Source organism: Streptomyces sp. NPDC004539, from assembly GCF_040610055.1.
In the GTDB taxonomy this organism is placed as follows: domain Bacteria; phylum Actinomycetota; class Actinomycetes; order Streptomycetales; family Streptomycetaceae; genus Streptomyces.
On sequence record NZ_JBEXLS010000010.1, the window covers coordinates 220,921 to 276,964 of the forward strand.

Sequence of the window (56,044 nt, forward strand, 5' to 3'; positions counted from 1 at the left end):
GGCACGCACGGACACCACGACCCTCCCGGCCCGTGTCCTGCCCGGCACCGAGGCCCTCTTCCTGCACGGCAGCAACTACGGCACCTGCCGCGACTTCGCCGCCGGGCTCGCCGACGAAGCAAGCGACATCGGCTGCACGACACGGACGGCACCCCTCGACGCGTACGCCGGCGGACTGCCCACCGACCGCCCCGTCGTCATCGCCGCCGCCTCCTACAACGGCCGCCCCACCGACGACGCCACCGCCTTCACCGCCTGGCTGGAGCGGGACCACGACCTCACCGGCGTCACCTACGCCGTCCTCGGCGTCGGCGACCGCAACTGGGCCGCCACCTACCAGCACGTCCCCACCCGCATCGACGAACGCCTCGCCGAACTCGGCGCCACCCGCCTCACCGACCGCACGGCCGCCGACGCCTCCGGCGATCTCACCGGTGCCGTAAGGGAGTTCACCCGCACCCTGCGCACCGCACTCCTGGAGCGCTATGGCGACCCCGAGGCGGCCCCGGCCGACGGGGCGGCCCTGGAGAGCCCCGGGCACGCCTACACCGTCCGCGTCGTCACCGGCGGCCCCCTCGACGCCCTCGCCGAACGCCACGGCCTGCTCCCGATGACCGTCACCGAGGCCCACGACCTCACCGCACCCGGCCATCCGCGCCGCAAGTGCTTCCTGCGCGTCGCCCTCCCCGAGGGCACCGCCTACCGCACGGCCGACCACCTCACCGTCCTGCCCGCCAACTCCCCGGCGCTCGTGGACCGTACGCTCACCGCCCTCGGTCTCGATCCCGAGGCGCTGCTCGACGTCCGCCCCACCCGCCGCGACGGCCTCGCCGTCGACCGCCCGGTGACCGCACGCCGACTCCTCACCCACCACGTCGAGTTGCAGGACCGGCCGACCGCCGCCCAGCGTGCCGCGCTCGCCGCCGCCAACCCCTGCCCGCCCGAGCGGGCCGCCCTCGTCGCCCTCACCGAGGACGACCCGCGCACCCTGCTCGAACTGATCGAGGACCACCCGGCATTGCGCGGCACCCTCGACTGGCCCCAACTCCTCGACCTCCTCACGCCGTTGCGCCCCCGCCACTACTCCATCTCCTCCTCGCCGCAGGCCGACCCGGACCACGTCGAGCTGATGGTCTCCCTCCTCGACGCCCCCGCCCGCTCGGGCAACGGCCGTTACCTGGGCACCGGTTCGCACCACCTCGCCGGCCTCGCCCCCGGCGACACCGTGTACGCCCGCGTCCAGCCCTGCCGCGAGGTGTTCCGCGTCGACCACGACTCGCCCGTGATCATGGTGGCCGCCGGTACCGGTCTCGCCCCCTTCCGCGGCGCCATCGCCGACCGCGCCGCGGCCACCGGTGAACTCCCGCCCGCCCTCTGCTACTTCGGCTGCGACGCCCCCGACGCGGACTTCCTGCACGCCGGGGAACTCCACGCCGCCGACGCCGCCGGAGCCGTCTCGATGCGGCCCGCGTTCAGCGCCGGACCGGACGCCGCGTTCGTCCAGCACCGCATCGCCGCCGAAGGGGACGAGGTCTGGAAGCTGCTGACCGAGGGCGCCCGCGTGTACGTCTGCGGCGACGGATCACGCATGGCGCCCGGAGTACGCGACGCGTTCCGTACGCTGTACCGGGATCACACGCCGGACGCCGACGAGGCGGCGGCCGAGACCTGGTTGAACGAGCTGATGGCGAACGGGCGTTACGTCGAGGACGTGTACGCCGCGGGCTGAGCGGAAGGACACGGGGGATGACGGCGGACTCCTGGGCACGGGCACGGCACGTCCTCAAGGACAGGGCCCGGCACCTCGCCGCCGTCACCCCCTTGAGCGGCGGCACCTACAACATCGTCGAGGAACTCCGCCTCGACGACGGCACCCGGTACGTCCTCAAGGTCGCCCCACCGGACGAGGGCCTCCGGCACGAGAAGCGGCTCCTCGTGGCGGAGGCCCGGTTCTACGAGGGCGCGGAGCGGGCCGGCGTACCCGCCCCGAAGCTCGTGGACCTCGGCGACGGGCACCTCCTGATGACGGCGGTGCCCGGCGAACCGTGGCCCGAGCTGCCGGCCGACCGGCACGCCACCGTGCGCGCCGAACTGGCCGGGCTGGTCGCCCGCCTCCACCGGATCACCGGACCGGCGTACGGCTACCCCTCCGGTGCCCTCGGTCCGCTCGCCCCCGACTGGCGCACCGCGTTCACCGGCATGCTCGACGCGGTCCTCGCCGACGCCGACGACCACAAGGCCGAACTCCCCCTCGGGACGAGCGAGATCAGGTCCGTCACCGGCCGGGCGCACGACGCGCTGGACGACGTCACGACCCCCTGCCTCGTCCACTTCGACCTGTGGCCCGGCAACATCCTCGTCGACCCCGCGGCCCCCCGCGTCACCGGACTCATCGACGGCGAGCGCATGTTCTGGGGCGACCCGCTCGCCGACTTCGTCTCCCTCGCGCTCCTCACGGACATCCGCGAGGACGAGAACTTCCTGACGGCCTATCAAAAAGCGGGCGGAGAAGTCGAGTTCGACGACTCCGCCCGACGCCGGTACGCCCTCTACCGCGCCTACCTCTACCTGATCATGCTGACGGAACAGGTCCCGAGGAAGGCCGACGAGGGGCACCGGCAGTGGGCCAGGGACAACGTCGTTCCCCAACTGCTGGGCGCGCTCGGGGAGATCGAGGCGCTGTCCTCGTAAGCCCCCCCCCCAAAAAAAGAAGGAGGACAGCACCACGCGTGTGACGCTCAGCCCGCGAACGCGTTCACACCCGTCCGCTCGGCCGACAGCGCCCACAGCCGCTCCGCCTGCTCCGCGTCCGCCGCCCACGGCGCGACGCCCGAGGTCGCGACCCCGGCCGCGATGTCCTCGGCGGACACCGCCTCCGACACCTCGCAGTCCTCCAGATAGACCCCGCCGAGACCGTCGAGCTGCGTCGACGTCGCCGCCCACACCTGCGTCGCCGCCCCCTCCTCGGGCGTCTTGAACAGCCCGGGCACCGCCGGCTCGCCGTTCTCGTCGATCCAGCCGCGCTCGACCATCTCCTCCTTCGCGAGATGGCGCTGGAGGGGGGTGAGGATGCCGCCCGGGTTCAGGGAGAACGCCCGCACACCCGCGTCGCGGCCCAGCTTGTCGAGGTGCAGGGTGAACAGGGCGTTCGCCGTCTTCGACTGGCCGTACGCCTGCCACTTGTCGTAGCCCTGCCGCCAGTCGACGTCGTCCCAGCGGACGCCGGAGAAGAAGTGGGCGCGCGAGGAGACCGACACGACCCGGGCGCCGCCCGGCTCGATCGCCGGCCACAGCCGGTTGACCAGCGCGAAGTGCCCCAGGTGGTTGGTGGCGAACTGGGCCTCCCAGCCGGGACCCACGCGCGTCTCGGGGCAGGCCATGATCCCGGCGCTGCCGATCACGAAGTCGAGGGTGCGCCCGGAGTCCAGGAACCGGTCCGCGAACGCCCGCACGCTCTCCAGATCGCCCAGGTCCAGCTCGTCCACCTCGGCCCCGGAGATCTCCCGGACCGCCTCCCGCGCCACGTCCGCCCGGCGCGCCGGTACGACCACCCGCGCCCCGGCCTTGGCCAGCGCCCGCGTCGTCTCCAGCCCGAGCCCCGAGTAGCCGCCGGTCACCAGGGCCAGGGTGCCCGTGAGGTCGCGCCCCGCGAGGACGTCGTCGGCGGTGCTCCGGGCGCCGAAACCCGACCCGATCTTGACTTGAGGAGTGTCGCTGTTGCTCATGCCCACGACCGTACGAATTGAAGTGCTCTCGAAGTCAAACGCCGCCGCGTGTCCAGTCGAGCAGCCGCTCGTACGGCCAGGTCGTCACCACCCGGTCCGCAGGCACCCCGCACTCCTCGGCCCGCGCGCAGCCCAGGATCTGCCAGTCCAGCTGTCCCGGCGCGTGGGCGTCCGTGTCGACCGAGAACAGCACTCCCGCGTCCACGGCCTGGCGCAGCAGGCGGCGGGGCGGGTCGAGGCGTTCCGGCCGGCTGTTGATCTCCACCGCCGTCCCCGCCTGCGCGCACGCCTCGAACACCGCCGCCGCGTCGAACTCCGACTCCGGGCGCTGCTTCTCCGCGACCAGCCGGCCCGTGCAGTGGCCCAGGACGTCCGCGTGCGGGTCGCGGACGGCGGCCACCATGCGGCGGGTCATCGAGCGGGCATCCATGCGCAGCTTGGAGTGCACCGACACGACGACCACGTCCAGACGGGCCAGCAGCTCCGGGTCCTGGTCCAGGGAGCCGTCGTCGAGGATGTCGCACTCGATGCCGGTGAGCAGGCGGAACGGAGCCCAGGTCGCGTTCAGCTCCGCCACCAGGTCCAGCTGGTCGCGCAGCCGGTCCGCCGTCAGGCCCCGGGCCACCGTCAGGCGCGGCGAGTGGTCCGTGAGCACCGCCCACTCGTGGCCCAGCGCCGCCGCCGTCCGGGCCATCTCCTCGATCGGGCTGCCGCCGTCCGACCAGTCCGAGTGCAGGTGGCAGTCGCCCCTCAGCAGGGCCCGCAGGGCCGCGCCGCCCGCCGGGGGCGGGGGCTGCTCGGCCTCGACGCGCTCCAGGTAGGCCGGGGTGGCGCCCGCGAGCGCCTCGCGGACCACCTGCGCGGTCTTCGGGCCCACGCCCCGCAGCGACTCCAGGGTGCCCGCCGCCGCCCGGTCCGCGACCTCGGCCGCCGGGAGCGCCGCCAGCACGCGGGCCGCCGTACGGAAGGCTTTCACCCGGTACGGCGGGGCGAGGGAGCGTTCCAGCAGGAACGCGATCCGTTCGAGGGCCTCGACGGGGAGCATGGCACCAGGGTTGCCCAGGAACGGGCCGGGCGCGCGCCGGCCGCCGGACGGTCCGGGTAGCGGTCGGCGCGAGTCGCTCTACCCTCGATTACATGACCGAAATCGCGAGCCCCTACATCTCCCATCCGCGGATCATGGTGCTCGGGGTCCAGCCGGGCACGCCCCCGTTCCGCATCATGGAGATCGACGGCCGGGTCGTCGGCTCCGCCCACGCCGTCGCCGAGGTCCTCGACACCGCGGCGCTCTACGGCATCACCGTCCACGACCTCGACGACCCCGACACGATCCGCTGGGTCGGCGGCGACCGCTACACCTGGCGGCCCCGCTAGCGCGCCGCCCTCCTCTGCCGCGCGTGGATGCCCCGGCCCAGGCGGCGGCCGAGGAGGAGGTAGCCGATCAGGGCGCCGGACGTGTTGAGGATGACGTCGTCGATGTCGAAGGCGCGTCCGGTGACCAGGGCGCCCTGGGCGAACTCCACCGCCAGCATGACCACGGCCGTCAGCAGCAGGACCTTCACGAAGCCGCGCGCCCTAGGGGCCACGACCGGGACGAGGACGCCGAACGGGACGCCCAGCAGGATGTTCCCGCCGATCTGCTTGACCGCGTCCCGCAGGGCGGGCTGGTCCAGGTACGCCTTGATGGAGTCGCCGGGGCGGAGGTTCGTGTGGATCAGGGAGACCGAGGCGGGGGAGGGTTCGAGGGTGAGGCGCGCGAGGACGGCGCCGAAACCGACGAGCACCGCGAAACCGACGGCCATCACGGGGATACGGATGATGAGGGGGAGGGGACGGGGGCCGGCGGGGGTGTCGGCGGCGGGCTTGGGGCTGGGCTTGGCGGCCGGCTTGGGGGTGGACCTCCGGCCGGTTTTCGGGGCGGGTTTCGCGGGGGCGGATTTCTTCTTGGCGGGGGAGGCCGGTTTCCCGGGGGCGCGGGTGCGCGTCGTCAGACGTCGCGCGAGCCCCTTCAGGGTGGTGCGCGCGCCTCTTGGGGCGGGCTCCGGCGGGGGTACGGGCGCGGCCTTCGTTTTCACGGTGCGTGGACGTGAGGCGGCACGGGCCATGACGGTCCTCCAGGCTTCAACTTCCCTGCGTCACAACCCTGTTACCCCGGAAACGCCCGGGAATGCCGATGTGCTCGGCCCCGGGCGCAGGCCGGTCACGCGACGTAGGAGACGGTGACCTCCTCGAAGCCGAGGGAGCGCAGCAAGCCCTTGAGCATGCCGGTCGTGTTGGTCTCGGCGCGGGCCGTCAGCTCGCTCTGCCGCGCGGCCTCCCCGATGTGCCGCACCGCGAGCTTCTGCACCGCCTGCTCGCTGTTCGGGTTGTCGGAGAAGAAGTCGCCGAGCCGGTCCAGCAGACCGCGCTGCTTGGACACCGCGTACGAACGGGACGGGTCGAGCGCAGGCGTCGCGAGCCGCGCGTGCGGCAGCCGCAGCGTCGCCGTCGTCCGGTCCGCGTCGACCGTGACGTCCTTGTCGCCGACCTTCCCGAGGTCCACGTACGCGTCCACCGTGCCCGCCCCCACGTACAGGGTGCGGCTCCCGCGGATCGCGTCGGGGAGGAACTTCGCGTCCTTCTCCAGGTCCACGACGACCTGGAAGTTCCCGGAGGCGCCCTCGTAGCGGCTCATGTCCTGGATCGACTGGAGCAGGGCCGGGCCGGTGCGGTCGTTGGTCTGTGTGCCGAAGAAGTCGCGCAGGCCCGGCAGCAGGCTGAGCCGGATGCCCGCGAACATGACGGCCAGCACCACTACGACCGAGGTGAGCACCTTCGCCCACACCGGCATGCGCTGCGCCGCCCGTCGCTTCGGCGGAGTCGTCACGGTGTCGGGGGGAGTCGTCGTCATGGTGGCGGTCTCCTTCCTGCGGTCCCGCTCGTCACGGGGGCCCCGCACTGGTGTTCCCGCCGTACGGATGCCCGCTGAACGGCCGTACGCACCGCCTTGTCGACAACCTGTGACAGGGAACGCCCCTACCTGGGAGGTAATCGCGGGGAACCCGGCCAGGCGGCAACAATCGGTGACACAGCCCGAGTTCACCCAGCCCGAGCCCCCGAAGAGGTCCTCATGAACGCCGGCACCCGCACCTTCGTCGACCACCTCCTGCGCCGCATCGGCGAGGGCGACCCCGACCGCGTCGCCTCCCTCTACGCCGAGCACGTCGACTGGAAGCTCGACTGGCCCGCCGGCGAACACGGCCGCCGCACGACCCCGTGGATACGGCACCGCTCCACCCGCGCCGAAGTCGCCGACCACTTCCGCCAGTTGGCCGACCACCACGTCCCCGGCGAGGCCGACACCCGGATCGAGCGCGTCCTCGTCGACGGCGACGACGCGGTCGTCCTCGGCGAGATCCGGCAGACCGCGCGGGCGACGGGACGGGCCTACCGCTCACGCTTCGCCCTCCACCTGACCGTCCGGGAGGGGCTGGTGACCCGGCACCACGTGTACGAGGACAGCCTCGCCGTCACCCGGGCGTTCGACGAGGCGTGAGCCCACCGGGAGTGTCCCGGATCACCGGCCTTCCCAGGCGCCCCGCCCGTCTCCGCTCCGTACGATGAGAGCCCCGACATGATCATCCGACTCTCCAGGAGCCGATCGTGCGAGACATCGCCGTCTTCAGCGGCAGCGCCCACCCCGAACTCGCGGCGGAGGTCTGCGCCCATCTGGGGGTGCCGCTGCGGCCCACGCTGGTCAGCCGGTTCGCGAACGACTGCCTTGAGGTGCAGCTTCAGGCCAACTGCCGGGAACGGGACGTGTTCCTGGTGCAGCCGCTGGTGAAGCCGGTGCAGGAGCACCTGGTGGAGCTGCTGCTGATGTGCGACGCGGCGAGAGGCGCGTCCGCCCGCCGGATCACCGTCGTCATGCCGCACTACGCGTACGCCCGCTCGGACAAGAAGGACGCGCCCCGCATCTCGATGGGCGGGCGGCTCGTCGCGGACCTGATGGTGTCGGCCGGGGCGAGCCGCGTGCTGGCGATGACGCTGCACTCCCCGCAGGTGCACGGCTTCTTCTCGGTGCCGGTCGACCACCTGCACGCCCTGCGCGAACTGGCCGCGCACTTCCGGCAGTACGACCTCTCCCGCACCACCGTCGTCTCCCCGGACCTCGGCAACGCGAAGGAGGCCGCGGCGTTCGCGCGGCTGATCGGCGCGCAGGTCGCGGCGGGCGCGAAACAGCGGTTCGCGGACGACCGGGTCAGCATCAGCTCGGTGATCGGCGAGGTCACGGGCCGCGACGTCATCGTCCTGGACGACGAGATAGCCAAGGGCAGCACGGTTCTCGAACTCCTCGACAAGCTGCGGGAGTTGCAGCCCCGGTCGATCCGGGTCGCCTGTACGCACGGGCTGTTCGCGTCCGGCGCCCTGAAGAAACTGACCGGGCAGCCGGACGTCCTGGAGATCGTGTGCACCAACACGGTCCCCGTCCCCGCCGGGGAGCTGGCGGAACACGGCGACAAGCTGCGCGTGCTGTCCATCGCGCCCGCGCTCGCCGAGGCCGTACGCCGGATTCACAACGGGGAGTCCGTCAGCGCCCTGTTCGACGGGCCGGTGAGCGAATAGACATGAAGCAGGCGCCACTTGACGGTGTATCGGACGCCCGGCGCCCCCTCATGCGACCAGGAGGCCCGCAGTGGCGAAGGCACGGTTCGAGCGGACCAAACCGCACGTGAACATCGGCACCATCGGCCACATCGACCACGGCAAGACGACGCTCACCGCCGCGATCACCAAGGTGCTGCACGACCGGTTTCCCGACCTGAACCCGTTCACCCCGTTCGACCAGATCGACAAGGCGCCCGAGGAGCGCCGGCGCGGCATCACGATCTCCATCGCGCACGTCGAGTACCAGACCGAGGCCCGGCACTACGCGCACGTCGACTGCCCCGGGCACGCCGACTACATCAAGAACATGATCACGGGCGCGGCCCAGATGGACGGCGCGATCCTCGTCGTCGCGGCGACCGACGGACCGATGCCGCAGACCAAGGAACACGTCCTGCTGGCCCGGCAGGTCGGCGTGCCCTACATCGTCGTCGCGCTCAACAAGACGGACATGGTGGACGACGAGGAGATCCTCGAACTCGTCGAGCTGGAGGTGCGCGAGCTGCTCAGCGACTACGAGTTCCCCGGGGACGACGTCCCGGTCGTGCGGGTCTCGGCGCTGCGGGCGCTGGAGGGGGACCCGGAGTGGACGCGGTCGGTGCTGGATCTGCTGGACGCGGTCGACACGGCCGTACCGCAGCCGGAGCGGGACGTGGACCGGCCGTTCCTGATGCCGGTCGAGGACGTGTTCACGATCACCGGACGGGGCACGGTCGTCACCGGGCGCATCGAGCGCGGGACGCTGCGGGTGAACACCGAGGTCGAGATCATCGGCATCCACGAGCGGCGGACGCGGACGACCGTCACGGGCATCGAGATGTTCCGCAAACTCCTCGACGAGGGCTGGGCCGGGGAGAACGTCGGGCTGCTGCTGCGCGGGATCAAACGGGAGGACGTGGAGCGGGGGCAGGTCGTCGTCGCACCGGGCTCGGTGACACCGCACACGCGGTTCGAGGCGCGGGCGTACATCCTGTCCAAGGACGAGGGCGGGCGGCACACGCCGTTCTTCGACAACTACCGGCCGCAGTTCTACTTCCGCACCACCGACGTCACGGGGGTGGTGACGCTGCCCAAGGGCACCGAGATGGTCATGCCGGGCGACAACACGGGCATGCTCGTCCAGCTCATCCAGCCCATCGCGATGGAGGAGGGACTGAAGTTCGCGATCCGTGAGGGCGGGCGGACGGTGGGCGCCGGACAGGTCACGAAGATCCTCGACCAGCCCCGGTCATAAGGTCTCCCCGGGCTTGCCGAGGGCGGCCTCCACACTCGGCGCGGGCGGCAGGAGCTTGGAGAGGCCCGTCGCCCGCAGCACCCGCAGGGTCAGCGGGTGGACACAGACCAGGCGCAGCTCCCCGTCGCGCTCCAGGGCCCGGGTGCGAGCGCGGTAGAGCAGGCGCAGCCCCGAGCAGTCGAAGAACTCGACCGGGGTGAGGTCGATGAGCACACGCGGGGCCTGGCCCGTCACGCGGTCGTCGATGTGCGGCAGGATCTCCATCGCCGCGACGATGTCGATCTCGCCGTGGAACTCCAGCACGACGTACCCCTGTTCCTCGCGTATGCGCAGGTGAGGGGTGGCGACGAGGGGTTCCTGCGGCACCATGGCATTGCCTCCAGCACGGGCCGGCGGATGGGAGACTGCGCACGCTGGGGAGCGCTCGGCGGAGCCTGCTCCAGCAAGTTACCCCCGATGGAGTGAATTCCAGCATGTTCGATTGACATATGTCTCCGAAAATGGAGCGCTCATAGCCGGCCAGTTGACGACAGGGTCAGGAGAGGGCCTGCCACGCCCGGGTGAGGGACTGCCGGAACTGGTCCGTCTGGCGCTCCGTCAGCGCGTCGACCATGCGGTCCTCCAGCTCGCGCACCGGCCCCGCGTGCAGCGCGAGCAGCTCCCGCCCCGCCTCCGTCAGCAGGATGCGCAGCTCCCGCCGGCTGGCCGGATTCGGCTCGCGGCGGACCAGGCCCCGGCTCTCCAGGGAGCGCACCAGATCGGCGATCGACTGCGCGGTGACGAACGAGTCGCGGGCGAGCTGGGCGGCGGACAGGCCGTCGTGGCGCTCCAGGACCGTGAGCGCCGTGTACTGCAAGGCGGTGATCCCCGAGGGCCTGACCAGCTCGTCCAGCCGGGAACGGACGGCGAGTTCGAGCTGCTTGACCATGTAGAGGAGGGAGGGGGGTGCGCTTCCGGCCATGGACCGAGCGTAAACCATTGACAGGAAACCTGTCTGTAAAGAGACTGCGAACCACCAGGATTCCTGTCGGTTGACGACGCGGCGAAGGCGCCGCAAGACCCGAGGAGTGGCGATGACCGCCTTCCAGATCGACCCCGGGCAGCTCTTCATCGGGGGGCAGTGGCGGGAAGCCGCGGACGGAGCGCGCACCGAGGTGATCGACCCCTCCCGGGGCCGCACGGTCACCACCGTCGCCGAGGCCGGCCCCGCCGACGTCGACGCCGCCGTGCGCGCCGCCCGCGAGGCGTACGAGACCGGCCCCTGGGCCCGGCTCACCGGCCGCGAACGAGGCCGCGTCCTGCTGCGCGTCGCCGAGCTGATACGCCAGGAGGCCGACCAGATAGCCGAGCTGGAGAGCCTCGACGTCGGCAAGCCCATCACGCTCGCCCGCGCCGTCGACGTCACCAACGCGGCCAACGACTACGAGTACTACGGCACCCTCGCCTTCTCCCTCGACGGCGCCGCCCGCGAGACCCAGCACAACGCCCACGCCTACACGAAACGCGGCCCGCTCGGCGTCGTCGCGGCGATCACGCCGTTCAACTTCCCGCTGATCCTGGCCGGTACGAAACTGGCGCCCGCGCTCGCCGCCGGGAACACGGTCGTCCACAAGCCCGCCGACGAAACCCCCCTCACCGCCCTGTACATGGCCGGCCTCCTCCAGCGCGCGGGCGTCCCCGACGGCGTCGTCAACGTCGTCACCGGCACCGGACCCGTCGCCGGAGAGGCCCTCCTGCGCCACCCCGGCATCGACAAGGTCGCCTTCACCGGCTCCACGCAGATCGGCCGGCACGCCGCCGGGGTCGCCGGACAGGCGCTGAAACAGGTCACGCTCGAACTGGGCGGAAACGCGCCCCACCTGGTCTTCGAGGACGCCGACCTGGAGAAGGCCGTCGGCGCGATCATCAAGGGGTTCGTCTTCAACACCGGCCAGTTCTGCATGGGCGGCCCCCGCCTCCTGGTCGCCCGCTCGGTCTGTACGACGCTGCTGAACATCCTCGCCGACGCCGTCCCCGGCATCCCGGTCGGCGATCCCCGCGACCCGGCGACCGTCGTCGGCCCGCTGGCGGGGGAGCGGCATCTGCGCAAGGTCGAGGAGTACGTCGACCTCGCCCGCAAGGAGGGCGGGCGGATCGTCTGCGGCGGTGAACGCCTCGACCTGGACGGCGGCTACTACTACAGGCCGACCGTCATCGCCGACCTCCCGAACGACTCCCGTGTCGTCCAGGAGGAGGTCTTCGGGCCCGTCCTCACCGTCCAGCCCTTCGACTCCGAGGACGAGGCGGTCGCCCTCGCCAACTCCACGCCGTACGGCCTGGCCTCGGGCATCCAGACCGGCAGCCTCGCCCGCGCCCACCGCGTCGCGGACCGGCTCCAGGCGGGCATCGTCTGGATCAACGACTGGGCGATGCTCGACCCCGCCGTGCCGTTCGGCGGCGTCAAGGACTCCGGGTTCGGGCGGGAGTACGGGCCCGAGGCGCTCGCGTCGTACCTGAAGGTCAAGTCGGTGGTCGTGTCGCTGGACTGAGGCACCCGGCGGCCCGGACCGCGGCGCCCCGCCCGGCCGCTCCGACGTCCACAACTCACCCCGCGCAGCACAGGAGTTCACCCATGCCCCTCACCACCCGAGCCGCCGTCGTCGAGTCCGGCGGCGCCCCCTTCACCTTCTCCGCCGTCACCCTCGACGACCCCCGCCCGCACGAGGCCGTCGTCCGGATCGTCGCGGCCGGGCTCTGCCACACCGACCTCGGGGTGGCGAGCGGCGGGCTGCCGTTCCCGTTGCCCGGGGTGCTCGGGCACGAGGGGGCGGGGGTCGTCGAGGCGGTCGGGTCCGCCGTCACCTCGGTGGTGCCCGGCGACCACGTCGTGCTGTCCTTCACGTCCTGCGGGGAGTGCCGCAACTGCCGCGGCGGGCACCCCGCCTACTGCGCCGACTGGCTCGCGCTGAACCTGATCGGCGGGCGCCGGGCGGACGGGAGCACGACCGTCACCCGGGACGGTGAGCTGCTCGGCGGGCACTTCTTCGGCCAGTCCTCGTTCGCCGAACGGGCATTGGTGGACGAGCGGAGCCTCGTGCGGGTCGACCCGGACGTGCCGCTCGCCTCGATAGCCCCGCTGGGCTGCGGGGTCCAGACGGGGGTGGGCGCGGTCTGGAACGTGCTCAAGCCGCAGCCGGGCAGCACAGTCGTCGTCCTCGGCGCCGGCGCGGTGGGCCTCTCGGCGGTGATGGCCGCCGCGCTCTCCCCGGCCACCGAGGTCGTCGCCGTCGACCGGGTGCCCGAACGGCTCGACCTGGCACGGGAGTTGGGGGCGACCCGGACCCTCACCGACGTACGCGAGATCACCGGCGCCGACGGAGTCGTGGAGACGACCGGCAACACGGCCGTCCTGCGGGCCGGGGTCGACGCGCTCGCCGCGCGCGGCACGCTCGTCGTCGTGGGCGCGCCGCCCTTCGGGACCGAGGTCGCCCTGGACGTCAACGGGTTGCTGAGCGGGAAGCGGGTCGTCGGGCTGACCCTCGGGGACAGCGAGACGCAGAGCCTGATCCCGACGCTGGTCGGGCTGGTCAAGGCGGGGCGGCTGCCGCTGGAGAAGCTCATCGGGACGTACGCGTTCGACGACATCGGGCAGGCCGTGCAGGACATGACCGACGGCAAGACGGTCAAACCGGTGCTCGTCATCTGAGAGTTCAGCGGCTGGCGTGCAGCGCGACCAGCAACTGCCAGACCTGGTCGGCTATCTGACGCGGCGTCCCCTCCAGCAGTCCGTGCAGCCAGTCGCCCAGCACCCCCGCGAAGGTCGCCGCGACCGCCGAGGCGACCAGCGCGGCGTCGGCGGCCCCCGCCCGCTCCCGCTCGCGCAGGGAGTACGCGCGCAGGTCCCGGTGGAGCACGAGCCCCAGCGGCCCGCCCCCGCCCGGGGTCAACAGCCGCCGGTACAGGGCGAGATGGGGAGTGAGCGAGGCGAAGAACTCCGGCAGGGCGGCCGGCGCGCGGACCGGGTCCGGCCGCCCCTGCCAGGCGTGCAGCGCCTCGACGGCCTCCCGTACGACGTCCGCGCACGCGTCGACCGCGAGGTCCTCCAGATCGGTGTAGTGGACGTAGAACGTGGCCCGCCCGGCCCCCGCCCGCCGGACCAGCGCGGCCACGCTCACCTCCTCCAGCGGGCGCTCGGCGCACTCCGCGAGCAGCGCCGCCCGCAGCCTCGCCCGGGTGCGGGCGGCCCGCGGGTCCTCGGGCGCGGCGCGGGTCACTGCGCGATCAGCACGGCGGCCAGGGCGATCGCGCCGGGCACGGCCTGGGCGAACAGGATGCGCCGGTTCGCGGTCGCCGCGCCGTACACCCCGGCGACGATCACGCAGGACAGGAAGAAGACCTGGGCGCGGAAGCCGGTCGGGTCGGCCGCGACCAGGCCCCAGACCAGGCCCGCCGCGAGGAAGCCGTTGTACAGGCCCTGGTTGGCCGCGAGCTTCGCGGTGGCCGCCGCGAACTGGGGGTCGAAGCCGTGGAAGCGGCGGCCCGGCGGCTTCTGCCACAGGAACATCTCCAGCACCAGGATGTAGGCGTGCAGCAGGGCGATCAGCGCGACCAGCACGTTCGCGACCGTTTCCATGACCTTCTCGACTTCCTCGGGTTCCGAATTTCCTGGACAGGTGTCCACTATAGCTGGACAGGTGTCCAGGAAGTCGCATCCGGGCATGAGAAAGCCCCGCCGCGACGGGGGAGCGCGGCGGGGCCCGATGACCGCGTTCCCGGCAGGCGGGGATTCACACCTGCCGGGCCGCGGATCTCCTGTGAGAGTTCTACGCGCCCGGCTCCAGCACGAACACCGGGATCGCCCGGTCCGTCTTCTCCTGGTACTCCGCGTAGGGCGGGTAGGCCGCGACCGCGCGCTCCCACCAGGCGGCCTTCTCCTCGCCGGTGACCTCGCGAGCCGTCATGTCCTGCTTGACCGGCCCGTCCTGGAGCTCGACCCGCGGGTCCGCCGTCACGTTGTGGTACCAGACGGGGTGCGTGGGGGCGCCGCCCTGCGAGGCGACCAGCGCGTACCGGCCCTCGTGCTCGACGCGCATCAGCGGCGTCTTGCGGATCTTGCCGCTCCGGGCGCCCTTGGTCGTCACCACGATCACCGGCAGCCCCGTGTCCAGCAGCGTCGTCCCCTCGGTCCCGCCGGACTTCTCGTACAGCTCCACCTGCTCCCGCACCCACTGCGTCGGGCTGGGCTCGTACTCGCCTTCGAGCGGCATGGCAACCATCCTCTTCGTCAAGTCGTACGACGTGCTCGTGTCGCATCCCTGTGAACACGCGTGAGCTTCGGAATCATCCTCACAGCCGGAACCGATCACCGCAGCGTCCGGAGGGTGGAGTTCCGGCCAGATCGCCGGGCCCGCCCATCTGGCCGAACTCCACGTCGCCCCATTAGATGCTTGAGGCATCTAATGGGGGGCGGTACGTCGGAATCCACTTCCGCCCAGCTCTGCGAGGTCTTCCATGACGCGACCGGCCCCCCTCGCCTTCCCGCAGGACCGCACCTGCCCCTACCAGCCGCCCGCCGCCTACGACACGCTGCGCACCGACCGCCCCCTGACCCGCGCGACCCTCTACGACGGCACCCCCGCCTGGGTCGTCACCGGCCACGCCCTCGCCCGCACCCTGCTCGCCGACCCACGCCTGTCCTCCGACCGCACCCGCCCCGGCTTCCCCGGCACCTCACCGCGCATCAAGGCGATGAGCGACCGCAGGCTGGCCGTCGTCGGCGTCGACGAACCCGAACACCGCACCCAACGCCGCATGCTCATCGCGGACTTCACCCTGCGCCGCGCCGAAGGACTGCGCCCGGCCGTCCAGCGGATCGTGGACGACCGGATCGACGCCCTCCTCGCCCAGGGCCCGCCCGCCGACCTCGTCCCCACGTTCGCGCTCCCGGTCCCCTCGATGGTGATCTGCGCCCTGCTCGGCGTCCCCTACGCCGACCACGAGTTCTTCGAGGAGCAGTCCCGGCGCCTGCTGCGCGGCAGGACCGAGGACGAGGCCCGCGAGGCACGCCGGCTCCTGCGCGACTACCTCGGCGACCTGACCGACCGCAAACGCACCGGCCCGCCCGGCGACGGCGTCCTCGACATGCTCGTCCACCGCCGGATGGCGGACGGCGAACTCGACCGCGAGGGCGTCATCGACATCGCGCTGATCCTGCTCGTCGCCGGCCACGAGACCACCGCCAACATGATCTCGCTCGGCGTCTACACCCTCCTCCAGCACCCCGACCGCCTCGCCGAACTCCGCGCCGACCCCGCCCTGCTGCCGGGCGCCGTCGAGGAGCTGATGCGGCTGCTGGCCATCGTCGACGGCCTGCTGCGCGTCGCCCTGGAGGACATCGACGTCGACGGCACGACCATCAGGGCCGGCGAGGGCGTCGTCTTCGCCACCTCCGTCGTCAACCGCGACACCACCGCCTACGACGACCCCGACACCCTCGACCTGCGCCGCCCCGCCCGCCACCACGTCTCCTTCGGCTTCGGCATCCACCAGTGCCTCGGCCAGAACCTGGCCCGCGCCGAACTGGAGATCGCCCTGCGCACCCTCCTCACCCGGCTGCCCGGCCTCGCCCTCGCCGCCCCCGCCGAGACCATCCCCTGGAAACCCGGCGACACGATCCAGGGGATGCTGGAACTCCCCGTGACCTGGTAAGAGGCTCCGCGCATGGACATCGACATCGACACGGACGTCTGCATCGGCGCCGGACAGTGCGCCCTGACCGCGCCCAAGGTCTTCACCCAGGACGACGACGGCTTCTCGACCCTGCTCCCGGACCACCCCGACGACCCCCTCGTCCGCGAGGCGGCCCGCGCCTGCCCCGTCTCCGCGATCAGCGTGCGCTAGCGGGGCAGCCGACGGCCGGGCCCTCCAGCATGCCGCCCGTGTAGAGGGCCTGGCCGCGCGGCATCCAGTAGCCCAGCTTCGAGACGACCGTGCCGCAGCGGTCCTTCGCGACGGCCCGGACGACGACCGTGGAGGGGTTGCCCGGCTGGAGGTCGGTCAGGGCGCAGTCCAGCGCGTTCATGGTCCGCGCCCGCTCCGGGTACCGGCCGACCAGGGGGTTCACACAGCGGGCGTCGGACGTCGTCAGCTCCGTGCCCTCCTCGCCGATCAGCCCGAACCGCCCGCTGCCGTCGCCCTGTTCACTGTCCCGGGACACCGTGTAGGTCAGGGTCGTCACGGAGTCCCGGGACAGGGTGCGCCGGTCCACCTCGATCCGGTGCGTCGGCTTCGCGGCGGGCGCGGTGAAGGTGAACACCGCCCGGACCGTGCCCGCCAGCTCCACCCCGGCGGGCGCCGAACGGACGCGGACGGCCGCCGTCACCTCGTAGGTGCCGGGGCCGGGGTACGGGGTCGAGCCCGGCAGGGTTCCGGAGGCGACCGGTACACCGTCGCGGGTCGCCGTCCAGGTGCCGGAGGTGAGACAGACCGGGCGGACGCCTGGGCGGCGGCAGGTGGCGGGGGCGGACAGCGCCATCACCGGGGTGCCGCTGCCCGCGCACAGGCTGACGCGGGCGAACTGGCCACCGGGGGCGCGGAGGGTGCCGACGGAGGCGCACAAGGTGGCGGGGCCCTCCGAAGGGGCCGAGGCTCGCGAGAGGGCCGGGGCTCGCGGGGGAGTCCCCGGTGTGTCCCCCCATGCCGACGGCCCGCCCGCCCACGCCACCAGCAGCGCCCCCGCCGCCAGCGCCCCCAGCCCGATCCGACGTACCCGCACCGCAGCCTCCCGCACCTCGCCGATCGGCCCGTACCGGTCGTCCGGACCGAGGATGCGCACGGCGCCGGGGGAGCGTGCCGCTCCCACGCCGGGCCGTCACCTGAAATGCCTTGCGGAGCGGCGACGGGGCGGACGTACGCTCCCCTCTGTCACCCACTCCGACGGCAGGAGCAGCAACGATGCAGTACGTGAAGCTCGGTTCGACCGGCCTGGACGTCTCCCGGATCTGTCTCGGCTGCATGACGTACGGCCTCCCGGACCGGGGCACGCACGAGTGGACGCTCGACGAGGAGGCGTCCCGCCCGCTGATCCGGCAGGCCCTGGACGCGGGCATCAACTTCTTCGACACCGCGAACATCTACTCCGACGGCACCAGCGAGGAGATCGTCGGCAAGGCCCTCGCCGACTTCGCCGACCGCGACGAGATCGTCCTCGCCACGAAGGTGCACGGCCGGATGCGCCCCGGACCCAACGGGGGCGGCCTCTCCCGCAAGGCGATCCTCACCGAGATCGACCACAGCCTGAGCCGCCTCGGCACCGACCACGTCGACCTCTACCAGATCCACCGCTTCGACCCGCACACCCCGGTCGAGGAGACCATGGAGGCGCTGCACGACGTGGTGAAGGCGGGCAAGGCCCGCTACATCGGGGCGAGTTCGATGTACGCGTGGCAGTTCGCGAAGATGCAGCACGCGGCGGACCGGGGCGGCTGGACCCGGTTCGTGTCGATGCAGAACCACTACAACCTGATCTACCGCGAGGAGGAGCGCGAGATGCTCCCCCTCTGCGCGGACCAGGGCGTCGGCGTCATCCCCTGGAGCCCGCTGGCCCGGGGCCGCCTCACCCGCGACTGGGACGCGGCCACCGGCCGCAGCGCCACCGACGACTTCGGCGCCACCCTCTACCAGGAGGGCGACCGCGCGATCGTCGAGGCCGTGACCCGCATCGCCGAGGCCAGGGGCGTACCGAGGGCCCAGGTCGCCCTGGCCTGGCTCCTCCACCAGGACACGGTCACGGCCCCGATCGTCGGCGCCGCCAAGCCGAAGCACCTCGAAGACGCCGTCGCCGCGGTCGAGCTGGAGCTGACCGACAAGGAGATCGAGGAACTGGAGAGCCCCTACGCCCCGCACCCCATCGCCGGTCACTGACCCGGCCCGTACCCCACCCGGCCGGTACCCGACCCGTCGGCGCCCGACCCGCTAGTGCGGTCCCTGCGGTGCGAACTCCGTGCCGCAGGGGCCCGCCCCCTCGCTCTCCGCCAGCACCACCCGCTCCCCGCTCATCTCCACCGTCCGGTAGTACGCCCCGATCCGCTCGGCCGACCGCCCCACGTAGTGCCCGATGAACGACCGCCGGAAGCGCGCGGCGGTCCGGTTCGGCTGCGAGCCGTGCACGAGGCTGCCGTTGAAGAACAGGACGTCACCCGGCGCCATGTCGACCGGCACGGCGGACAGACCGGGCGGCGGGGCCACGTACTCGCGGGCGAACGACACCGACTCGTCGGCCTCCTCGGGGCAGAACAGGTCCAACAGGTGGGTGCCGGGGACGACTTCGAGCCCCCCGTTCTCCCGGTCGATGTCGTCGCAGGCCACCCACGCCGCCACGCACGTCCCCGGCTCGACCCGCAGATAGAAGTTGTCCTGATGCAGCGCCTGCCCCCGCGCCCCCGGCGGCTTGAAGTAGAACATGCTCTGCGCGGCGAGGACCTCCTCCCCGAGCAGCTCCTCCAGCACCCCCCGCAGCCGGGCGTCGAGGAGCATCTCCCGGGCGGCCTCGTTGATCTCGTGCGGCTGCATCACCCGCGGATACGCGTCCAGCGGATCGTCCCCCGCACGCGGCCGGAAGTGCCCCGGCACCTCCCGCCCCGCCGCCTGGAGCGCCGCGAACTCCCCGCGCACCCGCTCGACCTCGTCGTACGAGAAGAGCCCCCGCACGATCGCGTACCCGTCCTGCTGGAACCGGTCCAGAATGCCTGTGGCTGTCATGGAACGAGAAACTAGGCGGGAAGACCCGGCAGGAGGATGCCCGTGCGTGCTGAGGGATTGACCGAGACTGCCGCGGACCCGTCGCCGCCACCGGGGCTCGTCGTGGTCGGACGGTTCGAGAGGGAGACGGGGTACGCGGTCGACCGGCCGACCGGATCGGACAGCTGGCTGGTCATCTGGACCACCGCGGGCGCCGGCCTGCTCCGCCAGGGCCGCACCGAACTCCCGGTCGGCCCCGGCGACTTCGCCCTGCTGGCCCCCGGCGTCCCCCAGCGCTACGCCGTCAGCCCCTCCGCCGCCACCTGGGAGTTCTGGTGGGCCCACTGCCAGGTGAGACCCGCCTGGACCCCGTGGATTCGCCCGTACGACGCCGGCGACGGCGTCCATACGACCGGACCCGTGCCCGAACTCCTGCGCGGGCGCGTCGAGTCGGCGTTCCGGCGGATGCTGGACGACGCGCGCTGGACGGGCGGCGAGCCGGTCAGGCCGGCCGAGGAGGTCGCCGTCGCGCACAGCGCCGTCGCCCGTGAACTCGCCCTGTGCGCGCTGGAGGAGGCCCTCCTGCTGGCCGCCGCCGCGCCGAGCCCGGCGCCGCCCGGCGTGGACGAGCGTGTCCAGCGCGCGCAGACCCTGATCGCCGCCGACCCCGGCGCCCCGCACACGGTCGCCTCCCTCGCCGGGGCCGTCGCGCTGTCGCCGTCCCGCTTCGCGCACCTCTTCACCGAACACCTCGGCCTGTCCCCGATGCGCGCCCTGCGCGAGGCCCGCCTCCGGCACGCCGCCCGCCTCCTGGAGACCACCGACCTCACCGCCGAACGGGTCGCGGCTGCCTCGGGGTTCGCGAGCGCGTTCCACTTCAGCCGGGCGTTCAGGGAGAGGTACGGGGTGCCGCCGGGGGCGTACCGGGGGAGCGGCGGGCGGCGGTGACGCGGCTGTTCAGGGGCGCGTTCCCGGTCCGAAGCCCGTCCAGCGCAGCTCGGCGGGCAGATGGCCCATGTCGTTGTAGCCGACGAGCGTGGGCGGGACGCCGTCCCGGTACTGGAGCACGGTGAGCGCCGTGTTCCCGCTCTCCAGGCCGAGCCAGCGCACGGGCGGCGCGTCGAGGGCGTCCCGGACCAGCCAGGCGATCGGGTAGGCGTGGGTGACGAGGACCTCGTGCGTCTCGACGCCTGCGGGGCGGGCGAACCGGGCGGTGAGGGCGTCGGCCCGGCGGCGCGCGTCGGCGGCGTCGTCGGGGCCGTACCCGTCGAAGAACGCGGCCCAGGCGGGCGGCGCCTCGGACGGGACGCAGGGGATGTGATCGACGAGTTCCGGGGCCTCGCGGACGGGGGCGCTCGGGAGGTGGGCGGCCAGGAGGCGGGCGCAGTGCGCGGCGCGGGGCAGCGGGGAGTGCCAGACCGTGTCGACGGGGAGCGCGGCGAGGCGGCGGCCGATCAGGTCGGACTGGAGCTCTCCGGCGCCGGTGAGCTCACCGAAGGCGTTCGCCGCGCCGTGGCGGATCGCGTACACGTGACGGGTGGGCATGTCAGACGGCTCCCAGGGCTCGGTGGGCGGCGGTGAGGCGGTCGGCCTCGGCGCGCGGGGCAGGGTCGCCGGAGACCTCGTCGGCCCAGGCCAGCAGGTGGCGGAGGTGGTCGCCCGGCGGGTCCGTGACGATCGGCGGGGTGCCGAGGGCGACCTCGCCGGTCGTGCCGTCGACGGTGACGAGCGTGCCCTCCGGGAGGCGGAGGGCGCCCGTGCCGACGACCGCCGGCTTGCGCAGGGCGCGGGCGACGACCGCCGCGTGACTCGCCGGACCACCGCGCTCGGTGACGATCCCGACGGCGGCGGCGACACCGGCGAGGTCGGCGGGGGAGGTTTCCGGGCGGACCAGGACGACCGGGGCCCGCCGCGCCTCGCGGACCGCCGCCTCCGCCGTCGTCACGACCCGGCCGACGGCGACACCGGGGCAGGCGCCGGTGCCCCGGGCCGCGACGGTCCTCGGCGAGCCGATGCGGGGGACGCGGGCGAGGTCGCGCGGCGAGACCCTGCGCAGCGCCTCACGCCGGTCGACGGTCCCGGCCTCGGCCAGCTCCACGGCCGTACGGACCGCCGCCGCCCCGGTGAAGCGGGCCGGCCTGACCTGGAGCAGCCACAGCTCGCCGGACTCGAAGGTGAACTCGGTGTAGCAGGCGTCGCGGTAGTGGGCCTCGACACGGCGCAGGGCGTCGCCCAGCTCCGTCCACAACTCATCGTCGTGGTCGGCGAGTTCGCGCAGCGGGAGGACCGGCCGCGTGCCCGAGACGACGTCCTCGCCCTGGGCGCGGAAGCGGACGTCGCCGTACGGGGTGTGCTCGCCGGTGACGGGATCGCGGCTGAAGGCGACGCCGGTGCCGCTGCGCGGGTCGCGGTTGCCGAAGACCATGACCTGGACCACGGCGGCGGTGCCCGGCCCGTCCGGGAGGCCGTGGAGCGCGCGGTAGGTGCGGGCGCGGGGGGACTCCCAGGAGGCGAAGACCGCCTCGACGGCGCGGACGAGCTGGGTGGGGGCGTCGTCCGGCACGGGTCCGGGGACCGTCGCCGTGAAGCTCGTGAGGAAACGGTCGCGGGAGTCCTCCGCGAACCCCTCGTCGCCGGTCTCGGCGGCCAGAGCGGCCGTCGCGGCGGTGGTCAGGCCCAGGCCGAGGACCGTGTCCAGCATGCCGGGCATCGACACCCCGGCCCCGGACCGGACCGACACCGCGAGGGGCCGGTCCGGTCCGCCGAGGGTCCGGCCGGTGGCGCGTTCGAGCCCGGCGACACCCTCCGCCAACTCCTCGTGGAGCCCGTCCGGGAGCCGCCGCTCGTGCAGGAAGGCACGGCACGCCTCCGCCGTGACGGCGAACGCGGGCGGCACCCGCAGCCCCAGCCGGTGCAGCAGCACGAGACCGAGCGCCTTGCTGCCCAGGTCCGCCGCCTCGCCGTCGAGTCCGGCCGACACCGGCCGCACCCACCTCATCGCGGCAGCCCGAGCGTGACGAGCAGGTCCTCGTGCAACTCCGCCCAGATCGTGTGATACGACGCCGTGCTGTCCGTCAGGAACTCCGGCTCACCGGCGACGGCACGCTCCAGGGCGCCGGTCAGCCGCAGCCGGTAGCGGCCGAACCGGGGGAGCGCGGCGGCGAGTTCGGCACCGACGGGGGCGAACCGGCGGTCCAGGTCGGCGAACCGGTCCACGACCCGGGCGTCGTAGGCGGGGTCGGTGTGGTCGTTCGCGCTCGAGGTGCCGTCGGCGAGCCGGAGTTGCCAGGCCGTGCACAGGTCGAGCAGCTCCGGGTTGAGCGCCAGGAACCGTTCGAACCCCGCCCGCAGCGAGCCCCGGGCACCGGCCGCGTCGAGTTCGGCGGCGACCCGCCGGACGTTCTCCGTACGGCCCGCCTCGGTGAGCGCCCACGCGCCGTACGAGCGGGTCACGAAGCCCTCGACGCCGAGGGTGATGAGCGCGGACTCGACGTCCGGTTCGTCGAGCCCCGTGAACGCGCCGAGGCGTGTGGGGCTCGCGGCGCCGGTGCAGCGCAGGGCGTGCAGGACCGGGAGGGGCATGGGGTCTCCAGAAGAGGTTTCGAGATGTTCACTGTTTTCGGATGACGTCAACATCTGGATGGTCCCGGTATCATGGCACAGCTCGAACCGAAGGGGACACCATGGCGAGACTCACCCGCGCCCAGCAGCAGGAACGCACCCGCGCCGCCGTACTCGTCGCCGCCCGCCGCGAGTTCACCGAGCACGGCTACGCCGACGCCAAGGTCGACCGCATCGCCGAACGCGCCGACCTCACACGGGGCGCGGTCTACTCGAACTTCGCGGGGAAACGCGCGCTGTACCTCGCGGTGCTGACGGACGACGCCGAACGGGCCCGCGACCTGGCCCGGCCGCCCCTGCGGTCACCGGAGTCCACCGGCGCGGCGCTCGGCGCGTTCGCCCGCGTCTGGCTGGAGCGGCTCCCCCTGGCCGGCGACACCCCCGCCAGCGGCCACCTCCAGCTCCGCTCCCTCTCCGGCGTCGTCGACACCGCCCCGACCCGCGCCGCCCTCGCCGAACTCCTGCGCCTCGAAGCGCTGTTGCTCGCGCTGAGCCTGGACGCGGACACCCCGCCCGTCCGCACCGCCGACCTCGCCCTGACCCTGCTGCACGGCGCGGCGGGCCTGGCGGAGAAGGCGCCCGGCGCCGGTGACCCCTTCGACCTGTCCCGGGCGGCGGAACACCTCGGCGCACTCGCCTCCGGCCCCGACTTCGGTCCCGGTGAACCCCCTCCCCACCTGGCCTACGTCGCGCCGGCGCGAGCCGTGCGCGAGCCGTGGACCCCGCCCGCCGGGCTCCGTGACGAACTCACCGGCGAGCCCGTCGATCTGGGGGGCGACGGGGTCGTCGTCGTCCTGGGGGCGGGGCGCCTGGGGGCCGTGCGCGAGGCGGTGGGGGAGGGGGCGACGTTCGTCGTCGTGACGTCCGACCCCGCCGAGACGGGCCGTCTGGTCCGGCTGCGCGTCGCGGATCTGGCCGGGTGTCTTCGGCGGGTGTTCGCGCCGGGGGACCTGCCGCGCGTGCGGATCGTCCTGGACGAGGAGGGCACGGCGGCGGAAGCGGTGGGCGCCGCGTCGGACGACGGCACCGAGACCGCCGTACGCGTCCGGGGCGGCGAGATCAGGGCGCGGGCGGAGGGGTACGGGGCGGGGCACGCGGTGAGCAGGACGGACCTCGAACGGTAGACCGCGCGCGTCCCTCCAGCCGTGTGCCCCAGACCGCTCGCCCTCCCGCGTTACCCCGGCACCCGCAGCGTCACCTCGAAGCCGCCCTCCGCCGTCCTGCCGGAGGTGAACGTCCCGCCGAGCAGCTCCGCCCGCTCCCCGAGGCCGATCAACCCCTGGTGCGACCCCGGCAACGGCAGGGACGGCCGGGTGGCCGGGGTGTTCGTGACCGTCACGCCGAACCCCGACGCGTCCTGCCAGAGCCGGACCGTCGCCCGGGCCCCCGGCGCATGCTTGCGGACGTTCGTCAGCGCCTCCTGGACCGTCCGGTACACCGCCCGCTGGGCCGTCGTGCCGACCTGCGCGGGCAGCTCCCCGACCAGCTCCGTCTCGATCCCGCTCGTGCTGACCAGCCGCTGGAGATCGGTGAGCGTCGGCTGCGGCGTCAGCTCCGTGGCCCGGCCCCCGGACGCCCGCAGCAGCGTCACCATGTGCCGCAGCTCGTCGAGCGTGTCGACGCTGAGCGACCGGATGGCCCGCACCCCCTCCTTGAAGGCGGGGTCCTTGGCGGCCACCTGCAACGCCCCGGCCTGGACGGCGATCAGACTGACCTGGTGGGAGACCACGTCGTGCATCTCCCGGGCGAGCTGCGCCCGCTCCCGCGCCAGCACCGCCTGGGAGTGCAGCAGCCGCTCGTGCTCCCGGGCCTCCTCGATCTCCACGAGCCGCCGCGCGAGATCCCGCCGGGCCTGGAGGAGCTGCCCGAGGAGCACCGGCGCGGCGGCGGTCGCCAGCGTGTAGAAGAAGTAGACGAAGGTCGTCGTACGCCCGTGCTCGTCCCACGCGTCCAGTGGCCACGGCACCGCCGCGACCACCCCGAACAGCACCGCGCACACGGACAGCAGCCGCCGGTCGCGGGACCGCTCGGCCAGCGTGAACAGCGCGGCGAACGGCGCGAACACCATGTCCTGCATGAGCGTCGCGGGCAGCGTCAGCAGGAACACCGCGAGCGGGAACCGGCGCCGCAGGAACAGCCCCGCGCAGGCGAGGACGGCGATCACCTTGGCGCCGTCGCCCATGTCCCACTGGTTGATCCAGAAGTCCGCCAGCGCCACCAGGACGACGAGGGCGTCCACGGCGGGGGCCGGCACCCGCGACCACCGGACCGGTCTCATCGCCCCGGCTCCCCGTCCGGCGCCGCCAGCAGCCCCGCCCGCTGGGCGAGCAGCGCCGCCTGCACCCGGCTGCCCACCCGCAGCTTCGTGAGGATCGCGCTGACGTGGTCCTTCACGGTCCCCGCGCTGAGATGGATGCGCGTGCCGATCTCCGCGTTGGACAGGCCCTCCGCGACCAGCACGAGCACCTCGCGCTCCCGCTCGCTGAGCAGCCCGACCCGGCCGGCCTCCTCGTCGCCGGCGCCCGTGCCGGGGCGGCCCCGCCACACCGCGTGCGACGCCTTGGGGGACATGACGACCCCGCCCGCCGCCAGCGTCCGCACGAGCTGCGCGAGCTGGTCCGGCTCGGTGTCCTTGAGGAGGAACCCGGCGGCGCCCGACTTGAGGGCGGTCACGACGTAGTCGTCCGCGTCGAACGTCGTCAGCATCGCCACGACCGGCGGCTCGGGCAGCGCCCGCACCTGCCCGAGAACGGTCAGCCCGTCCACGTCCGGCATCCGGATGTCCAGCAGCACCACGTCCGGCCGCGTGTCGCGGACCGCGGCGACGGCCTCGCCGCCGGTCGCCGTCGCGACGACCTCGATGTCCTCGGCCGCGTTGAGAATGAGCTGGAAACCGGACCGTACGAGCGCCTCGTCGTCCACCACCATCACACGGATCACGTGCGTCCCGCCTCGTCGTTCTGAATCGTCGCCGGTGGGTCCGGCCGCCCTGTCCGGGTCGTCGCTTTCGACCGTAGAGCCTGAAACGCCTTGTGGCAGAGGGTACGGGGTGCAGTCCCGCCGGTCGGGGGGAGAGGACCAGCCGACCGGCGGGGGCGGACCGGACGACTGCCGGATACTGCGGCGGCGGCCCGCGCAACAGCCTGGGTACATGACCCAGAACGCAGACCGCACGACGCTCACGGAACAGGCCGCCGACCCGGCCCCCGGGTGGGCCGAGCAGCCCGCCCGTCCTTCCACCGGCCGGCTGATCGGCGTGGACCTCGCGCGCGGCCTCGCCGTTTTCGGCATGTACGCCGCCCATGTCGGCCCCGACCCCGCCCAGGGCGGCTTCGTCGGCCACGTGATGGAGCTGGCGCACGGCAGGGCCTCCGCGCTCTTCGCCTTCCTCGCCGGATTCTCGATCATGCTGATCACCGGCCGGCGCACCCCGAAGACCGGGCGCGCGGGCCGCCAGGCGGTCGCCAAGGTGGTGATCCGGGCGGCGATCCTGCTGGTCCTCGGCACGCTCCTGACGATGAGCGGCACTCCCGTCGAGGTCATCCTCGCCTTCTACGGCCTCTACTTCCTCCTCGTCCTGCCGCTGTACCGGCTGCGCGCCCTGCCCCTGGCGGTCATCGCCGGGGCGAGCGCCCTGGTCCTGCCGCAGCTCCTCTACGTCGTCCAGCGCCTCCTGGCCGACCACGAGCCCGGCGGTCTGTGGACCTGGCCGGCCGAGACGGGCGGCGTCGTCTCGCTGCTGTTCTCCGGCAGCTACCCGGCGCTGACCTGGATTCCGTTCGTCATCGCCGGGATGGCCGTGGCCCGCCTCGACCTGGCCGCCACCGTCGTCCGCACCCGGCTCGCCCTCACCGGCGCCGCGCTCACCGTCCTCGGCTACGGCGGCTCCTGGCTCGCCCTGCACCTCGTACCCGGCGCCCTGACCCGGCTGGCCGAGAGCGGCTGGGGCAAGGGCGGTTCGGGCGGAGACGGATTCGGCGGCTTCGGCGGGGGCGGCGGCTCCGCGGCGTCGGCCTGGTGGTCGGACACCTGGGGCTACCCGACCGGCGACACCCCTTACGGCCTGCTCGTCGCCTCCCCGCACAGCGAGACCACCCTGTCCGTCGTCGGGAACACCGGTGTCGCGCTCCTCGTCCTCATCGGCTGCCTCGCCGCCGTCGACGCCTTCGCCCGCTTCCACCGGTTCGTGAAGCCCGTCATCGCCGTCGGCTCGATGTCCCTGACCGCGTACGTCTTCCACATCGCCGGCATCCACGTCCTCGGCATCGAGGAGCTTCCCGGCTCGCCGCTGCACGTACTGCTCGGCTTCATCGTCGCCGTGACGGTGTTCGCCGCCCTGTGGTCGCGCTTCTTCCGGCGCGGGCCGCTGGAGTGGCTGCTCGGCAAGGCCACGAAACCCGCCGAACTGATCCGCTGACCGACACCCCTCACCTGTTCTCACCCTGGAGTCCCACCGATGCTGCTGAACCCGCTGCCGAAGCCCGCCCGCACCCCGAAGCCGAACAGCCTGGGCGGCGTGCTCATCGCCGCCACCGTCGCGACCAGTGTCGTGGCCGTCGGCCTCACTCTTGGCCTCGCCGGCCGCTCCGAGGCCGGACCCCTCACCGAGGAGAGCAAGACCCTCGACCAGCTGTACGCCGCCGCCAGGGCCGAGGGCGGCAAGCTCACCGTCTACGCCGGCGGCGACTGGAAGAACCAGCAGGACGACACCAAGAGCGCGTTCGAGAAGCGCTTCCCCGGCGTCACGGTGAACATGGTCGTGGACTACAGCAAGTACCACGACGCCCGGATCGACCACCAGATCGCGACGAAGAGCCTCGTCCCCGACGTGGTCCAGCTCCAGACGCTCCAGGACTTCGACCGCTGGAAGAAGCAGGGCGTGCTGATGTCCTACAAGCCCGCCGGGTTCGACAAGGTGCACAAGGCGTTCAAGGACCCGGACGGCGCCTGGATCGCCACCGACGTGTTCGCCTTCGGCGCCGCCTACAACGAGCAGGCCGTCGGCAAGGACGCCCCGCGCAGTGTCCGGGACCTCTCCGCCGCCCGCTGGAAGGGCAAGGTCGCCTCCGCCTACCCGAACGACGACGACGCGACGCTCTTCCTGTACAGCCGGTACGTGAAGACGTTCGGCTGGAAGTGGCTGGAGGGCATGGCGGCCAACACCCAGTACCTGCGCGGCTCCGACTCGGCCGGGAACCTGATGGCCGAGGGGAAGAAGGCGGTCGGCCTCGGCGGCTGGGTCACCCCCGGGGCCGAGGGCAGCATGATCCCGAACACCACCGACCCGTTCGTCGCCTGGGGCCAGCGCGAGGCGATCCTCAAGACCGCCCGCCACCCCGCCGCCGCCAAGCTGTTCATGAACTGGCAGCTCTCCGCGGAGCGCCAGACCAGCGACGCCTGGTCCGTCCGCACCGACGTCGCCCCGCCCGCCGGACTGAAGCCGGTCTGGCAGTACAAGAACGCCGGCCTCGACGCGTTCCCCGCCTTCATGGCCGACCGCGCCGCCGCCGAACGCCTCCGCCAGCAGATCACCCTCTACATCGGCGAGGTCCAGGGCGCCCCCACCCCCGGCCGCCTCGGCACCCACCCCGGCCGCTGAATCCGCCTCGGCCTTTCGGCCGATACGACCGCACCGAAGTCGGAGAAGTGCGCGGCGAATATGCCGAACCCGGCATCACGGGCGGAAAAACAAACAATGAAGTGCTGCGACTCTAAAGGGAAAGCGACCGATTCGGGCGGTGTGCACGGGATGTGTGCACCGCCGATCCCCTTGGACAGAAACGCAGTTCACGGCCTGACACACAAAAAGCTCACGATCCGCGAGATCCCTTGTTCGATCTCCACGGCCTGTGCGAAGGTGTGCCTTGTCAACGCGCGCCGACACGTTCTCCACGTACGCGCGAAGACCCCTCCCGTCCTCCCCCACGCTTCACAAGAGCTGCTCCGGCGGACGTTCGAGACGGCCGGTTCCGTGTATCTCCCCCGGGAGGAATCCAACTGTGACAGAAGCGGGTCAGTCGAATTCCCCGACTTCGGCGCGGCGTTCCCACGCGACGGACGAAATGCTGAGCGCGGAACTGAAAAGCTGGGGAGGAGCGGAGCCCGCGCTGCACCCCGTCGGCGAACTCCTCGACCGGCACTGGGAAGCCGCCTTCCTCTACGCACGCCTGTGCACCGACGGCGAACGCGCGGCGGGCATGCTCACCACCGCCGCGTTCACCCGCCTCTTCGGCGAGTCCCTGCGCCACGACGGTCCCACCGCCGCCTGGCGCCCCCACCTCCTGGTCACCGTCCGCCGCATAGCCGCGGAGTGGTCCACCGACGGCCGCCGCGACCTCCTCCACCCCGGCCTGCGAGTCGAGGACGCCGACCTCCTCGCCGCCCGGCTCCTGCCGCCCCTCAACAGACGCCTCCTGTCGAGGTCCTTCCAGCGGCTCTCCCCGACCTCCCGCTGCCTCCTGTGGCACGTCGAGGTCGAGTCCGAACCGCTCGCCGCCCCCGCCTCCCTCCTCGGCCTCGACACCGAGGGCGCCCGCGTCGAACTGCGCCGCTCCCGCGACCGGCTGCGCGAGGAACTCCTCCAGTCGCACCGCGAACTCGCCGTCGAGGAGGAGTGCCACCGCTACGACCGCCTCCTCGACGTCACCAGCCGCCGCGGCGACGGCATGGACGCCGACCTGCGCGGCCACCTCGACCGCTGCCGGCACTGCGCCTACACCGCCGACCAGCTCGCCTGCTTCGCCGAAGGACCCGCCCTCGGCACCGCCCTCTCCGAAGGCGCCCTCGGCTGGGCCGCGCACGCCTACCAGGAGGTCCGCGCGGGCGCCCCCGAGGAGCCGCCCGCCACGCAGCGCGCCCTGCCCGGCGAGGACTTCCAGGCGCCGAGCACCGAACTCGTCGTCGTCCCCGGCGGCAGCTCCGTGCGCGCCGCCCGCAAGGCCGCCCGCCGCACCCGCCGCCGCAACCTCGCCGCCGCCGTCCTCACCGTCAGCGGCCTCGTCGTCCTCCCGCTCGTCATGTGGTCCGCGATGGGCTCCGGCGACAGCGGCAGCCAGGCGGAGCGCACCGACACCCCGCGCCCCGGCAAGGACACCTCCACGAACGGCCCCTCCTGGATCGACGCGGGCGACGCCGTCCAGGGCACCCTGCGCGGCCGGCTGCACAACGTGTTCTCCGGCAAGTGCATCGGCATCGCGGGCGGCAAGGCCGTCGCGGGCGCCGAAGCCGTCCTCGGGAACTGCTCGTCGGTCGCCTCGCAGCAGTGGTCGTACGAGACGAACGGCCTCCTGCGCAACGGCCTCGCGCCCGACCTGTGCCTCGACTCCCACCTCGGCTACTCCGTCGTCCTCACGTCCTGCACGGACGCGAAGACCGAGGAGAACAGCGTCCGCTACGACTTCACCCTCCAGGGCACGCTCGTCCCGCGCTGGAGCCAGGACCTCGCGCTCGCGCCCGCCGCGACCGACGGCTCCGGGGCGCTCGTCGCGAAGAACCGCGCGGACAGCGCCGCCCAGCGCTGGGTGATCGACACGTCCAAGCCCGATCTCCAGATGCAGATCGTCAACTGGGACACCGCCCAGAACCCCGGCAAGACGCAGGCGGCCCCCAAGAAGGCCGCCCCGCAGCCGGCCCCGACCCCCACCCCAGCGCCCCCGAAGAAGGCCGACCCGAAGCCCGCCCCGACCCCGACGCCCACGCCTTCCACGTCGGCGCCGACGTCACAGTGCTCGCCCTACAACCCGTACGCCTGCGGCTACGGCGGCTACGGCAACGGGGGGTACGGGTACGGCGGCGGCTACGGCTGGGGAGGCTACGGGTACGGCTACGGCGGCTACGGCCGCTGACCGACGACCGCCCCGCTCACACCCCGGCTCACACCAGCTGGAGCGACACCCACAGCGCCCCCACGGACGCGAGCAGCGCCGCCGGAACCGTCAGCAGACCCAGCCGGGTGAACTCGCCGACGTCCACGCGCTCCTCGTGCCCGTGCACCACCCGGCGCCACAGCAGCGTCGCGAGGGAACCGGCGTACGTCAGGTTCGGCCCGATGTTCACGCCGAGCAGCACCGCGAGCACCGCCCCGGGACCCGCCGGGGCGGCCAGCGGCGCCAGCGCGAGGACGGCGGGCAGGTTGTTGATGAAGTTCGCGAGCAGCGCGGCCACCGCCGCGAACCCCAGCAGCGCGAGCAGCCCCGAACCCCCCGGCAGCACCCGCCCGAGCGCGTCCCCGAGCCCGTTGTCGACGACCCCGCGCACGACGATGCCGAGGGCCAGCACGAACGCCAGGAACCCCGGCGCCGCCGCCCGCACCACCTCCGCCGGACCCGCCTGCCGCCGCGCCAGCGCCCGCACCGCGAGGACCAGCGCCCCCGCGAACGCCACCCACGCCGGCTCGATCCCCACCGCCGACGCCACCACGAACCCGGCGAGCGTCGCCGCGACCGTGACCAGCGCGAACATCGGCACCTCGGGAGCGGGCCCGGACTCCCGGGCCGCCTCCCGGACGGGCAGGTCGGCGGCGAAGAAGCGGCGCATCACCAGATACTCCGCGCCGATCGCCACCACCCACGGCAACGCCATCAGCGCCGCGAACCGCGTGAAGCTCAGCCCGCTCGCCGTGAACGCCAGCAGGTTCGTCAGGTTCGACACCGGCAGCAGCAGGGACGCCGTGTTGGAGAGGTGCGCGCAGGCATAGACGTGCGGACGCGCCCGGAGCTTCAGCCGGGTCGCCGTCGCGAACACGACCGGCGTCAGCAGGACGACCGTCGCGTCCAGGCTCAGTACGGCCGTGATCACCGACGCCAGCCCGAACACCGAGGTCAGCAGCCGCCGGGGCCGCCCCGCCGCGCGCCGCGCGAGCCACGCCCCGCACGCCGTGAACAGCCCCTCCACCGCGCAGAAGTGCGCCAGCACCAGTACCGCCGCGAGGAACCCGACGACCGGGCCGAGCCGCTCCGCCTCCTCCCACGCGTCCCCCGCCGAGATCGCCCCCAACGCCACCACCAGCACGGCCGCCGGTACCGCCACCAGCGCCTCCGACTTCCCCGAAGGCCGCAGCACCGCCCAGCCGAGGGAGGCGGCGAGCAGGACGGAGGACAGGGTGACGGCGAGCGCGGTGTTCAGGGCGGTTCCTTAAGGGACGTACAGGCGACGAGCAACCCCCACGGGGGACGGGCAACCCCCTATGAAAACAGGTGGCGGTAAGAAAAACACACTTCGCCCCGCACGCCTCCCCCTTCAGTCCTCCCCGAGCAACCCCAGCTCCGCCCAGATCGTCTTCCCCTCCGACGTGTGCCGCGTCCCCCACCGGTCCGTGAGCTGCGCCACCAGCAGCAGCCCCCGCCCGCCCTCGTCCCAGGTCTTCGCGCGCCGCAGATGAGGGGCCGTGTGACTGGTGTCGGACACCTCGCAGATCAGCGTCGCCGCGTCATGGATCAGCCGCAGCCTGATCGGGTGGGAGCCGTACCGGATCGCGTTCGTGACCAGCTCGCTGACCACCAGCTCCGCCGTGAAGGACACCGCGTCGATCCGCCAGGCGACGAGCCGCTCGGCGACCTGCTTGCGCACCCGCGCGACGAGCGCCGGATCGGAGGGGACGTCCCAGGTCGCGATGTGGTCGGCGGGCAGCGCGCGCGTGCGCGCGAGGAGCAGCGCGACGTCGTCGGCGCTCCCGCCGGGCGGCAACAGGGCGTGCAGGACCCGGTCGCAGGTCTCGTCGAGGGAGTCCGCGTACCCGGTGAGGGCCGCGCACAGCGCCCGGAACCCGGCGTCGACGTCCCGCGAGCGGGACTCGATCAGCCCGTCCGTGTACAGCGCGAGGACGCTCCCCTCGGCGAGCTGCACCTCCGCCGACTCGAACGGCAGCCCGCCGAGCCCGAGCGGCGGCCCCGCCGGCAGCTCCACCCGGCGCGGCGGCCCGCCCGGCGCCACCACCACGGGCGGCGGATGCCCGGCCCGCGCCATCGTGCACCGCCGCGTCACCGGGTCGTACACCGCGTACAGACAGGTCGCCCCGACCTCCCCGGGGCTCCCCTCGCTGCCGGCCTCCTCGGAGAGCCGGACGACGAGGTCGTCGAGGTGGGTGAGCAGCTCGTCCGGCGCGAGGTCGATGTCGGCGAGGGTGCGCACGGCGGTCCGCAGGCGGCCCATCGTCGCGGACGCCTGGATGCCGTGCCCCACGACGTCCCCGACGACCATCGCGACCCGCGTCCCGGACAGCGGGATCACGTCGAACCAGTCCCCGCCGACGCCCGCGCGGGCCGCCGGGAGGTACCGGGACGCGGCGTCGACGGCGGCCGTGCGCGGCAGGGTGCGGGGCAGGAGGCTGCGCTGGAGGGCGAGGGCGGTGTCCCGCTCACGGGAGTAGCGGCGGGCGTTGTCGACGCAGACCGCCGCCCGCGCGGTGACCTCCTCGGCGAGCAGGACGTCGTCCTGGGCGAAGGGGTCGGGGCGGCGGAAGCGGGTCAGCACCGCCACCCCGAGCGTCGCGCCCCGGGCCCGCAGCGGCACCGACATCACCGAGTGGACGCCGATCTCCCGCACCCGCGCCCCGCGCGCCGCGTCCCAGGCCAGCCACTGGTCCAGCGCCCCGCCGGGCACCGTCGCCACGATCGTGCGCCCCGCCGTCAGCGAGTCCGACTGTGGCGACCCCGGCGGATACGTCTGCACCTCGCCCGGCTTCGCCACCGCCTCCGGGCTCCCCGGGTTCACCGACTGGTGCGCGGCCCGCCGCAGCGGCACCGGCGACACGAACCGTGCCGGGGGCTCCGTGCCGTCCGGCGGGTCGATCAGGTCCACGCTCACGAAGTCGGCGAGCGCGGGCACGCACACGTCCGCCAGCTCCTGCGCCGTACGGGTGACGTCGAGCGTGGAACCGATCCGTACGCTCGCCTCGTTGACCAGTTGGAGGCGCTCGCGCGCGAGGTAGTTCTCGGTGAAGTCGTGCGCCGACAGGGCGACGCCGACGACCCGCCCCGCCGCGTCGGTGACCGGCGCGAACCGGGCCAGCCAGGCGTGCGCGTACTCCTCGCCGCCGGTGCGCGTGTAGGTCTGGACGTCCTTGGCGAGGCCGCTGGCGAGCACGTCGGCCATGTGCGCCTCCAGCTCGTCGCTCTGCGGCCGGCCGCCGATCTCGGCGAGCCTGAGGCCCCGGATGCGCTCCTCGGGCAGCCCGATCGCCGCCTGCATGGCGTCGTTCACGAGCCGCAGCCGCAGCCGGTCGTCGTACACGGCGAGCGCGCACGGCGACTGCGCCAGCGCCGGCAGCGCCAGCGGATCGTCCGCCGCGCGCGGCCCGGTCCCGGTCAGCGGCGTCACGACCAGCCAGTGCCCGGCCCGCCCGGCCCGGGGCGCGCGATGGTGGGCGAGCAGCCAGACCCGTACGACGTGCCCTTCGCGGTGGCGCAGCGCGACCGTGCCGTCCCAGCGGGCCGCGGACGGGACCGGCAGCGCGCCGTCGGCCAGCAGCACCGCGGCGGGGCCGCCCACGACCTCCTCCGGCGCCCAGCCGAGCAGGGCCCGCGCGCCGCCGTTCCACTCGACGAGGGCACCGTCGTCCCCGACGACCACCCGTGCCGTCTCGGCATCGTCGAACGGATAGACCGGGCTCATTCTCGCCACTCCATCGCGGACACTCACAGTGAACACAGCCGCCACTTCCGCCCCAGCCTAAGCGCTGCCGGGGGAGGGCCGCGATGCGCGGGTGGCGGGTGTGTGTCAGGCACCCTTGACGGCTCCTCGCGTGTCGGCGTCACATTCTGTTGTTTGACGATCAATTGTGAGTAGTTCTGGTTCCCGACGTCTGTTTCAGGGAGAGCCGCCATGACGTTCACCCGTAGATCGGTCCTGCTGGCGTCCGCCGCCGCCCCCGCGGCTGGCGCCTTGCTGTCCACCGCCGCCCACGCCCACGCGCCCGCCACCGGCCGCCAGACCCTCCCCCTGCGGGACGGCTGGCGCTTCGCCCTGGTCAACCCGGGCGGCATCACCGACCCCACGGGTGCCTACGACCGGGCCGCCGACCCCGCGTACGACGACTCGGCGTGGCGGGAGGTCGCCGTCCCGCACGACTGGTCGATCGAGCTGGCCCCCACCACCGCGAACGGAACCACCAGCGGCACCGGCTTCTTCCCGGGCGGCCTCGGCTGGTACCGCCTCTCCTTCACCGTCCCGAAGGCGTACGAGGGCCGCCGGATCGGCGTCGAGTTCGACGGCGTCTACATGGACTCCACGGTCTTCTGCAACGGCACCGAACTGGGCACCCACCCCTACGGCTACACCGGCTTCGCCTACGACCTCACCGGCCACGTCCACGCCGACGGCGCCACGGAGAACGTCCTCGCCGTCCGCGTCCGCAACCGCCTCCCCAGCAGCCGCTGGTACTCCGGCAGCGGCATCTACCGCGAGGCCCGCCTGATCGTCACCGACGCGGTCCACGTTCCCCGCTGGGGCACCCACGTCACGACCCCGGAGATCACCGGCGACCGCGCGAGCGTCGACATCCGCACCACGGTCACCAACACCTCCGGCATCCCCCGGGAGGTCGAGGTCACCTCCCGGATCGTCGCCCCGGGCGGCCGCACGGCCGCCCGGACTTCGTCCACCCTCACGGTGACCGGCAGCGCGACCGAGGCGCACTCCGTCGTCGTCCCCGACCCGAAGCGCTGGGACTTCGCCGACCCGCAGCGCTACCGCCTGGAGACCGAACTCCGGGTCGGGGGCGCGCTGGTGGACACGTACGCGACGGTTTTCGGCTTCCGCACCTTCCGGGTGGACCCCGACGAGGGGTTCGAACTCAACGGGAAACACGCCAAGCTGAAGGGCGTCGACCTCCACCACGACCTCGGCGCGCTCGGCGCGGCGGTCAGCGCGGACGCGATCCGGCGCCAGATGACCATCATGAAGTCGATGGGCGTGAACGCCTTCCGCACCTCCCACAACCCGCCCTCCACGGAGATGATCCGCATCTGCGAGGAGCTGGGGATCGTCATGCTGGTGGAGGCGTTCGACTGCTGGAAGTCCCCCAAGACCCGCTACGACTACGGCCGTTTCTTCGACGAGTGGTCCGACCGCGACATCGCCGAGATGGTCCTCGCGGCCCGCAACTCCCCGGCCGTCGTCATGTGGTCGATCGGCAACGAGATCACCGAGTTCACCTCCACGGCGGGCCTCACGATCGCCGACCGCCTGATCGCCGGCATCAAGGCGTACGACACGACGCGCCCCGTCGTCATCGGCTCCCACCGCCACCGCAGCGTCCCCGCCCCCGGCACCCCGGCCGACCTGATCCTCGCCAAACTCGACGGCCTCGGCCTCAACTACAACACCGCGAAGTCGGTCGACGCCCTCCACGCCCGCTACCCGCACCTGTTCCTCTTCGAGTCGGAATCCTCGTCGGAGACCTCGACCCGGGGCGCCTATCAGGAGCCCGAACACCTCAACACCGGCGAGAACCACACCCCGGGCAAGCGCGCGGTCTCCTCCTACGACAACAACCTCGCCTCCTGGACGATGAGCGGCGAGTACGGCCACAAGAAGGACCGCGACCGGAAGTGGTTCGCGGGGCAGTTCCTGTGGTCCGGCATCGACTACATCGGCGAGCCCACGCCGTACGACGTGTTCCCGGTGAAGGCGTCGTTCTTCGGCGCGGTCGACACCGCCGGGTTCCCCAAGGACATGTACCACCTGTTCCGCAGCCAGTGGGTGAGCGAGCCCATGGTCCATCTGCTGCCCACGAGCTGGAACCACGAGGCGGGGGAGACCGTCGAGGTCTGGGCGTACGCGAACGTCCCCGAGGTCGAACTCTTCCTGAACGGCAGGTCGTTGGGGGTGAGGTCGTTCGACGAGAAGAAGACCGTGGACGGCCGGGGATACCTGGAGACGACCGAGGCGACCGGCGACGACAAGACGTTCACCGACGGCCCCTACCCCGGGAGCTACACAAGTCCGAACGGCAGCGCGGGGAAACTGCACCTCACCTGGAAAGTCCCCTTCCAGGAGGGCGAGTTGAAGGCGGTCGCCCGGCGCGGCGGCAAGACCGTCGCCACCGACGTCCTGCGCACGGCCGGCGCCCCGTACGCCGTGCGGCTCACCGCCGACCGCAAGTCCCTGGCCGCCGACGGGCGTTCACTCGCGTTCGTCACCGCCGACGTGGTCGACGCGCGCGGCACGGTCGTCCCCGGCACCGAACACCTGCTGACGTTCACGGTCGAGGGCGGCTCCCTCGCCGGACTCGACAACGGGCGCCAGGAGAGCGCCGAGAAGTACCAGTCGAGCACCCGGACCGCCTTCCACGGCAAGGCGCTCGCCATCGTGAGGTCGGGCACCGGGGCCGGGACGCTGAAGGTCACGGCCACGGGGGAGGGGCTGCGGACGGGGACGGTCGCCCTGCGCACCACCTGGGCCCGCTCGGTCTCCGCGACCCCGCCGCCCGCGTTCGCCGCCGAGCCCGCCGAGGCGCCGAACCACCCCTACGCCGACGCCAGTTACTCCGGCCGCCCCGACACGCTCCCGGCCGCGATGCTCGACGGGAACCCGGCGACCGGCTGGTCCAACGGCTTCCTCAAGGCGGCCACCGCACTGCTGCCCGCGTTCAGCGGGGCGCGCGTGAAGGACTGGGTCGCCGTGGACCACGGGAGGACGCGGGACTACGACCGGGTCGAGGTGTCGTTCACCGTGGACGCGGGACACAGCCTGCCGAAGGGGGTCGGGGTCGAGGTGTGGGACGGGCGGGCGTACGTGCCCGCCACGGGTGTCGCCGTCGAGTGGGCCACGGCCTCCGACGCGCCCTCCGTGGTCACCTTCGGCGCGTTGCGGGGGTCCCGCGTGAAGCTCACGTTCACGAGCGCGCGGCCGGGTGAGGCCCAAGGAGCGGTCAGGGTCAGCAAGCTGGAGGCGTAACCGGCGGGCGGTCCGGACGGAAGCTGTTTCGTCCGGACCGTTGACGGAGGTCACGGCGGCAACGAGCATGGGCGGCCCGTCCGCAATATGGGAGCGCTCCCATCGGTACGTCGCAGCACGGTGGGAGCCACGCCCGGAGCCGCACCCCGAGGAGCCAGACGTGAAACGACGCAGAACGGCCGCACTGACCCTGGCCGCGTTACTGGGCGGCGCCCTCGTCGCCCTCCCGGCCACTCCCGCCGGAGCCGACGAGGTCGAGCAGGTGAGGAACGGCGGCTTCGACAACGGCACCGCCCCGTGGTGGACCAGCAACGTCACCCCCGTCGCCGCCGACGGACGGCTCTGCGCCGACGTCCCCGGCGGCACCGCCAACCGCTGGGACTCCGGGATCGGCCAGAACGACCTCACCCTCGTCAAGGGCGAGTCCTACCGCTTCTCCTTCAAGGCGTCCGGCGCGCCCGAGGGGCACGTCGTGCGCGCGATCGTCGGCCTCGCCGTCTCCCCGTACGACACCTGGCAGGAGGCGAGCCCCGCCCTGACCGAGGCCGACGGGGCGTACTCCTACACCTTCACCTCGCCCGTCGACACCACGCAGGCCCAGGTCGCCTTCCAGGTCGGCGGCAGCGCGGACCCGTGGCGGTTCTGCGTGGACGACGTCTCGCTGCTCGGCGGGGTGCCGCCGGAGGTGTACGAGCCGGACACCGGTCCGCGCGTCCGCGTCAACCAGGTCGCCTACCTGCCCGCCGGGCCGAAGAACGCGACCCTCGTGACCGACGCGACCACCCGGCTGCCCTGGCAGCTCAAGAACGCGGCCGGGACGACCGTCGCGCACGGCTGGACCGTCCCGCGCGGCACCGACCTGTCCTCCGCGCAGAACGTCCACACCGTCGACTTCGGCGCCTACCGCAAGGCCGGCACCGGCTACACGCTCACCGCCGACGGCGAGACCAGCCGGCCGTTCGACATCGGCACGGCCGCCTACGAGACGCTCGGCCGCGACGCCGTGAAGTACTACTACACGCAGCGCAGCGGCACCCCGATCCGCGACGACCTGCGCCCCGGCTACGGCAGGGCCGCAGGGCACGTCGGCACCGCGCCCAACCAGGGCGACACCTCCGTACCCTGCCAACCCGGCGTCTGCGACTACTCCTTGGACGTCAGCGGCGGCTGGTACGACGCCGGCGACCACGGCAAGTACGTCGTCAACGGCGGCATCTCGACGTGGGAGGTGCTCAGCACCTACGAGCGTTCCCTGCACGCCCGCACCGGCACCCCGGCCCGCCTCGGCGACGGACAGCTCGCCCTGCCCGAGAGCGGCAACAAGGTCCCCGACGTCCTCGACGAGGCCCGCTGGGAGCTGGAGTTCCTGCTGAAGATGCAGGTCCCGGACGGACAGCCCCTCGCCGGAATGGCCCACCACAAGATCCACGACCAGAACTGGACCGGCCTGCCCCTGCTGCCCAGCGACGACCCGCAGAAACGCGAACTGCACCCGCCGTCCACCGCCGCCACCCTCAACCTCGCCGCCGCAGCCGCCCAGGCGGCCCGCCTCTACAAGCCGTACGACAAGGCGTTCGCCGCGAAGGCCCTGACCGCCGCCCGCAAGGCATGGGCCGCCGCGCAGGCGCACCCCGCGATCTACGCCGACCCCAACGACGGCACCGGCGGCGGCGCCTACAACGACAACAACGTCACCGACGAGTTCTACTGGGCGTCGGCCGAGCTGTATCTCACCACCGGCGAGAAGCAGTTCGCGGACTTCGTCCTGAACTCCCCGCTCCACACGGCGAACGTCTTCGGCCCCGTCAGCTTCGACTGGGGCGGCACGGCGGCGGCCGGACGCCTCGACCTCGCCCTCGTCCCGAACAAGCTCCCCGGCCGCGACAAGGTCCGCGCGTCCGTCGTGAAGGGCGCGGACGGCTACCTGACCACACTCGCCGGCCAGGCGTACGGCATGCCGTACGCGCCCAACAACAACATGTACGACTGGGGCTCCGCGCACCAGGTCCTCAACAACGCGGTCGTCGTCGCGAGCGCCTACGACATCACCGGCGCCTCGAAGTACCGTGACGGAGCCGTGCAGAGCATGGACTACGTCCTCGGGCGCAACGCGCTGAACATGTCCTACGTCACCGGCTACGGCGAGGCCAACGCGCACCGCCAGCACAGCCGTTGGTACGCCAACCAACTCGACCCGAACCTGCCGTCGCCGCCTCCCGGGACGCTCGCCGGCGGACCCAACTCGTCGATCCAGGACCCGTACGCGCAGAGCAAACTCCTCGGCTGCGTCGGCCAGTTCTGCTACATCGACGACATCCAGTCGTGGTCGACGAACGAGACGGCCGTCAACTGGAACGCGGCCCTGACCCGGCTGGCCTCCTTCGTCGCCGACCAGGGCTGAGACAGGAACACCAGTACGCCTCCGGTACCGCTGGGTCTCCTGCTTGACCTGGGGATATTTACGGGTAAGTACCCGAGCGGTACCGTGAGACGCATGCCAGCCCTCAATGTGGAGTTCAGCGAACGCGAGCTGGAGGACCTGCGGCAGATCGCCAAGGAGCGCGGGACGTCGATGAAGGCGCTCGTCCGGGAGGCCGCCGCCGCCGACATCGCCCGCCACCGGGCGCTCCAGGAAGGCGCGGCGGCGTTCCGCACGTTCTTCGCCGCCCACGCCGACGAATTCGCGGCGGCCTTCCCCGACGACGAGACCCCCACCGGGGCGAGGGGCAGGTCGGCCGGCCGATGACGTCCGTCATCCATATCGACGTACCGTGGCTGCTCCAGCGCCATGAAGAGGTCCTCCCGGACCAGCCGACCGTCAACGACTTCTCCGCGCTCGTCGCCGCCGTCGCCCGGCACCGCGTCGATCCGCCCCGGCTCGGTGTCGACTCCGACCCGGCCTGGCGGGCGGCGGCCCTGCTGCACACCCTCGCGGTCCTCAAACCGCTGCCCGCCTCGAACGCCCGGTTCGCCTGCGCGACGGCCGTGTCCTACATGTTCGTCAGCGGCGCGGGCATCGACCCGCCCTACGGGGCGTTAGTCGACCTCGCCCGGGACCTGATCTCCGGGAAGGCCGACGTCTACGGGGCGGCGGACCGGCTGAGGTCGTGGCAGATATGAGGTGAGTCCGGGGCCGCCGGCCTGCGCGGGAAGGAGCCGGGCCGGCGGCCGTGCTCGCGCGGGAGAGCCGCCGTCCGACGCGAGGACCCCGAGGAGGGCCGTTCTCAGTGCACCGCGCGCGGGTGAGCGGCGGGAGTGTGTGGGGCGAGACGGCGCGGGCGCGCGGTTCACACGGGGTGTGGCCGGAAACCGGCCCGCGGAGCGGCGCAACTCCTTGTTGTGCGCGACTAAGTTGTGCAATGGTGAACTACCGTGCGCCGAGGTTCGACCGGTCGCACCGTTCCGCACCAAAGGACCCGCCCAGTGCCCACCCCCTACCCTCCGCGTCCTCCGTACCCGCCCCCCGGCGGGGACCCCGGAGAGTCCGACGACGCGCTCGCGTCAGGGGTGCGCGGCGGCACGGACGGCGAAGTCGCCGAGGCCACCGCGCTGCTGATCGCCCGGCACTGGAAGCCCGTCCACGACTACGCCGTGATCTGCCTCGCCGGCTCCGGGCAGGTCGCCTCGATGGCCACCGGCACGGCCTTCCACCACGTCTTCGACCGGCTCAAGCTGGGCGAGTCCGGGACCGATCTGCGGCCCCGGCTGCTGCTCGCCGTCCGGGAGACCGTCCGCGTGTGGGCGTCCGCCGAGCGGGTCTCCGCCGTCCTGCCCGAACTGCGCAAACCGGCCGGGGCGCGCGGGATGCGGGCCGCCAAGGGCCTGGTCGCCGACAACCGGATACTCGCCGAGTACGCCTACCACGCGCTGCCCGCGACCGAGCGGTGCCTCCTGTGGCACGTCGAGGTCGAGGCCGAACCGCTCAGCGTCCCGGCCGCCCTCCTCGGCATCGACACCTCCGCCGCTGCCGCCGGCCTGGAGGACGCCCGCGACAAACTCCGCGAGGGCGTCGTCCGGGCCCACCGCGAACTCGCGCCCAGCAAGGAGTGCCGCTTCTACAACCGGCTCCTCGACGTCCCGCTGCGGCGCGGCGGCGAACTCCTGCCGGACGTCCGCACCCACCTCGACGCCTGCCGCTACTGCCGGGCCGCCGCCCAGCAGCTCGGGCTGTTCGACGGGCGGCTGGGGGTCATGCTGACCGAGGCCGTGCTCGGCTGGGGCGCCCGCCGCTACTTCGAGTCCCGGCCCGACCGGGTCCGGCAGGAGCCGGTCCGGCTGCGCGGGGCCGGGCGGCGCAGGCTGCTCGACCGGATACCGTCGCCCGCCCGGCGCGGGGACGGAGAGGGCAGGACGCGGGGGCGGTTCGGGGGACGGCGGGGGGCCGACGGGGTCGCGGGCGAGGGGGGTTCCGGCGCGGGTCCGGGGGCTTTCGGCGCGCGCGAGGACGCCGGCGCCGGGACGTTCGGTGCGCCGGGGCGGCCTGTCGCCGGTGCGGCGTGGGGCGAGGGGATGCCGACGGGCGGGGCCGGGCGGGCGGAAGGGGGCCTCGCGGAAGGCGGCTTCACGGGGGGTGGCCCCACGGGGGGCGGTTTCACGGGAGGCGGCTTCGAGGGAGGCGGTCCCACGGGCGGCGGCCCCACGGCCGGTGGTGCTTTTCCCGATCCTGACAACGCGTTCCCCCTGGAGACCTTCCCCGGTGAGACGGCCCCCGGCGAGACAGCCTTCGGCGGGACGGCCTTCGGTGAGGTGCCCTCCGAGGACGACGGACCCCGGTCGCGGCGGGCCGCCGGGCGGGCCAAGGTGCGGGGCAGCCGTGGCACGCGGGGCGCCCGACGGGCCGTCCGCCGGATAGGGAAGGGGCGTTCGCCGCGTGCGCTCATCGCCGGCGTGGGCGTCGCCTCCGCCGGGGTGCTGACGACGTTCCTCGCCGCCGGCATGTGGTCGGACGGCGGCTCGGACCCGGCGGCCTCGACGAGCGTCAGCGGCGGCGGCGCCCTCCCCGGCACCGACTCCCTCTCGCCCACCCCCTCCCCAGGGGCCCAGGGCAGCGTCGACCTCCCCGGCGGCCCCCGCGAGACCCGGCTGCGCAACGCGGAGGCCGACCTCTGCGTGGAACTCCCGGTCGGCGCCCGCGCCGGTACGGCACTGGTCCTGGAGGTGTGCTCCTCGAACTGGAGCCAGCAGTGGTCCTACGAGGACGACGGCCTCCTGCGCAGCGTCGCCGAACCCGGCCTGTGCGTCGACTCGCGCGCGGACGCCGGCGTCGTCATCGCCAACGCCTGTGCGGACGCGGACAGTTCGCGCGCCGACGACGTCCGCTACGACCTCACCGTCCAGGGCGAGCTGCTGCCCCGCTGGGACGAGCGGCTCCCGCTGGCCGCCGTCGGCGAGGAGCCCGGCGCGAACGTCGCCGTGAAGGTCCGCGACGGTTCGGCGGCCCAGCGCTGGCTGACCGACGCGCCCCGGGCGACCCCGAGTTCCCTCGCGGTCAACGGCTCGGACAGCCCCTCCACGCGGCCCGCCTGACCCTCCTCACACCGGGTCCGCCACCAGGTCGCCCGCGCCGACGGTCCCCGGGCGGGCGTGCCCCGACAGGGCGAGGGTGAGGTCGAACTCGGCGAGGAGACAGCGGATCACGTGCTCCACGCCGGGCTGTCCGTCGAGGCCGAGCCCGTAGGCGTACGGCCTGCCCAGCAGGACCGCACGCGCGCCGAGGGCGAGGGCCTTGAAGACGTCGGCGCCCGTGCGGACCCCGCTGTCGAACAGGACCGTCAGCCGGTCGCCGACCGCCTCGGCGACCCGGGGCAGGGCGTCCGCCGCCGCGACCGAACCGGCGACCTGACGGCCGCCGTGGTTGGAGACCACCACCCCGTCCATCCCGGCGTCGGCGGCGAGCCGCGCGTCGTCCGGGTGCAGGACGCCCTTCAGGACGATCGGGCCGTCCCAGTGCTCCCGCAGGAACGCGAGGTCCGGCCAGGTCTTCCCGGGGTCCGCGAACAGGCTCACGAACCGCAGCACCGCCGCGTCCAGATCCTCCTGCGGCGGCTTCGCCAGACCCGCCAGGAACGCCGGGTCGGTGAAGTGGTTGGCGGTGCCGACGCCGCGCAGGAACGGCAGGTACGCCTGGTCCAGGTCGCGTGGGCGCCAGGCCAGCAGCGGGGTGTCCAGGGTGACGACGAGGACCGAGAACCCGGCCGCCTTCGCGCGGCCGAGGAAACTCCGGGTCACCTCGCGGTCCTTCGACCAGTACAGCTGGAACCAGCGCTCGGCGTCCCCCATCGCCTCAGCGACCTGCTCCAGCGGCGTGCTCGACGCCGAGGACAGGATGTACGGAACGCCCTGGGCGGCTGCCGCCCGCGCCGCCGCCGGTTCTGCGCCCGGGTGCATGATCGACAGGACGCCGATCGGGGCCAGCGCCAGCGGGGCGGACAGCGTGCGGCCCAGCACCTCCACGGACAGGTCACGCTCGCTGACGTCCCGCAGCATGCGCGGGACGATCCGGCGCCGGTCCAGGGCCGAGCGGTTCGCCCGCGCGGTGCTCCCGTCGCCGGCGCTGCCCGCGACGTACCCCACCGGGCCGGGGCCGAGGCGCCGCTCGGCCATCTCCTCCAGTGCGGTGAGATCGGTGGGCAGCCGGGGGACCGCGCCCGTGAGGCCGTTGAGGTAGATCTCGTACTGGAAGTCCGCCCGGTGCTGGGTCATGTGGCTCCTCTACTCGGCGATCTGCCGCAGGATACGGGCCAGTTCACGGGGCCGGGAGAACATGGGCCAGTGTCCCGTGTCCATCCGGACCAGCTCCCACGACGGGCTCGGCAGCAGGGCGGCGACGGGCGGGATCGGCTCCTCGCCGTCGAGCAGGCACTTGATGTACGTCGTCGGCACGTCGGCCAGGGAGCCGGTCAGCGAGGCGGGTTCGGAGAGGGAGGCGCCGGGGTGCGGGGTGGCGCGCGCGAGGATGCCGGCGATCCTCTCCTCGGACAGCTCCTGGCCCGCGAACTGCTCGACCTGCGGCGGCCAGAACCCGCCGTTCTCCTCGATCTCGCGCCGCACCCCGGCGCTGTCCCAGCCGTGGAAGAAGTTCTCCCCGTCGACCGGCACCCCCGCGTCGACCAGGACCAGTCTGCGCAGCCGGTCCCCGATCCGCTCGGCCGCCTGCCCCACCGGGACACCCGAGTAGCTGTGCCCCACCAGCACGACGTCCCGCAGATCCAGCCGCTCGATCTCCTCGACGACGTCCCGGACGTGCCGCTCCTGGCCCGCCGGCAGCTCCCGCTTCTCCGCCAGCCCGGACAGCGTGAGCGGACGGGCCGACGGCAGCTCCTTCGCCACCTCGTCCCACGCCCACGCTCCGAGCCAAGCCCCCGCCACCAACACGAATTCGGTCATGCCCGCAACGTAGCCGACGGGTCTGACAATCCGTCCTGACCAGGCACGACACCCGCCCCGGTGATCGGCGGCACCGGCACGTCCACGCTCCGCGCGAACCGCGCGCCCTCGGGCCCGTAGACCGCGCGGGGCTCCGGGAAGAGCCGCAGCAGGGACAGGAACAGCACCGCCGCGACGGCCAGCGACAGCGGCAGGCTGATGTCCACGCCGTCCGCCAGATCGCCGAGCGGGCCCACGAACTGGCCGGGGATGTTCGTGAACAGGACGCCGATCAGCGCCGCCACCCACCAGGCGGTCATGCCGCGCCAGTTCCAGCCGTGCGCGAACCAGTAACGTCCGCCGCGCTGACGCCGGTTGAAGACCTGGAGGGCGTCCGCGTCGTACCAGCCGCGCCGCGTCCAGAAGCCCAGCATCATCACGACCATCCACGGCGTCGTGCACGTCACGATCATCGTCGCGAACGTCGAGATCGACTGCACGACGTCCAGCGCGAACCGGCCCACGAAGATGAACGCGATCGCCAGCACCCCCACCAGCACCGTCGCCTGCACCCGGCTGAGCCTCGGGAACACCGACGAGAAGTCCAGGCCGGTACCGTACAGGGCCGTCGTCCCCGTCGCCATGCCGCCGATCAGCGCGAGGAGGCAGACCGGCAGGAAGAACCAGCCGGGGGAGATCGCCAGGAGGCCGCCGACGAAGTCCGGGGCGGCCGGGTCGACGTACGACGGGGCCTTCGCGGCGATGACGCTCGCCGTGCCGAGGCCGAACAGGAACGGCAGCAGCGTCGCGAGCTGCGACAGGAACGCCGCCCCCACCACCCGACGGCGCGGGGTGTCCGCCGGGATGTACCGCGACCAGTCCCCGAGGAACGCCCCGAACGACACCGGGTTCGACAGCACGATCAGCGCCGCCCCGATGAACGCGGGCCAGAACGCCGCGTCCGACGTCGACGCGAACGAGCCCGCGTACGACGGGTCGAAGTCCCCGGCGAACGCGAACACCCCGACCAGGAACAGCACGGTCGCCGTCGGCACGGCGACCTTGTTGACGAACAGCATGAACCGGAAGCCGTACACGCACACCGCGAGCACCAGACCCGCGAACAGCGCGTACGCGACGGCGTACGACGCGTCCCCGCGCGGGAGGCCCAGCAGGTGGTGCGCGCCTCCCACCAGGGCGTCGCCGCTGCTCCACACCGAGATCGAGAAGAACGCGACGGCGGTCAGCAGGGAGAGGAACGAGCCGACGATCCTGCCGTGCACACCCAGGTGCGCGGAGGAGGAGACCGCGTTGTTCGTGCCGTTGACCGGGCCGAACACGGCCATCGGACACAGGATCAGCGCGCCGACGACGACCCCGAGGAGGGTCGCGGCGAGGCCCTGCCAGAAGGAGAGGCCGAAGAGGATCGGGAACGCGCCGAGGACGCACGTCGAGAACGTGTTGGCGCCGCCGAACGCCAGCCGGAACAGGTCCAGCGGGCGGGCGCTGCGCTCGGCGTCGGGGATGCGCTCCACACCGTACGGCTCGACCTCGGTGAGGGACGGTGGCTGCGGGGACGTCATGGGGACTCCAACGGGGCGGCGACGGAGGCTGGTTCTGGGGGGTGCGGTGACCGTACGGCTCCCGTGCGGGTGCGGACCAGAGGTTGATTCATCCACATGCGGTGGCCGAAGTGGATGGTTCGACCATTGCTCGGCCCGGGGAATGTGAAGGGAATGTTTCAGGTCGATTGCCCAACGTACGAGAACCGGCCATCCGGGCCGGGAAGCGGATCATGAAGCGCTTGCTCTCGGCGTTCTCGCGTTCGAATCCTGTAGCTTCACGCCACTGATTGAATACGCAAGGTTACTGAAATCTGTGGGGTCGATGTGAACTCCGGCGCCGGACCCGGCAGAGTGGCGTCCGCCGCCCCGGCACCCACCGGTGACCAGGTGGCACAGACTCCAACCGAGCGGAAGGAAGCACACGATGCGGAACACCGCGCGCTGGGCAGCGATCGGCGGCCTCGTCGCCGTCACCGTGGGCGGACCCCTCACCGGGTCCGCACTCGCCGCCCCGTCCGCAGGCCAGGCATCCCTGTACGCGCCGTCGGCACTCGTGCTGACGGTCGGGCACGGCGAGCGCGCGGCGGTCGCCACGCCGGCCCGCGCCGTCACCCTGACCTGCGCACCCACGGCCTCCGGGACCCACCCGGCCGCCGCCTTGGCCTGCGCCGAACTGCGCGCCGCGGGCGGTGACCCCGACGCGCTCCGGATGCGCGCCAGCGGGCCCTGCACCAAGCAGTACGACCCCGTCGTCGTCACCGTCGACGGCGTCTGGCAGGGCAAACGCGTCGCCTACGAGCGGACGTTCGCCAACGAGTGCGTGAAGAACGCGGGCGCGGTCAGCGTGTTCGCCTTCTAGGCGGGCCGCTCGTCTCAGACCGGAGTCGCGGGGTCCCTGTGGACGCCACGAGAGGCTCGTGACTGGGGAGTGCGAGTCCTGGACACGGGAGAGCCTGCGGCTCCTTCGCTCCGGGGACCGGAAAGGCGGGGTGGGGCCGCCGCCGGTCCCCGGAGCTCACTCGTCCGGGTCGACTTCCCGGCTCAGGGTTGACGCTCACCGGGCAGCTCCGCCAGTGGCGGGAAACGGTCCGTCAGCCGCGCCGCCACCAGCAGCCGCCGTACGGCGAACGGGACACACGCCAGCCGCAGCCGCCCGCCCCGCGTACGCGCCCGCTCCTCCGCCCGGCACAGCGCGCGCAACCCCGAGCAGTCGAGGAATTCCACGCGCCCCAGATCCACCAGCACGTCCGGCGCCTCGCCCGACGTCGCCGCGTCCAGATGCTCCGTCAGCGATCCCTCGGTCGCCATGTCGATCTCCCCGGTCACCTCGACCACGGTGAACCGGCCGCTCGACCTCGTCCGCGCGTACGCGTTGGCCGGTGGCGTCATCTCGTCCCACCTCGGCATGGGGCTCGTCCGGTCCCGGTAGCTACCCCGTCCCGACGCCAAGCATCCCTCCCGGGCCGTCCGCAAGATCCGGTTCACCCGACCTGGTGAACCTATCGGTCATGCCTTGACTTCCGTCCCGCCCGGATCTCCTGCGCCGCGCCGATCACGATGGCGGTCCCGAGCGCGAGTTCGGCGGCCCCCCACAGGACGGACCAGCCGGACTCCCGGAGGTTGCGCACGCCGCTGAGCAGCATGAAGGGGACGAAGAAGAGGAGGAACGTCAGGCGGTAGCGGCTCATGGGAGGAACGCCCAGACCATCGCCGCCAGGAAGGGCAGCGGCAGCAGGTCGTACCAGCCGAACACCGGACGGCGGATCGCAGGGGCCGTCGGGGTCGTCGCCGTGGCCTCCGCCTGGAGCACCGCGTGCCGCAGGTCCCGGCGGGCGGTGTTCGCACGGGTGCCGTCGAACACCGAACGGGACAGCGCCCAGGGGGAGACGGGGCCCACACCGGGCAACTGGAGCGCGCCACCGTGCTTCTCGGAGCGGCCGAGCAGCCGGGTGTCGGCGAGGGGAGCCTCGTACTCGACGAACGGGTTGCGGACGGTCAGACGGTCGGCGTCCCAGGCGACGCCGGGCAGGATGCCCACCCGGACGGCGATCCAGGCGACGATCCCCGGCACGGCCAGCGCCAGGACGACCTCCCAGGGGTCGCGGGCGCCCTCGACGAGGAGGAAGTAGCCGGCCAGCGCGGCCATGCAGGCGCACAGCGCCCAGGACACCAGGTACAGCGGCCGGTTCCGGTAGACGGACGGCGGTGTTTCCACGGGGTTCATTTCCATCGCTCTCTCACCCGTTGCGGAGAATGTCGGCCACGTTCCAGATGACGAAGCCCGACGTCAACAGCAGCAAAACGTCCACCGGCCCCACCCGCACCCACCGGCGCCCGACCCCCACCGAACCCCCGGAAGCCGCACGGGCGATGTGCTCACGCAACTCTCTCCTGGCCCCACGCGCCCGCCGCCCGTCGAACAGCGACTTGGACATCACCCACAGCCGAACGACACCGACCCCCTCGATCCGCAGTCCGACCTGCCCGCCGACCGCCAGGAACTCGACGGCGGACAGCGGGGCGCGGAACGACAGCACGGGATTGTGGACGACGACGTGACCGTCCTCGCACACCACCTTCGGCTGCACCCCGACCCGGACCAGGAACCACGCGAACCACGACGTCAGAGACACCAGAGCGAACAGGTCGACCAGCCCGTCCGACGGCCTCTCACCGGAGGACAGGAGAAAGACGAGAAGGGCCGGCTGGACGGCGATGCCGGTCAGCGAGGCCCAGAACACGACTCTGTTTCGGTACGTCAAGATGTCCTCTGAGATCGGGGGGTGCCGCGCTCGCACGCGGCACCCCGGTTCACGTCGGTGGTCTAGCAGTAGCGCATCTTCCAGCTCATCCCGCAGGTGAGCGTCCCGGTCCAGACGTTGGACGCGTAGCTGGCGGCGGTACGGCGATACGAGACCCGCATCCCGTGCCTGCCCCGGCCGGCGGCATGCCGGCCGGCCCGGGTGAAGCCACGGCTGGACTTCCACCAGGAACCCGCCGCGAACCGCCCGGCACCCACACCGACCGCCGTCCACGCGGCCGAACGGGCGGTGGACTTCCAGTACTTACGCGTCCGCCAGCGACCACCACGCCCGTCGGCCGCCGCCGTCGCGGCGAACACCGCCACGCTGGCCACCGCACACGCCCCGGCCGACGCCACGATGCACGCGGCCGTGGCCCCGTACCCCGCGTACGTACGCCAGTTGCGCCGCACGTTCCGGCCGACGCGCCGCGCCGCCCGCTTGGCCTTCTTCCAGCTCCACCACTTGCCGTCGAGGTCGAAGCGGTTCAGGGGATCGGCGTTGACGTAGTCGTAGGCGTTGGCGCTGCCTCCGTAGACGGGGTCGATGGAGAGGAAGCGGCCGGTGACGGGGTTGTAGAGGCGGACGCCCATGAGGGTGAGGCCGGTGATCGTCTCGGCGGAGCGCTGCTTTCCGCCGAGCCAGCCGTAGCGGGCGGCCGTCTGGCCTGCGCGCGGGTTGCCGTACTCGTCGGCGTCCAGGGCGGTGGGTGCTTTGCTGGTGTCGAGGGGGAGTTGGAGGGCGACGTCTCCGTGGATGGTGGTGAGGTGCAGGACGGTGTCGCCGGTCTTCGAGGTCGTGGCGGCGAGGTCTCCGGAGGCCGAGTCGACGTTGCGGGTCAGGGCCCCGGTGGTCGTGTTCTCGACGGTCCAGCGGGGGTTGTCCCCCTCGGTGTCGTAGTGGTTGCGCTTGGACTCCGACTGGGTCCAGGTGGTGCCGCTGCCGGTTTCGACGGTCCAGGAGCGGTAGCGGTGGGCGGCGTCGAGCTGCCAGGTCTGGCGCTTGCCGTTCGCGGTTTGCTGATACGCCAGGTCGTTGGTGTGGTAGGCGAGTGTGGCGCCCGGCAGGGCGGTGGTGCGGCCGAACGCGTCGTACACGTAGCCGGTGTCGACGAGGCGGTCGTAGCTGTCGTAGGTGTGGCTGGTGGCGGTGCCTCCGCTGGTCGGGCAGTCGCTGCCCGCTGTGCCGGTGGCGGTGGTCAGGGACTTGCGGTTGCTGCGGGCGTCGAAGGTGTAGGCGCGGCGGGTGCAGACCGTTTCGGAGGTGTCTTCGACGGTGGTGAGGCGGCCTGTGGTGTCGTAGCGGTAGGTCTGGTCGGACCAGCCGGTGTGGCTGGTGACCTGGCCGTGGATCGACTCGGTGACGGTGTCGGAGTAGACGATCGTGGAGTCGGTGTCGCGGGTGTAGGTGCGGTCGGTGGTGGAGCCGGTGGTGTCCTCGGTGGTGGTGAGGGTGTAGCCGCCGGGGAGTTTCTCGGTGGCGACGGAGCCGTCGGCGTCGTAGGTGGCGCGGAAGGTGCCCGCGATGGAGTCGGTGGTGCTGGTGGCCAGGCCGCGGGGTTCGACGGCCGTGTCGTAGGTGTACGTCACGGTCGAGGGGGCGGTGTCGGTGACCTTCACGGGGCGGTTGAGGAGGTCGTATTCGGTGGTCGTGGTGCCGCCGTCGGCGTCGGTGTAGGTGGTCTGGCGGCCGAGTTTGTCGTAGGTCTTGGTGATGGTGCCGCCGGTCGGGGAGATCGTTTTGACGGACTGGCCGGTGGCGGGGTCGTACTCGGTGGTGGTCTCCGGGACGGCCTGGCCGGTGCCGCCGGTGAGGGCGGACTTGGTCTGGCGGCCGGCGTTGTCGTAGGTCGTGGTGGTGGTGCGGGTGGTGCTGTTGGCGGTCTCGGTGACCTTGGCGGGGTTGCCCCACCAGTCGTATTCGGTGGTGGTCGTGGCGAGGCCGGTGGGGTTGGTGCCGCCGCCGGTGATCGCGCCGCCTGCGGAGATCTGGCAGACGAGGTCGGCCCATTCGGGGCGGCCGGCGCACGTGCCGGTGCCCGTCGCGGACCAGTAGGTGGTCACGCGGGTGCCGGCGTCGGTGCCGGTGGCGCCGGGCAGGAGTTGCTTGACGGTGCGGCCCTGGGCGTCGTACTCGGTGGTGTCGGTGATCGCCAGGCCCGACGGGTCCTTCACGGTTTTCGTCGTGAGGCCCTTGGGCCAGTCGTAGACGGTCTCGGTGACTCTGGACTCGCCCTGGACGGTGGGGTGTTCACGGACCTGGGCGCCGGTGGTGGCCTTGGTGACCTGGTCTTTGACCTTGGCCGTGCCGTCGGTGGGGCGGCCGGTGTCGTACTCGTTGACCGTCCAGGTACGGGCCGTCACCGAGGTGCCGGAGGGGACCAGAGTGGTCGTGCCCGACTTCAGGTCGGCGGTGAGGTCGATGCGGCGCAGGGGGCCGAACTCCTCCAGCTCCCTTGTACCGGTGTCGTTGTAGACGGACTTGGTGGTCAGCAGGTCGGCTCGTTCGGCGGAGGTGAGCTGGGCGATGCCCAGGTCGGCCTGGGTCGCCTTGTCGGCGGTCGTGGTGCCGAGGGCCACCGCCCGGTTGGCGGCGGTCAGTTCACGGACCGTGTTGCCGAAGCGGTCGTATTCGGTGGTGGTGATGTGGCCGCCGGGGGTGGCGGTGTTGACCTCGCGGCCGGAGACGCCGAGGTAGTGGACGTCCGCGCGGGCGTAGGCAGTTGCGGCGAGCGCGCTGCCGGAGTTCGACGCGGGGACGCTGTCCGGCGGGAAGACGGCCGTCGCGTCGGTCGGGGCGTCGAGCTGGCCCCACGTGCGGACGTCGGTCGCGGTCATCTTGTGCGGGCCGTTCAGCGCGACGTCGTAGACGACCGTCGTCGTGGCAGTGCCCTCCTCGGTGGCCGTCGTGCCCTGCTTCAGACCTGAGCGGGATGCCTTGAGGAGCATGCCGTCGCCTGCGGTCGCGGCGTTGCCCGCCTTGCCGTAGGTGAGGGTCCAGGGGAGTTCACCGGGGGAGGTGTAGCGGGTGATGCGGCCCGCGGAGTCGTAGGCGTACTCCGTCATCAGGGAGGGGCTGATCTGGGGGTTCCATGCCTGGCGCAGGCGGGCGCTGCCGTCGTAGAGGTACATCTGGACGGACTTGGAGGTGGCCGCCGAGGCGCCGGGTTCGGTGGACCAGAGGCGGATCTCCTTGACCTGGTTGGCGATGTCGCCGTACGCCGTGGAGGTGGCGGTGGTGGAGGTCGCGTAGACGAACTCCAGGGCTCGGCAGCCCTTCGTGGAGGGGGTTGCCGTGCAGGCGGCGGTGGTCGCGGCCGAGGTGGGGGCGATCACGCGCTTGGGGCGGGCGAGCTTCTTGTCGCCGACCGTGACCGTTTCGGAGACGACCGTGGTGGTGGAGTTGGCCAGGCCGTCCAACAGGGTGGAGGAGACCTGCCAGGTGGTGGCCGCCGCGTCGGGCTTCGTGAACTGGGTGACCGTGCCCTCGGTGTCGGTCAGGGTGAAGCTGGTGGCGACCGTGCCGGTGAGGGTGAGGTCCTCCGAGCCCGGTTCCGGTATCCAGGACGTCTTCGCGGCGTTGGCGGTGAAGTGGGTCTCCTCGCCCTCCGCGTCCACGACGGCCACCGCTGTGTCGGAGATGCGGCGGACGTGGCTGAAGTCCGAGTCGGTCAGGTCGGCCGCCGTTCCCGCCACCCATTCCTTGCCGAAGATGGGGGCCTGGCCCTCCTGAGTGGTGGCCTTCTCCGGGACGCGCGAGGACGCGGTGCGGGAGACGGAGAGGTCGAACGCGGAGACGTCGGTGGCGCTGGTGGTGAAGTCGCCGGTCAGGAGGTTGACGTTGCCGGGGCCGATCTCGCTGGTCGCGGCGCCGTCCGCGTTGCGGTCGACGACGACGGCCAGGGGTTCGGTGCTGCCCGAGACGGTGCCGGTGCCGGTGAAGTCGGCCTTGATCTGGACCGTGCCGTCGGGGTCGACGGTGTCCGTCGCCGTCCAGACCAGGGGGGCGTTCTTGCCGCCGGTCAGCGGAACGGGCCAGGCCGTGAGAGCCGTGCCGCCCGAGGTGACGTGGGCGGGCGGGATCTGCACCCACGGGTCGGCCTCGGAGCGGCGCCAGGAGAAGGAGACGTTCGTGTACTTCGACGCGTCCGCCTCCGCCACCAACGGGAGCCTGCGCGCGGTGCGTTCACCCTCCGAGGGCTGGACGAAACCACCCGGCCCGGCGTGGAACACGTACTCGATCGCATCCGACTTGTTGTCGGCCTTGTCCACCGCACGGACCTGCAACGTGTGCGTGCCGTTCTTCGGCGGCGTAATCGAGATCGCCTTCGCCGCCGAGGCGCCACTCGTGGCGACCTTCGTCCAGGTCACACCGTCCAGCGACCACTCCACCCAGTTGTGATCCGTCCCCGAAGGCGGGGTGACGGTGAACGCGCCCGCCTGCCCGGAACCCTTCACCCACTGTCCGGTCGGATAATCCGTCGAGACGACCTTCGTCGGCGCGGACGGCGGTGTGGTGTCGACGGTGAACGTCTTCCACGCCGACCAGCCCGTGTTGTAGTGCGTCCCGTCATACGGCGACGTGCGGAACTTGTACGTCTTCCCGTTCGTCAGAACCCCTGAGGGGACGGTGACGGAGGCGACCTGGCCGGAGGGCACGTACTTCGACACGATGACGTTGCCGACCTGGGTGTCGGTCGCGGAGTCGAAGATCTGGAAGGTCCCGTTGACCTTGTCACCGTCCGCGTCGACGAACGTGTCCCGCAGCGTGGGGGTCGTCGTGTTGACGACGTAGGCGCCGGAGTAGGAGAAGTACGGCGGCCCCGCCTCCTGCTTCGTCCCCGTGCGCGGCCGGTAGTTGTAGGTCACCGTCAGCTTCGGCGGGTTCGACGCCGCGTTCGCGGAGTTCACCCGCTTCCAGCCGCCCACCGTCGACTCGTTCGCCGCCTGGATACCCAGATGACCACGCGTCGCACTCGCCGACGCCCACTCCTGGACCAGCGTCGTGACATCGGCATTGATCCAGCCGTCCGGCTGCGCCGTGCAGGACGCGTTCCCGCGCGTCTCCGTCGACGACGCCTTCTTCGCCGTCATCGTCGGCCGGTTCGACCACCGGCTCGACGTCGACGCCGCCGGAGACGACCACACGTCCCACTGGTGCAGGCCACAGCCGGTCACGTTCCCGGAATGGAAGTTCCACAACGACAGCTTCGCGTCCAGCACCAGCGCGTTCTGCACCGGGGACGTGTTCCACGACATGTACGTCCGCGCGGTCCGCGGCGTACCGTCCGCGTTCGTCGTCCCCGGATTCCCGAAGTCCAGCTCCGTGTCCGCCGACCAGTCGACCGTCTCACCCTGCTGGACGTAGGTGTCGAAGACGTTCGACAGCGACGACGTCGACGGGTCCACCGTGACCGGATACTGCGTGTCGGGGGCGGTGAGGAACGCCGGGTCCGGGGTGACGACCAGATCGACCGACGACCCCTTCTGCACGACCTTCAGCCCGACCCGCGCCCGGTTCGTGTGCTCACCCGACACGGCATCGACCGACGCGTCCCACATCACGGGGGCCGGCATCACCGCACGCTTGTTGTTCTCGGCGTCGGTGAACTCGACACTCCCGTCCGCGAGCTGCTTCGCGGTGAGGCCCTTCGCCTTGAGGGGGAGCGTGTAGGAGAAGTCACCGTCCGTGGGGCGTTCTTTGATCTCGACGAACTGCTCGAACCCGGTACGCGTCGCCTCCACGACCACGTCCGCACCGGGGACGGCGTTCACGTACTCCGCGCGCGTGCCCTCCAGTTTCGGCGCGGGCAGGCCGCCCTTCCACTGGAGCGTGATCTGCTCGTCGCCCTCTCCGAGAGTGACCAGATCCGTCGCGGCCGACTCCTGCGCCGCCTCCAGCGATGCCGCCGGAACACCGGACTCCCCGGCCAGTTTCAGACCCTCCGGATGGGCGACCGGCTCGACCCCGGCACCGGACTCCCGCAACGTGACGTCGACATCCGTCCACGCCCCGTCCCGCTCGAACCGCACCGGACCCGTCGCGAGTTCCGTGGTGAGACTGCCGTCCTTGTTCGCCCAGGTCGTCGAGGTCTCCGTGCGCTCACTGAGCGCCTCCACCCGACGACCAGCCAGACGCGCAGCCACCCGCGCCGACGGGATATCAGCGGCCGAAGTGACGGATTCCTTCGTGTCGTCCGAGCTGTCGATCCTCCGCTCCGACAGCTCCAGCGCCACGGCGGTCCCCGAGTCTCCCGCCATCAGCGCGGCGTCCGCCGCCAGCAGCATGGCTGCTGTGATCGCGATCGAGGACAGGGTCCGTCTGTGCCGGTGCAGGGCGAGTGTGGTGCCCTCGGGGGAGGGCGATTCCTGTCTCATCTCCATTTGTTCCTTTGAGAGTTGCCGAAATGGGCGCCTCATTGGAGCAGCCGGGGTATTGGCCGAAAAAGTGAGATCTTCACCGGTGTGCTGTGCG

At 72.5% G+C, this 56,044-nt stretch carries 48 protein-coding genes (1 of these 48 cut by a window edge); 22 read left to right on the forward strand and 26 right to left on the reverse strand.

The features are described 5' to 3' along the window. Positions 1-1,729, forward strand: the 3' portion of a protein-coding gene (locus ABZX85_RS22385; protein WP_355871225.1) for a cytochrome P450. It extends 1,424 nt beyond the left edge of the window; 1,729 of the gene's 3,153 nt are visible here — the last part of the coding sequence; the start codon falls outside the window, past its left edge; it ends in the stop codon at positions 1,727-1,729. Between the two features lie 17 nt (positions 1,730-1,746). Continuing rightward, complete coding sequence (locus ABZX85_RS22390; protein ID WP_355871228.1) at positions 1,747-2,691, forward strand: aminoglycoside phosphotransferase family protein; 945 nt, start codon at positions 1,747-1,749, stop codon at positions 2,689-2,691. Between the two features lie 47 nt (positions 2,692-2,738). Here ABZX85_RS22390 and ABZX85_RS22395 read toward each other — a convergent pair whose 3' ends face one another. Both ABZX85_RS22395 and ABZX85_RS22400 read right to left on the reverse strand, forming a co-directional pair. Then, the gene (locus ABZX85_RS22395; RefSeq protein ID WP_355871231.1) at positions 2,739-3,725 is read right to left on the reverse strand and encodes an SDR family NAD(P)-dependent oxidoreductase; all 987 of its coding nucleotides are present in this window, start codon (positions 3,723-3,725) and stop codon (positions 2,739-2,741) included. A 34-nt stretch (positions 3,726-3,759) separates the two neighbouring features. Next, entirely contained in the window at positions 3,760-4,770 is a 1,011-nt protein-coding gene (locus ABZX85_RS22400; RefSeq protein WP_355871234.1) for a PHP domain-containing protein, read from the reverse strand. A gap of 92 nt (positions 4,771-4,862) precedes the next feature. Here ABZX85_RS22400 and ABZX85_RS22405 point away from each other — a divergent pair, with 92 nt between their 5' ends. After that, on the forward strand, positions 4,863-5,099 hold the full coding sequence (locus tag ABZX85_RS22405) for a hypothetical protein (protein ID WP_355871237.1): 237 nt from the start codon (positions 4,863-4,865) through the stop codon (positions 5,097-5,099). Here the strand turns inward: ABZX85_RS22405 and ABZX85_RS22410 are convergent. Then, positions 5,096-5,800: a VanZ family protein gene (locus ABZX85_RS22410; protein ID WP_355871240.1), complete on the reverse strand. Its 705-nt coding sequence runs from the start codon at positions 5,798-5,800 to the stop codon at positions 5,096-5,098. The two genes, ABZX85_RS22405 and ABZX85_RS22410, sit on opposite strands and share 4 nt — an antisense overlap. 125 nt (positions 5,801-5,925) lie before the next feature. Next, the gene (locus ABZX85_RS22415; protein WP_355871242.1) at positions 5,926-6,615 is read right to left on the reverse strand and encodes a DUF4230 domain-containing protein; all 690 of its coding nucleotides are present in this window, start codon (positions 6,613-6,615) and stop codon (positions 5,926-5,928) included. 219 nt (positions 6,616-6,834) lie between these two features. On the opposite strand from ABZX85_RS22415, the gene ABZX85_RS22420 reads away from it, so the two are divergent. From ABZX85_RS22420 to tuf, 3 genes are all read left to right on the forward strand, one after another. Further along, positions 6,835-7,260, forward strand: a complete 426-nt coding sequence (locus ABZX85_RS22420) for a nuclear transport factor 2 family protein (protein ID WP_355871245.1) — start codon at positions 6,835-6,837, stop codon at positions 7,258-7,260. A gap of 107 nt (positions 7,261-7,367) precedes the next feature. Beyond that, positions 7,368-8,330: a ribose-phosphate pyrophosphokinase gene (locus tag ABZX85_RS22425; RefSeq protein WP_355871246.1), complete on the forward strand. Its 963-nt coding sequence runs from the start codon at positions 7,368-7,370 to the stop codon at positions 8,328-8,330. Between the two features lie 70 nt (positions 8,331-8,400). Beyond that, positions 8,401-9,606: an elongation factor Tu gene (tuf, locus tag ABZX85_RS22430; protein ID WP_355871248.1), complete on the forward strand. Its 1,206-nt coding sequence runs from the start codon at positions 8,401-8,403 to the stop codon at positions 9,604-9,606. Here the strand turns inward: tuf and ABZX85_RS22435 are convergent. Beyond that, the gene (locus tag ABZX85_RS22435; RefSeq protein ID WP_355871251.1) at positions 9,601-9,975 is read right to left on the reverse strand and encodes an anti-sigma factor antagonist; all 375 of its coding nucleotides are present in this window, start codon (positions 9,973-9,975) and stop codon (positions 9,601-9,603) included. The two genes, tuf and ABZX85_RS22435, sit on opposite strands and share 6 nt — an antisense overlap. 166 nt (positions 9,976-10,141) lie before the next feature. Beyond that, entirely contained in the window at positions 10,142-10,567 is a 426-nt protein-coding gene (locus tag ABZX85_RS22440; protein ID WP_355871253.1) for a MarR family transcriptional regulator, read from the reverse strand. 112 nt (positions 10,568-10,679) lie between these two features. Here ABZX85_RS22440 and ABZX85_RS22445 point away from each other — a divergent pair, with 112 nt between their 5' ends. Both ABZX85_RS22445 and ABZX85_RS22450 read left to right on the forward strand, forming a co-directional pair. After that, the gene (locus ABZX85_RS22445; RefSeq protein ID WP_355871256.1) at positions 10,680-12,134 is read left to right on the forward strand and encodes an aldehyde dehydrogenase family protein; all 1,455 of its coding nucleotides are present in this window, start codon (positions 10,680-10,682) and stop codon (positions 12,132-12,134) included. Between the two features lie 83 nt (positions 12,135-12,217). Continuing rightward, positions 12,218-13,291, forward strand: a complete 1,074-nt coding sequence (locus tag ABZX85_RS22450; protein ID WP_355871259.1) for an NAD(P)-dependent alcohol dehydrogenase — start codon at positions 12,218-12,220, stop codon at positions 13,289-13,291. A gap of 4 nt (positions 13,292-13,295) precedes the next feature. Here the strand turns inward: ABZX85_RS22450 and ABZX85_RS22455 are convergent, their stop codons facing one another. The 3 genes from ABZX85_RS22455 to ABZX85_RS22465 form a co-directional block, all read right to left on the reverse strand. Continuing rightward, complete coding sequence (locus tag ABZX85_RS22455) at positions 13,296-13,859, reverse strand: TetR/AcrR family transcriptional regulator (RefSeq protein ID WP_355871262.1); 564 nt, start codon at positions 13,857-13,859, stop codon at positions 13,296-13,298. Next, complete coding sequence (locus ABZX85_RS22460) at positions 13,856-14,218, reverse strand: DUF1304 domain-containing protein (RefSeq protein WP_355871265.1); 363 nt, start codon at positions 14,216-14,218, stop codon at positions 13,856-13,858. The genes ABZX85_RS22455 and ABZX85_RS22460 overlap by 4 nt, the downstream gene beginning before the upstream one ends. A 190-nt stretch (positions 14,219-14,408) precedes the next feature. Beyond that, positions 14,409-14,852 (reverse strand): nitroreductase family deazaflavin-dependent oxidoreductase, encoded by a 444-nt coding sequence (locus tag ABZX85_RS22465; RefSeq protein WP_355871268.1) that lies wholly within the window; start codon positions 14,850-14,852, stop codon positions 14,409-14,411. A gap of 244 nt (positions 14,853-15,096) precedes the next feature. Between ABZX85_RS22465 and ABZX85_RS22470 the strand changes: the two genes are divergently transcribed. Further along, complete coding sequence (locus tag ABZX85_RS22470; protein WP_355871271.1) at positions 15,097-16,293, forward strand: cytochrome P450; 1,197 nt, start codon at positions 15,097-15,099, stop codon at positions 16,291-16,293. 12 nt (positions 16,294-16,305) lie between these two features. Continuing rightward, positions 16,306-16,485: a ferredoxin gene (locus ABZX85_RS22475; RefSeq protein ID WP_355871274.1), complete on the forward strand. Its 180-nt coding sequence runs from the start codon at positions 16,306-16,308 to the stop codon at positions 16,483-16,485. Here the strand turns inward: ABZX85_RS22475 and ABZX85_RS22480 are convergent. After that, positions 16,472-17,446 carry a hypothetical protein gene (locus tag ABZX85_RS22480; protein ID WP_355871277.1) on the reverse strand — a complete coding sequence of 325 codons (975 nt, stop codon included), beginning with the start codon at positions 17,444-17,446 and terminating at the stop codon, positions 16,472-16,474. The two genes, ABZX85_RS22475 and ABZX85_RS22480, sit on opposite strands and share 14 nt — an antisense overlap. Positions 17,447-17,538: 92 nt before the next feature. On the opposite strand from ABZX85_RS22480, the gene ABZX85_RS22485 reads away from it, so the two are divergent. Then, entirely contained in the window at positions 17,539-18,507 is a 969-nt protein-coding gene (locus ABZX85_RS22485) for an aldo/keto reductase (RefSeq protein ID WP_355871280.1), read from the forward strand. Between the two features lie 51 nt (positions 18,508-18,558). Here the strand turns inward: ABZX85_RS22485 and ABZX85_RS22490 are convergent, their stop codons facing one another. After that, complete coding sequence (locus ABZX85_RS22490) at positions 18,559-19,344, reverse strand: phytanoyl-CoA dioxygenase family protein (protein ID WP_355871283.1); 786 nt, start codon at positions 19,342-19,344, stop codon at positions 18,559-18,561. A 36-nt stretch (positions 19,345-19,380) separates the two neighbouring features. Between ABZX85_RS22490 and ABZX85_RS22495 the strand changes: the two genes are divergently transcribed. Continuing rightward, positions 19,381-20,271, forward strand: coding sequence for a helix-turn-helix domain-containing protein (locus ABZX85_RS22495; protein WP_355871286.1), 891 nt, complete (start codon positions 19,381-19,383; stop codon positions 20,269-20,271). 9 nt (positions 20,272-20,280) lie between these two features. Here the strand turns inward: ABZX85_RS22495 and ABZX85_RS22500 are convergent, their stop codons facing one another. Genes ABZX85_RS22500 through ABZX85_RS22510 form a run of 3 tightly spaced genes read right to left on the reverse strand, consistent with a single transcriptional unit; the run spans position 20,281 to position 22,905 of the window. Further along, positions 20,281-20,868, reverse strand: coding sequence for a histidine phosphatase family protein (locus tag ABZX85_RS22500; protein ID WP_355871289.1), 588 nt, complete (start codon positions 20,866-20,868; stop codon positions 20,281-20,283). Position 20,869: 1 nt separating this feature from the next. Continuing rightward, positions 20,870-22,303 (reverse strand): pyruvate, phosphate dikinase, encoded by a 1,434-nt coding sequence (locus ABZX85_RS22505; protein WP_355871292.1) that lies wholly within the window; start codon positions 22,301-22,303, stop codon positions 20,870-20,872. Between the two features lie 14 nt (positions 22,304-22,317). After that, the gene (locus ABZX85_RS22510; protein ID WP_355871294.1) at positions 22,318-22,905 is read right to left on the reverse strand and encodes a transcriptional regulator; all 588 of its coding nucleotides are present in this window, start codon (positions 22,903-22,905) and stop codon (positions 22,318-22,320) included. Positions 22,906-23,006: 101 nt separating this feature from the next. On the opposite strand from ABZX85_RS22510, the gene ABZX85_RS22515 reads away from it, so the two are divergent. Further along, the gene (locus ABZX85_RS22515) at positions 23,007-24,068 is read left to right on the forward strand and encodes a helix-turn-helix domain-containing protein (protein ID WP_355871297.1); all 1,062 of its coding nucleotides are present in this window, start codon (positions 23,007-23,009) and stop codon (positions 24,066-24,068) included. Positions 24,069-24,118: 50 nt separating this feature from the next. On the opposite strand, the gene ABZX85_RS22520 is transcribed toward ABZX85_RS22515, so the two are convergent. Then, the gene (locus ABZX85_RS22520; protein WP_355871298.1) at positions 24,119-25,222 is read right to left on the reverse strand and encodes a histidine kinase; all 1,104 of its coding nucleotides are present in this window, start codon (positions 25,220-25,222) and stop codon (positions 24,119-24,121) included. Then, on the reverse strand, positions 25,219-25,884 hold the full coding sequence (locus ABZX85_RS22525; protein WP_355871301.1) for a response regulator transcription factor: 666 nt from the start codon (positions 25,882-25,884) through the stop codon (positions 25,219-25,221). Before ABZX85_RS22525 ends, ABZX85_RS22520 begins: the two co-directional genes overlap by 4 nt. Before the next feature lie 211 nt (positions 25,885-26,095). Here ABZX85_RS22525 and ABZX85_RS22530 point away from each other — a divergent pair, with 211 nt between their 5' ends. The 3 genes from ABZX85_RS22530 to ABZX85_RS22540 all read left to right on the forward strand — a co-directional run bounded on the left by ABZX85_RS22530 (position 26,096) and on the right by ABZX85_RS22540 (position 30,788). After that, the gene (locus tag ABZX85_RS22530; protein WP_355871303.1) at positions 26,096-27,361 is read left to right on the forward strand and encodes a DUF418 domain-containing protein; all 1,266 of its coding nucleotides are present in this window, start codon (positions 26,096-26,098) and stop codon (positions 27,359-27,361) included. Between the two features lie 39 nt (positions 27,362-27,400). Beyond that, the gene (locus ABZX85_RS22535) at positions 27,401-28,543 is read left to right on the forward strand and encodes an extracellular solute-binding protein (RefSeq protein WP_355871306.1); all 1,143 of its coding nucleotides are present in this window, start codon (positions 27,401-27,403) and stop codon (positions 28,541-28,543) included. Positions 28,544-29,006: 463 nt separating this feature from the next. Then, positions 29,007-30,788, forward strand: coding sequence for an RICIN domain-containing protein (locus ABZX85_RS22540; protein WP_355871309.1), 1,782 nt, complete (start codon positions 29,007-29,009; stop codon positions 30,786-30,788). 28 nt (positions 30,789-30,816) lie between these two features. On the opposite strand, the gene ABZX85_RS22545 is transcribed toward ABZX85_RS22540, so the two are convergent. Both ABZX85_RS22545 and ABZX85_RS22550 read right to left on the reverse strand, forming a co-directional pair. Further along, complete coding sequence (locus ABZX85_RS22545) at positions 30,817-32,067, reverse strand: SLC13 family permease (RefSeq protein WP_355871455.1); 1,251 nt, start codon at positions 32,065-32,067, stop codon at positions 30,817-30,819. 114 nt (positions 32,068-32,181) lie between these two features. After that, positions 32,182-34,554, reverse strand: coding sequence for a SpoIIE family protein phosphatase (locus tag ABZX85_RS22550; RefSeq protein WP_355871313.1), 2,373 nt, complete (start codon positions 34,552-34,554; stop codon positions 32,182-32,184). 210 nt (positions 34,555-34,764) lie between these two features. Between ABZX85_RS22550 and ABZX85_RS22555 the strand changes: the two genes are divergently transcribed. The 5 genes from ABZX85_RS22555 (at position 34,765) to ABZX85_RS22575 (ending at position 43,365) form a co-directional block, all read left to right on the forward strand. Then, complete coding sequence (locus tag ABZX85_RS22555) at positions 34,765-37,839, forward strand: glycoside hydrolase family 2 TIM barrel-domain containing protein (RefSeq protein WP_355871316.1); 3,075 nt, start codon at positions 34,765-34,767, stop codon at positions 37,837-37,839. Between the two features lie 160 nt (positions 37,840-37,999). Then, positions 38,000-40,240, forward strand: a complete 2,241-nt coding sequence (locus ABZX85_RS22560) for a glycoside hydrolase family 9 protein (protein WP_355871319.1) — start codon at positions 38,000-38,002, stop codon at positions 40,238-40,240. Between the two features lie 93 nt (positions 40,241-40,333). Beyond that, positions 40,334-40,585, forward strand: a complete 252-nt coding sequence (locus ABZX85_RS22565) for a hypothetical protein (protein ID WP_355871322.1) — start codon at positions 40,334-40,336, stop codon at positions 40,583-40,585. Next, positions 40,582-40,959: a toxin Doc gene (locus tag ABZX85_RS22570; protein WP_355871325.1), complete on the forward strand. Its 378-nt coding sequence runs from the start codon at positions 40,582-40,584 to the stop codon at positions 40,957-40,959. Before ABZX85_RS22565 ends, ABZX85_RS22570 begins: the two co-directional genes overlap by 4 nt. A gap of 303 nt (positions 40,960-41,262) precedes the next feature. Next, entirely contained in the window at positions 41,263-43,365 is a 2,103-nt protein-coding gene (locus ABZX85_RS22575) for an RICIN domain-containing protein (RefSeq protein ID WP_355871328.1), read from the forward strand. A gap of 6 nt (positions 43,366-43,371) precedes the next feature. Here ABZX85_RS22575 and ABZX85_RS22580 read toward each other — a convergent pair whose 3' ends face one another. Genes ABZX85_RS22580 through ABZX85_RS22590 form a run of 3 tightly spaced genes read right to left on the reverse strand, consistent with a single transcriptional unit; the run spans position 43,372 to position 46,787 of the window. Then, on the reverse strand, positions 43,372-44,541 hold the full coding sequence (locus ABZX85_RS22580; protein ID WP_355871330.1) for a lactate 2-monooxygenase: 1,170 nt from the start codon (positions 44,539-44,541) through the stop codon (positions 43,372-43,374). 9 nt (positions 44,542-44,550) lie between these two features. Further along, positions 44,551-45,225: an alpha/beta hydrolase gene (locus ABZX85_RS22585; RefSeq protein WP_355871332.1), complete on the reverse strand. Its 675-nt coding sequence runs from the start codon at positions 45,223-45,225 to the stop codon at positions 44,551-44,553. Then, positions 45,222-46,787, reverse strand: a complete 1,566-nt coding sequence (locus ABZX85_RS22590; RefSeq protein WP_355871335.1) for a cytosine permease — start codon at positions 46,785-46,787, stop codon at positions 45,222-45,224. Before ABZX85_RS22590 ends, ABZX85_RS22585 begins: the two co-directional genes overlap by 4 nt. Positions 46,788-47,193: 406 nt before the next feature. Here ABZX85_RS22590 and ABZX85_RS22595 point away from each other — a divergent pair, with 406 nt between their 5' ends. Further along, complete coding sequence (locus ABZX85_RS22595) at positions 47,194-47,628, forward strand: subtilase-type protease inhibitor (RefSeq protein WP_355871337.1); 435 nt, start codon at positions 47,194-47,196, stop codon at positions 47,626-47,628. Between the two features lie 182 nt (positions 47,629-47,810). Here ABZX85_RS22595 and ABZX85_RS22600 read toward each other — a convergent pair whose 3' ends face one another. From ABZX85_RS22600 to ABZX85_RS22620, 5 genes are all read right to left on the reverse strand, one after another. After that, the gene (locus ABZX85_RS22600; RefSeq protein WP_355871340.1) at positions 47,811-48,158 is read right to left on the reverse strand and encodes an STAS domain-containing protein; all 348 of its coding nucleotides are present in this window, start codon (positions 48,156-48,158) and stop codon (positions 47,811-47,813) included. A gap of 110 nt (positions 48,159-48,268) precedes the next feature. Next, positions 48,269-48,457 carry a hypothetical protein gene (locus ABZX85_RS22605; protein WP_355871343.1) on the reverse strand — a complete coding sequence of 63 codons (189 nt, stop codon included), beginning with the start codon at positions 48,455-48,457 and terminating at the stop codon, positions 48,269-48,271. After that, positions 48,454-48,993: a hypothetical protein gene (locus ABZX85_RS22610; protein WP_355871346.1), complete on the reverse strand. Its 540-nt coding sequence runs from the start codon at positions 48,991-48,993 to the stop codon at positions 48,454-48,456. The genes ABZX85_RS22605 and ABZX85_RS22610 overlap by 4 nt, the downstream gene beginning before the upstream one ends. Before the next feature lie 13 nt (positions 48,994-49,006). Further along, a complete protein-coding gene (locus ABZX85_RS22615) occupies positions 49,007-49,531 on the reverse strand; it encodes a hypothetical protein (protein WP_355871348.1) in 525 nt (174 codons plus the stop codon). A 62-nt stretch (positions 49,532-49,593) separates the two neighbouring features. Next, the gene (locus ABZX85_RS22620; RefSeq protein WP_355871457.1) at positions 49,594-55,857 is read right to left on the reverse strand and encodes a DNRLRE domain-containing protein; all 6,264 of its coding nucleotides are present in this window, start codon (positions 55,855-55,857) and stop codon (positions 49,594-49,596) included. Positions 55,858-56,044: the final 187 nt, after the last annotated feature.

What these genes read in the sequence shown, in the direction of transcription:
- ABZX85_RS22390 (WP_355871228.1), top strand. Translation starts at nt 1,747, where the DNA reads ATGACGGCGGACTCCTGGGCACGGGCACGGCACGTCCTCAAGGACAGG.
- ABZX85_RS22395 (WP_355871231.1), bottom strand. Translation starts at nt 3,725, where the DNA reads ATGAGCAACAGCGACACTCCTCAAGTCAAGATCGGGTCGGGTTTCGGC.
- ABZX85_RS22400 (WP_355871234.1), bottom strand. Translation starts at nt 4,770, where the DNA reads ATGCTCCCCGTCGAGGCCCTCGAACGGATCGCGTTCCTGCTGGAACGC.
- ABZX85_RS22405 (WP_355871237.1), top strand. Translation starts at nt 4,863, where the DNA reads ATGACCGAAATCGCGAGCCCCTACATCTCCCATCCGCGGATCATGGTG.
- ABZX85_RS22415 (WP_355871242.1), bottom strand. Translation starts at nt 6,615, where the DNA reads ATGACGACGACTCCCCCCGACACCGTGACGACTCCGCCGAAGCGACGG.
- ABZX85_RS22420 (WP_355871245.1), top strand. Translation starts at nt 6,835, where the DNA reads ATGAACGCCGGCACCCGCACCTTCGTCGACCACCTCCTGCGCCGCATC.
- ABZX85_RS22435 (WP_355871251.1), bottom strand. Translation starts at nt 9,975, where the DNA reads ATGGTGCCGCAGGAACCCCTCGTCGCCACCCCTCACCTGCGCATACGC.
- ABZX85_RS22440 (WP_355871253.1), bottom strand. Translation starts at nt 10,567, where the DNA reads ATGGCCGGAAGCGCACCCCCCTCCCTCCTCTACATGGTCAAGCAGCTC.
- ABZX85_RS22445 (WP_355871256.1), top strand. Translation starts at nt 10,680, where the DNA reads ATGACCGCCTTCCAGATCGACCCCGGGCAGCTCTTCATCGGGGGGCAG.
- ABZX85_RS22450 (WP_355871259.1), top strand. Translation starts at nt 12,218, where the DNA reads ATGCCCCTCACCACCCGAGCCGCCGTCGTCGAGTCCGGCGGCGCCCCC.
- ABZX85_RS22460 (WP_355871265.1), bottom strand. Translation starts at nt 14,218, where the DNA reads ATGGAAACGGTCGCGAACGTGCTGGTCGCGCTGATCGCCCTGCTGCAC.
- ABZX85_RS22465 (WP_355871268.1), bottom strand. Translation starts at nt 14,852, where the DNA reads ATGCCGCTCGAAGGCGAGTACGAGCCCAGCCCGACGCAGTGGGTGCGG.
- ABZX85_RS22470 (WP_355871271.1), top strand. Translation starts at nt 15,097, where the DNA reads ATGACGCGACCGGCCCCCCTCGCCTTCCCGCAGGACCGCACCTGCCCC.
- ABZX85_RS22475 (WP_355871274.1), top strand. Translation starts at nt 16,306, where the DNA reads ATGGACATCGACATCGACACGGACGTCTGCATCGGCGCCGGACAGTGC.
- ABZX85_RS22485 (WP_355871280.1), top strand. Translation starts at nt 17,539, where the DNA reads ATGCAGTACGTGAAGCTCGGTTCGACCGGCCTGGACGTCTCCCGGATC.
- ABZX85_RS22490 (WP_355871283.1), bottom strand. Translation starts at nt 19,344, where the DNA reads ATGACAGCCACAGGCATTCTGGACCGGTTCCAGCAGGACGGGTACGCG.
- ABZX85_RS22495 (WP_355871286.1), top strand. Translation starts at nt 19,381, where the DNA reads ATGCCCGTGCGTGCTGAGGGATTGACCGAGACTGCCGCGGACCCGTCG.
- ABZX85_RS22500 (WP_355871289.1), bottom strand. Translation starts at nt 20,868, where the DNA reads ATGCCCACCCGTCACGTGTACGCGATCCGCCACGGCGCGGCGAACGCC.
- ABZX85_RS22510 (WP_355871294.1), bottom strand. Translation starts at nt 22,905, where the DNA reads ATGCCCCTCCCGGTCCTGCACGCCCTGCGCTGCACCGGCGCCGCGAGC.
- ABZX85_RS22515 (WP_355871297.1), top strand. Translation starts at nt 23,007, where the DNA reads ATGGCGAGACTCACCCGCGCCCAGCAGCAGGAACGCACCCGCGCCGCC.
- ABZX85_RS22520 (WP_355871298.1), bottom strand. Translation starts at nt 25,222, where the DNA reads ATGAGACCGGTCCGGTGGTCGCGGGTGCCGGCCCCCGCCGTGGACGCC.
- ABZX85_RS22530 (WP_355871303.1), top strand. Translation starts at nt 26,096, where the DNA reads ATGACCCAGAACGCAGACCGCACGACGCTCACGGAACAGGCCGCCGAC.
- ABZX85_RS22535 (WP_355871306.1), top strand. Translation starts at nt 27,401, where the DNA reads ATGCTGCTGAACCCGCTGCCGAAGCCCGCCCGCACCCCGAAGCCGAAC.
- ABZX85_RS22540 (WP_355871309.1), top strand. Translation starts at nt 29,007, where the DNA reads ATGCTGAGCGCGGAACTGAAAAGCTGGGGAGGAGCGGAGCCCGCGCTG.
- ABZX85_RS22550 (WP_355871313.1), bottom strand. Translation starts at nt 34,554, where the DNA reads ATGAGCCCGGTCTATCCGTTCGACGATGCCGAGACGGCACGGGTGGTC.
- ABZX85_RS22555 (WP_355871316.1), top strand. Translation starts at nt 34,765, where the DNA reads ATGACGTTCACCCGTAGATCGGTCCTGCTGGCGTCCGCCGCCGCCCCC.
- ABZX85_RS22565 (WP_355871322.1), top strand. Translation starts at nt 40,334, where the DNA reads ATGCCAGCCCTCAATGTGGAGTTCAGCGAACGCGAGCTGGAGGACCTG.
- ABZX85_RS22570 (WP_355871325.1), top strand. Translation starts at nt 40,582, where the DNA reads ATGACGTCCGTCATCCATATCGACGTACCGTGGCTGCTCCAGCGCCAT.
- ABZX85_RS22580 (WP_355871330.1), bottom strand. Translation starts at nt 44,541, where the DNA reads ATGACCCAGCACCGGGCGGACTTCCAGTACGAGATCTACCTCAACGGC.
- ABZX85_RS22585 (WP_355871332.1), bottom strand. Translation starts at nt 45,225, where the DNA reads ATGACCGAATTCGTGTTGGTGGCGGGGGCTTGGCTCGGAGCGTGGGCG.
- ABZX85_RS22590 (WP_355871335.1), bottom strand. Translation starts at nt 46,787, where the DNA reads ATGACGTCCCCGCAGCCACCGTCCCTCACCGAGGTCGAGCCGTACGGT.
- ABZX85_RS22595 (WP_355871337.1), top strand. Translation starts at nt 47,194, where the DNA reads ATGCGGAACACCGCGCGCTGGGCAGCGATCGGCGGCCTCGTCGCCGTC.
- ABZX85_RS22600 (WP_355871340.1), bottom strand. Translation starts at nt 48,158, where the DNA reads ATGACGCCACCGGCCAACGCGTACGCGCGGACGAGGTCGAGCGGCCGG.
- ABZX85_RS22605 (WP_355871343.1), bottom strand. Translation starts at nt 48,457, where the DNA reads ATGAGCCGCTACCGCCTGACGTTCCTCCTCTTCTTCGTCCCCTTCATG.
- ABZX85_RS22610 (WP_355871346.1), bottom strand. Translation starts at nt 48,993, where the DNA reads ATGAACCCCGTGGAAACACCGCCGTCCGTCTACCGGAACCGGCCGCTG.
- ABZX85_RS22620 (WP_355871457.1), bottom strand. Translation starts at nt 55,857, where the DNA reads ATGCTGCTGGCGGCGGACGCCGCGCTGATGGCGGGAGACTCGGGGACC.